Origin of the sequence: Actinocorallia aurantiaca (genome assembly GCF_039533685.1) — a bacterium.
GTDB classification, from domain to species: domain Bacteria; phylum Actinomycetota; class Actinomycetes; order Streptosporangiales; family Streptosporangiaceae; genus Actinocorallia; species Actinocorallia aurantiaca.
In genome coordinates this window covers 130,397-182,469 of sequence record NZ_BAAATZ010000021.1, presented here as the reverse complement: position 1 = coordinate 182,469, position 52,073 = coordinate 130,397, and the positions used below count along the sequence as shown (strand labels likewise).

52 protein-coding genes and 1 riboswitch are annotated in these 52,073 nt (G+C 72.9%); of the genes, 40 read left to right on the top strand and 12 right to left on the bottom strand.

Annotation, left to right across the window (positions count from 1 at the left end):
* Positions 1 to 332: 332 nt before the first annotated feature.
* From ABD327_RS25060 to ABD327_RS24995, 14 genes are all read left to right on the top strand, one after another.
* Positions 333 to 2,747, top strand: coding sequence for a primosomal protein N' (locus ABD327_RS25060; protein ID WP_344453292.1), 2,415 nt, complete (start codon positions 333 to 335; stop codon positions 2,745 to 2,747).
* A gap of 280 nt (positions 2,748 to 3,027) precedes the next feature.
* Positions 3,028 to 4,770 carry a hypothetical protein gene (locus ABD327_RS25055; RefSeq protein WP_344453290.1) on the top strand — a complete coding sequence of 581 codons (1,743 nt, stop codon included), beginning with the start codon at positions 3,028 to 3,030 and terminating at the stop codon, positions 4,768 to 4,770.
* 281 nt (positions 4,771 to 5,051) lie between these two features.
* Positions 5,052 to 5,597 carry a peptide deformylase gene (gene def, locus ABD327_RS25050; protein WP_344453288.1) on the top strand — a complete coding sequence of 182 codons (546 nt, stop codon included), beginning with the start codon at positions 5,052 to 5,054 and terminating at the stop codon, positions 5,595 to 5,597.
* Position 5,598: 1 nt separating this feature from the next.
* Positions 5,599 to 6,525: a methionyl-tRNA formyltransferase gene (fmt, locus tag ABD327_RS25045; protein ID WP_344453286.1), complete on the top strand. Its 927-nt coding sequence runs from the start codon at positions 5,599 to 5,601 to the stop codon at positions 6,523 to 6,525.
* A gap of 81 nt (positions 6,526 to 6,606) precedes the next feature.
* Entirely contained in the window at positions 6,607 to 8,025 is a 1,419-nt protein-coding gene (locus ABD327_RS25040) for an RsmB/NOP family class I SAM-dependent RNA methyltransferase (protein ID WP_344453284.1), read from the top strand.
* Positions 8,026 to 8,070: 45 nt separating this feature from the next.
* Entirely contained in the window at positions 8,071 to 9,000 is a 930-nt protein-coding gene (locus ABD327_RS25035) for a phosphatase PAP2 family protein (RefSeq protein WP_344453282.1), read from the top strand.
* Between the two features lie 37 nt (positions 9,001 to 9,037).
* The gene (rpe, locus tag ABD327_RS25030) at positions 9,038 to 9,733 is read left to right on the top strand and encodes a ribulose-phosphate 3-epimerase (RefSeq protein ID WP_344453280.1); all 696 of its coding nucleotides are present in this window, start codon (positions 9,038 to 9,040) and stop codon (positions 9,731 to 9,733) included.
* Between the two features lie 159 nt (positions 9,734 to 9,892).
* Positions 9,893 to 10,023, top strand: a riboswitch (FMN riboswitch).
* A gap of 80 nt (positions 10,024 to 10,103) precedes the next feature.
* Positions 10,104 to 10,697 (top strand): riboflavin synthase, encoded by a 594-nt coding sequence (locus tag ABD327_RS25025; RefSeq protein WP_344453553.1) that lies wholly within the window; start codon positions 10,104 to 10,106, stop codon positions 10,695 to 10,697.
* A complete protein-coding gene (locus ABD327_RS25020) occupies positions 10,694 to 11,902 on the top strand; it encodes a bifunctional 3,4-dihydroxy-2-butanone-4-phosphate synthase/GTP cyclohydrolase II (RefSeq protein WP_344453278.1) in 1,209 nt (402 codons plus the stop codon). The genes ABD327_RS25025 and ABD327_RS25020 overlap by 4 nt, the downstream gene beginning before the upstream one ends.
* A complete protein-coding gene (gene ribH, locus ABD327_RS25015; RefSeq protein ID WP_344453276.1) occupies positions 11,902 to 12,381 on the top strand; it encodes a 6,7-dimethyl-8-ribityllumazine synthase in 480 nt (159 codons plus the stop codon). Before ABD327_RS25020 ends, ribH begins: the two co-directional genes overlap by 1 nt.
* 217 nt (positions 12,382 to 12,598) lie before the next feature.
* Complete coding sequence (gene hisG, locus ABD327_RS25010) at positions 12,599 to 13,474, top strand: ATP phosphoribosyltransferase (protein ID WP_344453274.1); 876 nt, start codon at positions 12,599 to 12,601, stop codon at positions 13,472 to 13,474.
* A 9-nt stretch (positions 13,475 to 13,483) separates the two neighbouring features.
* Positions 13,484 to 13,915, top strand: a complete 432-nt coding sequence (locus ABD327_RS25005) for a PH domain-containing protein (RefSeq protein WP_344453272.1) — start codon at positions 13,484 to 13,486, stop codon at positions 13,913 to 13,915.
* A gap of 60 nt (positions 13,916 to 13,975) precedes the next feature.
* Positions 13,976 to 15,655 (top strand): sodium:solute symporter family protein, encoded by a 1,680-nt coding sequence (locus tag ABD327_RS25000; RefSeq protein ID WP_344453270.1) that lies wholly within the window; start codon positions 13,976 to 13,978, stop codon positions 15,653 to 15,655.
* A 9-nt stretch (positions 15,656 to 15,664) separates the two neighbouring features.
* On the top strand, positions 15,665 to 15,922 hold the full coding sequence (locus ABD327_RS24995) for a hypothetical protein (protein ID WP_344453268.1): 258 nt from the start codon (positions 15,665 to 15,667) through the stop codon (positions 15,920 to 15,922).
* On the opposite strand, the gene ABD327_RS24990 is transcribed toward ABD327_RS24995, so the two are convergent.
* Positions 15,919 to 17,013, bottom strand: coding sequence for a sulfite oxidase (locus ABD327_RS24990; protein WP_344453266.1), 1,095 nt, complete (start codon positions 17,011 to 17,013; stop codon positions 15,919 to 15,921). The two genes, ABD327_RS24995 and ABD327_RS24990, sit on opposite strands and share 4 nt — an antisense overlap.
* A 40-nt stretch (positions 17,014 to 17,053) precedes the next feature.
* Positions 17,054 to 17,458, bottom strand: a complete 405-nt coding sequence (locus tag ABD327_RS24985) for an NTP transferase domain-containing protein (RefSeq protein ID WP_344453264.1) — start codon at positions 17,456 to 17,458, stop codon at positions 17,054 to 17,056.
* A gap of 150 nt (positions 17,459 to 17,608) precedes the next feature.
* On the opposite strand from ABD327_RS24985, the gene ABD327_RS24980 reads away from it, so the two are divergent.
* A complete protein-coding gene (locus ABD327_RS24980; RefSeq protein ID WP_344453262.1) occupies positions 17,609 to 18,442 on the top strand; it encodes a polysaccharide deacetylase family protein in 834 nt (277 codons plus the stop codon).
* Positions 18,443 to 18,445: 3 nt separating this feature from the next.
* Here ABD327_RS24980 and ABD327_RS24975 read toward each other — a convergent pair whose 3' ends face one another.
* A complete protein-coding gene (locus tag ABD327_RS24975) occupies positions 18,446 to 20,152 on the bottom strand; it encodes a PucR family transcriptional regulator (RefSeq protein WP_344453259.1) in 1,707 nt (568 codons plus the stop codon).
* Between the two features lie 121 nt (positions 20,153 to 20,273).
* Between ABD327_RS24975 and ABD327_RS24970 the strand changes: the two genes are divergently transcribed.
* From ABD327_RS24970 to ABD327_RS24955, 4 genes are all read left to right on the top strand, one after another.
* Complete coding sequence (locus ABD327_RS24970; RefSeq protein WP_344453256.1) at positions 20,274 to 21,218, top strand: oxamate carbamoyltransferase subunit AllH family protein; 945 nt, start codon at positions 20,274 to 20,276, stop codon at positions 21,216 to 21,218.
* Complete coding sequence (locus ABD327_RS24965) at positions 21,215 to 21,754, top strand: AllF/FdrA family protein (RefSeq protein ID WP_344453254.1); 540 nt, start codon at positions 21,215 to 21,217, stop codon at positions 21,752 to 21,754. The genes ABD327_RS24970 and ABD327_RS24965 overlap by 4 nt, the downstream gene beginning before the upstream one ends.
* A 113-nt stretch (positions 21,755 to 21,867) precedes the next feature.
* The gene (locus ABD327_RS24960) at positions 21,868 to 22,770 is read left to right on the top strand and encodes an aldose 1-epimerase family protein (protein ID WP_344453251.1); all 903 of its coding nucleotides are present in this window, start codon (positions 21,868 to 21,870) and stop codon (positions 22,768 to 22,770) included.
* On the top strand, positions 22,767 to 23,966 hold the full coding sequence (locus tag ABD327_RS24955) for a DUF6986 family protein (protein ID WP_344453249.1): 1,200 nt from the start codon (positions 22,767 to 22,769) through the stop codon (positions 23,964 to 23,966). The genes ABD327_RS24960 and ABD327_RS24955 overlap by 4 nt, the downstream gene beginning before the upstream one ends.
* A gap of 21 nt (positions 23,967 to 23,987) precedes the next feature.
* On the opposite strand, the gene ABD327_RS24950 is transcribed toward ABD327_RS24955, so the two are convergent.
* Positions 23,988 to 24,362, bottom strand: a complete 375-nt coding sequence (locus tag ABD327_RS24950) for an FKBP-type peptidyl-prolyl cis-trans isomerase (protein WP_344453247.1) — start codon at positions 24,360 to 24,362, stop codon at positions 23,988 to 23,990.
* Positions 24,363 to 24,482: 120 nt separating this feature from the next.
* On the opposite strand from ABD327_RS24950, the gene ABD327_RS24945 reads away from it, so the two are divergent.
* On the top strand, positions 24,483 to 25,265 hold the full coding sequence (locus ABD327_RS24945; RefSeq protein WP_344453244.1) for a carbon-nitrogen hydrolase family protein: 783 nt from the start codon (positions 24,483 to 24,485) through the stop codon (positions 25,263 to 25,265).
* Here the strand turns inward: ABD327_RS24945 and ABD327_RS24940 are convergent.
* From ABD327_RS24940 to ABD327_RS24925, 4 genes are all read right to left on the bottom strand, one after another.
* Positions 25,262 to 26,707, bottom strand: coding sequence for a carboxyl transferase domain-containing protein (locus ABD327_RS24940; protein ID WP_344453241.1), 1,446 nt, complete (start codon positions 26,705 to 26,707; stop codon positions 25,262 to 25,264). The genes ABD327_RS24945 and ABD327_RS24940 overlap by 4 nt on opposite strands.
* A gap of 61 nt (positions 26,708 to 26,768) precedes the next feature.
* Positions 26,769 to 28,139 (bottom strand): acyl-CoA synthetase, encoded by a 1,371-nt coding sequence (locus ABD327_RS24935; protein WP_344453238.1) that lies wholly within the window; start codon positions 28,137 to 28,139, stop codon positions 26,769 to 26,771.
* 4 nt (positions 28,140 to 28,143) lie between these two features.
* Positions 28,144 to 29,301, bottom strand: coding sequence for a CaiB/BaiF CoA transferase family protein (locus ABD327_RS24930; RefSeq protein ID WP_344453236.1), 1,158 nt, complete (start codon positions 29,299 to 29,301; stop codon positions 28,144 to 28,146).
* Between the two features lie 101 nt (positions 29,302 to 29,402).
* Complete coding sequence (locus ABD327_RS24925; RefSeq protein ID WP_344453234.1) at positions 29,403 to 30,041, bottom strand: DsbA family oxidoreductase; 639 nt, start codon at positions 30,039 to 30,041, stop codon at positions 29,403 to 29,405.
* A gap of 93 nt (positions 30,042 to 30,134) precedes the next feature.
* Between ABD327_RS24925 and ABD327_RS24920 the strand changes: the two genes are divergently transcribed.
* From ABD327_RS24920 to ABD327_RS24875, 10 genes are all read left to right on the top strand, one after another.
* Complete coding sequence (locus ABD327_RS24920; protein WP_344453231.1) at positions 30,135 to 31,055, top strand: ATP-binding cassette domain-containing protein; 921 nt, start codon at positions 30,135 to 30,137, stop codon at positions 31,053 to 31,055.
* A gap of 2 nt (positions 31,056 to 31,057) precedes the next feature.
* Positions 31,058 to 31,891 carry an ABC transporter permease gene (locus ABD327_RS24915; RefSeq protein ID WP_344453551.1) on the top strand — a complete coding sequence of 278 codons (834 nt, stop codon included), beginning with the start codon at positions 31,058 to 31,060 and terminating at the stop codon, positions 31,889 to 31,891.
* Between the two features lie 16 nt (positions 31,892 to 31,907).
* Complete coding sequence (locus ABD327_RS24910; RefSeq protein WP_344453229.1) at positions 31,908 to 33,071, top strand: pyridoxal phosphate-dependent aminotransferase; 1,164 nt, start codon at positions 31,908 to 31,910, stop codon at positions 33,069 to 33,071.
* Between the two features lie 51 nt (positions 33,072 to 33,122).
* Entirely contained in the window at positions 33,123 to 33,812 is a 690-nt protein-coding gene (locus ABD327_RS24905) for an SseB family protein (protein WP_344453227.1), read from the top strand.
* Between the two features lie 10 nt (positions 33,813 to 33,822).
* Positions 33,823 to 34,404 (top strand): prepilin peptidase, encoded by a 582-nt coding sequence (locus ABD327_RS24900; RefSeq protein ID WP_344453224.1) that lies wholly within the window; start codon positions 33,823 to 33,825, stop codon positions 34,402 to 34,404.
* 62 nt (positions 34,405 to 34,466) lie between these two features.
* Positions 34,467 to 35,648 (top strand): chorismate synthase, encoded by a 1,182-nt coding sequence (gene aroC, locus ABD327_RS24895; protein WP_344453221.1) that lies wholly within the window; start codon positions 34,467 to 34,469, stop codon positions 35,646 to 35,648.
* Entirely contained in the window at positions 35,645 to 36,172 is a 528-nt protein-coding gene (locus ABD327_RS24890; protein ID WP_344453218.1) for a shikimate kinase, read from the top strand. The genes aroC and ABD327_RS24890 overlap by 4 nt, the downstream gene beginning before the upstream one ends.
* The gene (gene aroB, locus ABD327_RS24885) at positions 36,172 to 37,251 is read left to right on the top strand and encodes a 3-dehydroquinate synthase (protein WP_344453216.1); all 1,080 of its coding nucleotides are present in this window, start codon (positions 36,172 to 36,174) and stop codon (positions 37,249 to 37,251) included. Before ABD327_RS24890 ends, aroB begins: the two co-directional genes overlap by 1 nt.
* Positions 37,248 to 37,679 carry a type II 3-dehydroquinate dehydratase gene (gene aroQ / locus ABD327_RS24880; RefSeq protein ID WP_344453214.1) on the top strand — a complete coding sequence of 144 codons (432 nt, stop codon included), beginning with the start codon at positions 37,248 to 37,250 and terminating at the stop codon, positions 37,677 to 37,679. The genes aroB and aroQ overlap by 4 nt, the downstream gene beginning before the upstream one ends.
* Positions 37,680 to 37,733: 54 nt before the next feature.
* Entirely contained in the window at positions 37,734 to 38,132 is a 399-nt protein-coding gene (locus tag ABD327_RS24875; protein ID WP_344453212.1) for a DUF2834 domain-containing protein, read from the top strand.
* 6 nt (positions 38,133 to 38,138) lie between these two features.
* On the opposite strand, the gene ABD327_RS24870 is transcribed toward ABD327_RS24875, so the two are convergent.
* On the bottom strand, positions 38,139 to 38,711 hold the full coding sequence (locus ABD327_RS24870) for a TetR/AcrR family transcriptional regulator (protein ID WP_344453209.1): 573 nt from the start codon (positions 38,709 to 38,711) through the stop codon (positions 38,139 to 38,141).
* A 315-nt stretch (positions 38,712 to 39,026) separates the two neighbouring features.
* Here ABD327_RS24870 and ABD327_RS24865 point away from each other — a divergent pair, with 315 nt between their 5' ends.
* The 7 genes from ABD327_RS24865 to ABD327_RS24835 all read left to right on the top strand — a co-directional run bounded on the left by ABD327_RS24865 (position 39,027) and on the right by ABD327_RS24835 (position 44,747).
* Positions 39,027 to 39,698 (top strand): enoyl-CoA hydratase/isomerase family protein, encoded by a 672-nt coding sequence (locus ABD327_RS24865; protein WP_344453206.1) that lies wholly within the window; start codon positions 39,027 to 39,029, stop codon positions 39,696 to 39,698.
* 81 nt (positions 39,699 to 39,779) lie between these two features.
* Complete coding sequence (locus ABD327_RS24860) at positions 39,780 to 40,829, top strand: LLM class F420-dependent oxidoreductase (RefSeq protein WP_344453204.1); 1,050 nt, start codon at positions 39,780 to 39,782, stop codon at positions 40,827 to 40,829.
* A gap of 218 nt (positions 40,830 to 41,047) precedes the next feature.
* Positions 41,048 to 41,608, top strand: coding sequence for an elongation factor P (gene efp / locus ABD327_RS24855; RefSeq protein ID WP_344453203.1), 561 nt, complete (start codon positions 41,048 to 41,050; stop codon positions 41,606 to 41,608).
* Complete coding sequence (gene nusB, locus ABD327_RS24850; protein ID WP_344453200.1) at positions 41,608 to 42,024, top strand: transcription antitermination factor NusB; 417 nt, start codon at positions 41,608 to 41,610, stop codon at positions 42,022 to 42,024. The genes efp and nusB overlap by 1 nt, the downstream gene beginning before the upstream one ends.
* A 130-nt stretch (positions 42,025 to 42,154) precedes the next feature.
* A complete protein-coding gene (locus tag ABD327_RS24845) occupies positions 42,155 to 42,895 on the top strand; it encodes a class I SAM-dependent methyltransferase (protein WP_344453198.1) in 741 nt (246 codons plus the stop codon).
* The gene (locus tag ABD327_RS24840; RefSeq protein ID WP_344453195.1) at positions 42,895 to 44,199 is read left to right on the top strand and encodes a DNA polymerase IV; all 1,305 of its coding nucleotides are present in this window, start codon (positions 42,895 to 42,897) and stop codon (positions 44,197 to 44,199) included. The genes ABD327_RS24845 and ABD327_RS24840 overlap by 1 nt, the downstream gene beginning before the upstream one ends.
* Positions 44,200 to 44,336: 137 nt before the next feature.
* The gene (locus tag ABD327_RS24835) at positions 44,337 to 44,747 is read left to right on the top strand and encodes a DUF3040 domain-containing protein (protein ID WP_344453193.1); all 411 of its coding nucleotides are present in this window, start codon (positions 44,337 to 44,339) and stop codon (positions 44,745 to 44,747) included.
* A gap of 78 nt (positions 44,748 to 44,825) precedes the next feature.
* Here the strand turns inward: ABD327_RS24835 and ABD327_RS24830 are convergent, their stop codons facing one another.
* From ABD327_RS24830 to ABD327_RS24820, 3 genes are read right to left on the bottom strand one after another with little or no spacing between them, the layout of a single operon-like run.
* A complete protein-coding gene (locus ABD327_RS24830; RefSeq protein WP_344453190.1) occupies positions 44,826 to 47,186 on the bottom strand; it encodes a transglutaminase TgpA family protein in 2,361 nt (786 codons plus the stop codon).
* 15 nt (positions 47,187 to 47,201) lie between these two features.
* The gene (locus ABD327_RS24825; protein WP_344453188.1) at positions 47,202 to 48,437 is read right to left on the bottom strand and encodes a DUF58 domain-containing protein; all 1,236 of its coding nucleotides are present in this window, start codon (positions 48,435 to 48,437) and stop codon (positions 47,202 to 47,204) included.
* 2 nt (positions 48,438 to 48,439) lie between these two features.
* The gene (locus tag ABD327_RS24820; RefSeq protein ID WP_344453549.1) at positions 48,440 to 49,405 is read right to left on the bottom strand and encodes an AAA family ATPase; all 966 of its coding nucleotides are present in this window, start codon (positions 49,403 to 49,405) and stop codon (positions 48,440 to 48,442) included.
* A gap of 426 nt (positions 49,406 to 49,831) precedes the next feature.
* Between ABD327_RS24820 and mraZ the strand changes: the two genes are divergently transcribed.
* The 3 genes from mraZ to ftsL form a co-directional block, all read left to right on the top strand.
* On the top strand, positions 49,832 to 50,263 hold the full coding sequence (mraZ, locus tag ABD327_RS24815) for a division/cell wall cluster transcriptional repressor MraZ (RefSeq protein ID WP_344453186.1): 432 nt from the start codon (positions 49,832 to 49,834) through the stop codon (positions 50,261 to 50,263).
* Between the two features lie 183 nt (positions 50,264 to 50,446).
* On the top strand, positions 50,447 to 51,400 hold the full coding sequence (rsmH, locus tag ABD327_RS24810; protein WP_344453184.1) for a 16S rRNA (cytosine(1402)-N(4))-methyltransferase RsmH: 954 nt from the start codon (positions 50,447 to 50,449) through the stop codon (positions 51,398 to 51,400).
* The coding region (ftsL, locus tag ABD327_RS24805) for a cell division protein FtsL (protein ID WP_344453181.1) at positions 51,397 to 52,073 on the top strand (677 nt) is incomplete at its 3' end. The genes rsmH and ftsL, both read left to right, overlap by 4 nt.

The following is a 52,073-nucleotide window of genomic DNA, read 5'->3' as shown; positions in this document are numbered from 1 at the left end:
GCGCTTGCGCGCCCGCGGGCGGTTTCCTGCCGCCCTTTACAGGCGGGTGTGCGGGCCGCAGGTCGCAGGCGGGGTGCGTGGGGGTCTCGGTGATCTGGGTCGGAAGGCGCGGGTCTTCGTGCTTGCGCGTTCGGTGGCGGTCTCTCGCGAAGTCCATAGGCCGGGTGGGCGAGGTTTCCGGTGGTCTGAATTGGAAGGTGCGGGTCTTCGCGCTTGCGTGCCCGCCAGTGTCCACAGGCGGGGCGCGCGGGGTCTTTCCGATGGTCTGGGAGTGGTAGGTGTGAGGGGTGCATGAGGACGGCTTGATTCCGGGGCTGGAAGACGTTCCGGTTGTGAAGGGCGGGAGCGCGGGGGAGGGCGCGCGCTCCGCTTCTGCCCGTCCGGCCGTCCGGCGCAAGGGGGTGCCCGAGGCGGCGGAGGAGCTGCCCGTCGCGCGGGTGGCCGTCGACGTGCCGCTGCCGCACCTGGACCGGCCGTTCGACTACCTCGTGCCCGCCAGGCTGGACGCGGACGCCGTCCCCGGATGCCGGGTGCGGGTGCGCTTCGCGGGCAAGCTCATGGACGGCTTCCTGCTGGAGCGGATCGCCGAGAGCGGCCACGAGGGCAGGCTGTCCTTCCTGGAACGGGTGACCTCCCCCGAACCCGTCCTGACCCCCGAGATCGCCGCGCTGGCCCGCGAGCTCGCGGACCGGCACGCCGGCACCCTCGCCGACGTCCTGCGCCTGGCGATCCCGCCCCGTCACGCCCGGGCGGAGAAGCACCCGCCGTCCCCCGGCCCCTCCCGCGTGCCCGCCCCGCAGGACCCGGGCCCCTGGGCCGACTACCCGGCGGGCCCCTCCTTCCTGACGGCCCTCGCCGACGGCAGGTCCCCCCGCGCGGTCTGGACCGCCCTGCCGGGCCCCGACTGGCCCGCCGCCATCGCCCGAGCCGCCCGCGCCGCCCTCGCCTCCGGCCGCGGCACCCTCGTCATCGTCGCCGACGGCCGCGAAGCCGCCCGCGTCGCCACCGCCCTCACCCACGAGTTCACACCCCTCGGCCCGGCCTCCTCCCCATCGGAGCAGGCGCCCGCCACCACACCGGAGGCGTCGGACCGGGCGGTTTCGGCGGCCGGATCCGCTCCGGGCACGTCCGGTACGGCTTCAGGGTCTTCGGGTCGTGGGGTCGAGTCCGGGGTTTCGGGCGTGGAGGGGATTGCCGCTGACGAGCCGGAGATGCCGGACCGGGTGGTCCCGGTGGCTGGAGCCGCGTCGGGTGCGTGCGGTGCTGCTTCGGAGTCTTCGGGTCGTGGGGTCGAGTCCGGGGTTTCGGGTTTGGAGGGGAGCGCCGCTGACGCGCCGGAGGCTTCGGGGCGAGAGGCGTTGGCGGTCGGGGCCGGAGTCTCCGGGGGCGGGTCCGACGCGGGCGAGGAGGGCGGGGGTTTCCCCGAAGGGAAAGCCGGGCCGGAGTGGGCGGTGCTGACGGCGGAGGCCGGGCCGGAGAAGCGGTACCGGGAGTGGCTGCGGGTGCTGCGGGGAGAGGCGCGGATCGTCGTCGGGACCAGGGGGGCGATGCTCGCGCCGGTGCGGGACCTCGGGCTCGTGGTGCTGTGGGACGACGGGGACGACGTGCACGCCGAGCCGCACGCGCCCTACCCGCACGCGCGAGAGGTGCTGGCGCTGCGGGCGCACCGGGCGGGCGCCGGGGCCCTGTTCGGGGGGTTCACGCGGACGGCGGACACGACGCAGCTCGTCGCCGGAGGGTGGGCGCACGGGCTGGCGGCCGCGCGGGAGACGGTGCGGGAGCGGATGCCGAGGGTGCGGCCCGCGGGGGAGGACTCCGAACTGGCCAGGGACGAGGCGGCGCGGTCGGCGCGGCTGCCGGGGCTGGCGTTCCGGACGGCTCGGGAGGCGCTGGCCGAGGGGCCGGTGCTGGTGCAGGTGCCCCGGCGCGGCTACCTGCCCGCGCTGGCCTGCCGCAGGTGCCGGGAGCCCGCCCGGTGCGGCGAGTGCGCCGGGCCGCTGGCGCTGGCGTCGTCGCACGCCGTCCCCCACTGCCTGTGGTGCGGCAGGCTCGCGGGGGACTGGAAGTGCCCCGAATGCGGGGACCGGCAGATCAGGGCGATCGCGGTGGGCGCCGGACGGACCGCCGAGGAGCTCGGCCGGGCGTTCCCCGGCGTGACGGTGCGGACCTCGGGCCGGGACGGCGTCCTGGCGTCCGTCGGGAGCCGCCCGGAACTCGTCGTCTCCACGCCCGGCGCCGAACCGGTGGCCGAGGAGGGCTACGCCGCCGCGCTGCTGCTCGACGGCTGGGCGCTGCTGGGCCGGGCCGACCTGCGCGCCAACGAGGAGGCGCTGCGCCGCTGGCTGAACGCCGCGGCCCTGGTCCGCCCGCACGGCAGGGTGGTGCTGGTGGCCGACTCCGCGCTGCCCGTCGTCCAGGCCGTCGTCCGCTGGGACCCCGTCACGTTCGCCGAGCGGGAACTGGACGAGCGCCGCGAGCTCCGCTTCCCCCCGGCCGCTCGCATGGCCTCCCTCACCGGCACCCCGGAAGGGCTCAGGGACTTCCTGGCCGCCGTGCGGCTCCCCGACGGCACCGAGGTCCTCGGCCCCGTCCCGGTCGGCACAGGCCGGGAGCGCGCCCTCCTGCGCGCCCCGTTCCCCGCCGCCCCCGCCCTGGCCCGCACCCTGAAGGAGACCCAGGGCATCCGCAGCGCCCGCAAGGCCCCCGACCCCGTCCGCGTGGAGATCGACCCCCTGGAACTCATCTGAACCTCCGCCCGGGCGACGTCCGGGCACACGGCCGGAGACCCCGTCGCAAAGGCTCCGGGGCGTGAGGCCGCGCCCACCGGCCCGTCCGCGCCACCGGGCCACAGGTCCGTCCGAGGGGCGGGACGGTCGGTGGCCGGGGCGACCGGAAGAGGCGGCGGGGGTGGCGAGCGGGAGAAAAAGGGGTGTCGGGGGAGGAAAGAGACGTGGGCGAGGGAGGCTCCGCAGACGGGTGCGGGCGTTCTCGCACGGAGAGGGGTGGGGAGGGGCATAGGGTACGACGGTGGCTGAGAAGTGGGTGGAAACGACGGTCGAGGGGTTCGAGGCGTGGGCCGCCGCGAAGGGGGGCGCCGACCTGCACGGGGCGCGCATCCTGGTGGAGCTGGCCGACCTGAACCGGACCGCTGAGCTGGACGGGGCCCTTCTGCGGGAGATCCTGCTGGAGGACTTCCCCGAGAACGTGATGGCGGGGCCCGACGACGGGCCCGCCGTGCTGGACGCGGCGCGCGACCTGGTGGCCTACCTCGCCGAGGGCGGGGAGCTGGACGAGGCCCGGGTGCGCGAGCTGAACGAGGTGATCGACACGGTCGGCCCCGAGTTCACCGCGGCGCTGGAGGAGAGCAGCGAGAACGACGGGAACGCCGCCGAGCTGTTCGGCCGGATGATGACCGCCGACGGCGTCGACCTCGACGACGAGGCGGCCATCGAGGCGTGGGTGCGCGAGTTCGAGGCCCTCTCCGACGAGGAGAAGGTCGAGCGCACCATGCGGCAGTTCGCCGCCGACAACGTGGTGCCGCCCGTCCGGCTGGCGCCCCGCGCGCAGCTGGCCGAGGCCGCCCGCGCGTCGTCGCTGCTCACCGGCGCGCTGGAACTGGCCGCCTGGATCGACGGCCGCGCCCTGGACGAGGACGCCCTCGCCGAGGAGGACGTGAAGACGGCCGTCCAGACCCTCGGCCTGCGCTCGGCCGCCGAGGACCCGGAGGGCGAGAACCTCGAGCTGGAGCGCCTGTGGCGCGCCGTGCGGCACGCCGACCTGGTCGAGGTGGAAGACGGCCGCGCGCACCGCGCCGAGAGCCCGGACACCGGCGACGAGGGGGTCGTGCTGGGCCTGTGGGTCGCGCTGTTCGACGGCGTCGTCACCCGCGAGTTCGACGAGGGCGAGGCGCTCAGCCCGCTGGAGGTCTGCCAGGGCGAGCTGCCCAGCGTGCTGCTGCACCTGTACGAGAACGGCACCGCCGCCCCGCTCGGCGAGCTGGTCAGCGGCCTGATCGAGCACGTGCAGGACGCCTACGAGATCGCCGACGCCGCCACCCTCGCCCAGGGCCTTCCCCAGGCGCTGAGCATGGAGCTGGACGGCCTGGCCCGCTGGGGCGCGCTGACGGTCGCCGACGGCGAGGTCTCCTTCACCCCGCTGGGCGTCTACGCCGTCCGGGAGCTGCTGCTGGCCGACGGCTACACCGCCCCGCTCATCGGCGACCTGGCCGAGGGCTCGGCCGCCGAGCTGGTCGGGGGCCTGGTGCACCACCGGGAGGAGACCGCCGAGCAGGAGATCGGGCTGTGGCTGGAGGGCCGCTCCGCCGTGGACGCCGCCGCCGGCCTGCTGGAGCTGATGCGCGACGGCCACCCGGCGCAGCGCAACATCGCGGCCGTCGTCCTGCAGCAGGTCGGCCAGGAGGCCGAGCAGCTGATCCGCGACGCCCTGGACGTCCCGCAGACCCGCCCGTACGCCGCGGTCTGGCTGAACACCCACGGCGACGAGAAGACGGTCCCGTCCGAGGCCGACCTGCAGTGGATGTTCGTCGACACCCTCGCCGGCATGGTCGAGGCGGTCGGCCCGCACGACGCCGTCCAGATCGCCCTGGCCGACAGCGAGGTCGACAACGACCTCACCGCCCTGGTCGAGGGCGTCTGGCGGCTGGACCACCCGCACGTCGGCGAGGTCCTCGACGCGATCGGCGACCACCACCACGACAAGGAGCTCGCGAAGATCGCCCGCAAGGCGGCCTTCAAGGCCCGCTCCAAGTAGCACCGCCCGCCGCGCCCCGCCCTGCGAAGGGCGGGGCGCGCCGCGTTGTGCCCCGATCCGAGAGGGCTCGTCCCCGGTCGGTCGGCGGGGGTCGCCGCGGGCGTCGATCCGCTCCGGTCCGAAAAGCTTCTCCGTCCCGTCCGGAGGAGAGGGGGCCGGTGGCGGTCCGTGCGCTCGGCCTCTCCGGGAGGGGCGGGGCGGACGGGAGGAGGGCGAAACCGGGGCGGGGGCGCTCGTAGACTGGGCTTGATCCGGAGAACCTTGAGCTTGAGGAGATGGCTTTGGCGGTCAAACCGATCCGTTTGTTCGGTGATCCGGTGCTGCGGACCCCGGCGGAGCCCGTCAAGGACTTCGACAAGGAGCTGCGGCAGCTGGTCAAGGACCTCACCGAGACCATGGTCGACGCGCCGGGCGCGGGCCTGGCGGCCCCTCAGCTCGGCGTGGGGCTGCGGGTGTTCACGTACTACGTGGACGACCGCCTCGGGCACCTGGTGAACCCGTCCCTGGACCTCAGCGAGGAGCAGCAGGACGGCGAGGAGGGCTGCCTGTCCCTTCCGGGGCTGTCCTTCCCGACGCCGCGCGCCTACCGGGCCGTCGCCAAGGGCTTCAACATGCACGGCGAGCCGATCACCGTGGAGGGCACCGAGCTGCTGGCGCGGTGCGTCCAGCACGAGACCGACCACCTCGACGGCATCCTGTTCATCGACCGGATGGACCCCGAGCAGCGCAAGCTCGCGATGAAGGCGATCCGGGAGGCCGAGTGGTTCGGCGAGCCCGCGCCGGTGGTCAGGGACTCGCCGCACCGCACGTTCGGACGGGCCATCTGAGATGAGACTGGTCTTCGCCGGAACCCCCGAGACCGCGGTGCCGCCGCTGAAGGCGCTGCTGGAGTCCGACCACGAGGTCGTGGCCGTCGTCACCCGCCCGGACGCCCCGGCGGGGCGCGGCAGGAAGCTGGTGGCCAGTCCCGTCGCCGAGGTCGCCGAGGCGCACGGCATCGAGGTCCTCAAACCCGCCAAGGCCGACGATCCCGATTTCCTCCGGCGGCTGGAGGAGCTGGCGCCCGACTGCTGCCCGGTCGTCGCCTACGGCGCGATCCTGCGCAAGGCGGCCCTGGGGATCCCCCGTCTCGGCTGGGTCAACCTGCACTTCTCGCTGCTGCCGGCCTGGCGCGGCGCGGCGCCCGTCCAGCGGGCCGTTCTCGCGGGGGACGAGATCACCGGCGCGATGACCTTCCTCATCGAGGAGGGCCTGGACACCGGCCCGGTCTTCGGCCACCTCACCGAGCCGATCCGGCCCGACGACACCAGCGGAACCCTCCTGGAGCGGCTGTCCCACGCGGGCGCCCGCCTGCTGCGCGACACCATGGACGGCCTGGAGGCCGGCGCCCTGCGCCCCGTCCCGCAGCCGGAGGAGGGCGTCTCCCACGCGGCCAAGCTCACCCCGGAGGACGCCCGGGTCGACTGGAGCGCCCCCGCGATGCGGGTGGACCGCCTCTGCCGCGCCTGCACTCCCGCTCCGGGCCCCTGGACGACGTTCCGCGACGACCGCCTCAAGCTCGGCCCCGTCCGTCTCGCCGCCGGCGCGGGCCCTCTGGCCCCCGGCGAGCTGAAGGTCACCAAGAACGAGGTCCTCGTGGGCACCGCCACCCATCCGGTGGCGCTCGGCGAGGTCCAGCCGCCCGGCAAGAAGCGCATGAGGGCCGTGGACTGGGCCCGCGGCCTTCGCCTCGCCCCGGAGGACCGCCTCCGGTGACCTCCGGCCGGAGAAGAAGAGACCTGAAGTCGTTTTTCCCGTCCAGCGTCGTTCTGGGCGGGTCGTTGGGGGAGAAGACGGATGCCTGAGCAGCGGAGGCGCAGTGCCCACCGGAACCGGGGGCACGACAACCGGAGGCCCGCGCGCCAGGCGCAGCGGAGGACGCCCGGGGACGCGGTGCGCAAGGCCGTCTACGACGTGCTGCGGGCCGTGGACACGCGGGACGCGTACGCGAACCTGCTGCTGCCCAGGGTGCTGCGGGAGCGTGAGCTGAGCGGCCGGGACGCGGCGCTGGCGACCGAGCTGACGTACGGGACGCTGCGCGGGAGGGGGACGTACGACGCGATCCTCGACCTGTGCAGCGACCGCCCGGTGGCCCAGATCGACGCCCCGCTGAGGGACCTGCTGCGCCTCGGGACCCACCAGCTGCTGCGGACCAGGATCCCGGCGCACGCGGCCGTCTCCACCACCGTCGACCTCGTGCGGTCGGTCTCGGGCCCCGGCCAGGCGAAGTTCGCCAACGCGGTGCTGCGGCGGGTGACGACCAGGGACCTGCCGGGGTGGCTGGTGATCGCGGCCCCCGAGGACGAGCTGGGCCGCCTGTCCATCACCTACAGCCATCCCAAGTGGGTGGTCTCGGCGCTGCGCGACGCGGTCGGCAGGGACGAGATCGAGGACCTCCTGGCCGCCGACAACGAGCGTCCCGGCGTCACCCTGGTGGCCCGTCCGGGGCGCGCGACGGTGGAGGAGCTCTACGAGCTGGGCGCGGGCCCCGCCGCGTACTCCCCGTACGCCGCCTACCTGCCCGAAGGCGACCCGGGGGAGATCGCCGCGGTCCGGGAGGGAAGGGCCGGGGTCCAGGACGAGGGCAGCCAGCTCGTGGCGCTGGCTCTGGCCGCGGCCCCGCTGGAGGGCCCGGACGCCCGCTGGCTGGACCTGTGCGCGGGCCCCGGCGGCAAGGCCGCCCTGCTGGCGGGCCTCGCCGGGCAGCGGGACGCGCACCTGGTGGCCTGCGACGTGCAGCCGCACCGCGCTGAGCTGGTGCGCCAGGTGGTCACCGAGGACACGGCCGTGCTGGTCGCCGACGGGACCCGCCCCGCCTGGAGGCCCGAGAGCTTCGACCGGGTGCTGGTGGACGTCCCCTGCACCGGTCTGGGCGCGCTGCGCCGCCGTCCCGAGGCCCGCTGGCGCCGCGTCCCGCAGAACGTCGCCGAGCTGGGCCCGCTCCAGCGGGACCTGCTGCGCACCGCCCTCGACTCGGTCCGCCCCGGAGGCGTCGTGGCCTACGTCACATGTTCTCCGCATCTGGCGGAGACGAGGGTGGTCGTCGACGACGTGCTGCGCTCCCGTCCGGACGTGCAGCGCCTGGACTCCGTGGACGTCCTGACCGGGGTGGCCCCGCATCTCTCCGGGCTGGGCGCCGGCCCGTACGCGCAGTTCTGGCCGCACCGCCACGGCACCGACGCGATGTTCCTCGCCCTGCTGCGCCGCACTTCCTGAGCCCGGGTGTACGGAGCACCACGCCGCCGGTGAGACCATCGAGTGATGGCCCAGATACTTTCAGCCATCGGCAGCATGGGCGTCTACCTCGTGTTCCTGCTCGTCGTCTACTGGTGCGTCAGCCCCTCCGCGGGCGCCCGGGGTCTGGTGCTGCTGATGCTCAGCAGTTCGCTCAACGAGCTGGCCAAGCTGTGGGCGGTCGCTCCGAGGCCTTACTGGACCGATCCGTCGATAGTCCCGGGCGCGTCGGTCACGTCGTTCGGCATGCCCTCGGGCCACGCGCAGAACGCGGTCGTGGTGTGGGGCGTCCTGGCCTGGTCCCTCGGCCGCCGCGCCGCGTGGGCGGTGGCGGCCGTGATGGCGCTGGGCATCGGCTGGTCCAGGTACGCGCTGGGCGTGCACTCGGTCGGCCAGATCCTGGCGGGCTGGGGGATCGGCCTGGCCCTGCTGGCCGGGGCGATGGCCTGGACGGAACCGCTGGCCCGCTGGTGGCGGAGGTGGCCGCTGCAGGACAGGCTGGCCCTGGCGGTGCTGCCGTCCTTCGTCCTGTTCGCGGTGACGGTCCTGGCCGCCCGCAACCTCAGTGACGAGACGTTCCCCTGGACGTGGGCGGAGGCCGTCCGCAGGGCGGGCGGGGAGGGGCCGAGGACGTCTTCGGACGCGGCGGCGGCGGGCTGGGGCTTCCTCGCGGGCTTCCTGGCGGGCCTGGCCCCGCGGGCGGCGCCGCCTCCGCTGGATCCGGCGGGCGGCTGGCGGCGGGGAGCGCTGCGCGTTCTCACCGGCGTGGCCGCGTTCTGCCTTCCGGCCGCGGTCTACCTGGTCATGGTGAGCCTGGCCTCCCCCTTCGCGCCCGCGTTGTTCGTCCTGTCCGCCCTCGCGGGCCTGTGGACGGTCTGGGGGGCTCCCAAGGCGTTCGAGCGCCTGGGTCTGACCGGAGGAGGGCCGGTGTCCCCGCGCGTTCACCCGGACGGGTGAGCACGAGGGTCCGGCCGAACCCTAAACTCGGTGCACCATGGGAATACAGATCTCTCCGAGCATCCTCTCCGCCGACTTCGCCCACCTGGCGCGTGACATCGAGGCCGTCTCCGACGCCGCCGACTGGGTCCACGTCGACGTGATGGACAACCACTTCGTCCCCAACCTCACCCTCGGGCTGCCGATCGTGGAGTCGCTGCTGAAGCACAGCCGCATCCCGGTCGACTGCCACCTCATGATCGCGGATCCGGACCGCTGGGCCCCGGCCTACGCCGAGGCGGGGGCGGGCAGCGTCACGATCCACGTCGAGGCGGCCAAGGCCCCGATCCGCACCCTGCGGATGATCCGCGCGGCGGGAGCCCGCGCCTCGCTGGCGCTGAGCCCGTCCACCCCGGTGGAGCCCTACGAGGACCTGCTGGGCGAGCTGGACATGCTGCTGCTGATGACGGTCGAGCCCGGTTTCGGCGGCCAGAAGTTCCTGGACGTGGTGCTGCCCAAGATCCGCCGCGCCCGCGAGATGATCAAGGGCCGGGGCCTCGACCTGTGGCTGCAGGTCGACGGCGGCGTCTCCGCCGAGACGATCGAGCGCTGCGCCGAGGCCGGCGCGGACGTGTTCGTGGCGGGCAGCGCGGTCTACGGCGCCGAGGACCCGGCCGAGGCGGTGCGCGGGCTGAAGGCGCTGGCGGAGAAGACGGTCCGCCCGGAGCGCACGATCGGCTTCGGCAGGGGCTGAAGACGGGCGTCCCGCCAGCCGGGAACGGGCGGGACCGCCCCGGCTGTTCCATGGAACAGTCTTCATGGCAAACTTGTTGCAGAGTCATGGAACTCGCAACGTGAAGTAGCGTCAGTGCCAATTCAGGCAGTGACCCAGTGGAAACACTGAGTAGTGATACAGCGTGCTCCGGGGTCGGTGAAATTCCGAGCCGGCGGTGAAAGTCCGCGACCCGGCCGAAGCCATCGGCCGGTTGAGCCGGTGAAATTCCGGTACCGACGGTCATAGTCCGGATGGGAGGCAGCGCGCGCGCCGTACCCTGCCCGCATGGGCGAGGGCGCGGCTTTTCCTCACCCCCGGAGCTCCCCGCCAGATGAGGGAGGACAGGGGAGTGTTCACCGGAATCGTCGAGGAGCTCGGCGAGATCATCGGTAAGACGGACGGCCCGGAGTCGGCCGTCCTGGAGATCCGAGGGCCGCTGGTCGTCTCGGACGCCGCACATGGATCTTCCATCGCGGTCAACGGCGTATGCCTGACCGTCGTGGACCTCAAGGACGACGTCTTCACCGCGGACGTGATGCGCGAGACGCTGGAACGCAGCAGCCTCGGCGCCCTGGAGCCCGGTTCCCGGGTCAACCTGGAACGGCCGGTGCGCCTGCAGGACAGGCTCGGCGGCCACCTGGTCCAGGGCCACGTGGACGGGGTCGGCGTGATCGTCGAACGCGTTCCCTCCGAGAAATGGGAGATCGTCCGCGTCTCCCTGCCCGACACGCTCAGCCGCTATGTGGTGGAGAAGGGCTCGATCACGGTCGACGGCGTGAGCCTCACCGTGGTGGAGGCCGCTCCGGACTCCTTCACCATCAGCCTCATCCCCACCACTCTGGAACTGACCACCCTGGGTCGCAAGGGTCCCGGAGACCCCGTGAACCTCGAGGTGGACGTCGTCGCCAAGTACGTCGAGCGCATGATCGGAGCGCGGCAGTGAGCGTTTTCAGCACCATCGAAGAGGCGATCGCGGACATAGCCGCGGGCCGACCGGTCGTCGTGGTCGACGACGAGAGCCGCGAGAACGAGGGCGACCTCGTCTTCGCCGCCGAGCACGCCACCCCCGAGCTGATGGCCTTCACCGTCCGCTACACCTCGGGCTACATCTGCGCCCCGCTCACCGAGGCCGACTGCATCCGGCTCCAGCTCCCGCCGATGTACCACACCAACCAGGACGTGCGCGGCACCGCCTACACCGTCAGCGTGGACGCCAGCGAGGGCGTGAGCACCGGCATCTCCGCCGCCGACCGCGCCCACACCATCCGGCTCCTGGCCTCCGCCGACACCGTGCCCTCCGACCTGCGCCGCCCCGGCCACGTGGTGCCGCTGCGCGCCCGCGAGGGCGGCGTGCTGGTGCGGCGCGGCCACACCGAGGCCACCATCGACCTGGCCCGGCTGGCGGGCTGCCGCCCCGCCGGGGTGCTGTGCGAGATCGTCAACGACGACGGCACCATGGCCAGGCTGCCCCAGCTGGAGGTCTTCGCCAAGGAACACGACCTCAAGCTGGTCTCCATCGAGCAGCTGGTGGCCTACCGCAAGCGCACCGAGCGCCTGGTCTCCCGCGACGCCGAGACCGTCATCCCCAACCGGTTCGGAGACTGGCGCGCCTTCGGCTACACCAGCTCCATCGACGGCGGCGAGCACATCGCCCTCGTCTACGGCGACCTCGGCGACGGCGAGGACGTGCTGGTGCGGGTGCACTCCGAGTGCCTCACCGGCGACGTCCTGCACTCCGACCGCTGTGACTGCGGCGCCCAGCTCGACGCGGCGATGGCCGAGATCGCGCTGGCGGGCCGGGGCGTGGTGGTCTACCTGCGCGGCCAGGAGGGCCGCGGCATCGGCCTGATCGCCAAGCTCAAGGCCTACGCGCTGCAGGACGGGGGCTCCGACACCGTGGACGCCAACGTCGAGCTCGGGCACCCGGTCGACGCCCGCGACTACACCAACGCCGCCCACATCCTCGCCGACCTGGGCGTGGAGTCGGTGCGGCTGCTGACCAACAACCCCGCGAAGATCGAGGCGCTCACCGGCTTCGGAGTGAAGCTGCTGGGCCGGGCCGCGCTGCCCGTCCACATCACCGAGCACAACCGCCGGTACCTGACGTCCAAGCGGGACCGGCTCGGACACCACATCGAGGGGCTCTGATGAGCGGCGAAGGACGTCCCGAGGACACCACCGTCGAGGCGAACGGCCTCGCCATCGGCATCGTCGCCGCCCGCTGGCACGGTCCGATCACCGACCAGCTGCTGGCCCGGGCGGTCGAGGCCGCCAAGGCGTGCGGCGCCCGGCCGACCGCCGTCCGGGTGGCCGGCGCGCTGGAGCTGCCGGTCGTGGCCCAGCAGCTGGCCCGCACCCACCACGCGGTCGTGGCTCTGGGCTGCGTGGTCAGGGGTGAGACGGCTCACTTCGACTACGTCTGCGACTCGGTGACCGCGGGCCTGACGAGGATCGCCCTCGACGAGGCGACCCCGGTCGGCAACGGGGTCCTGACCTGTGAGAATCTGGCTCAGGCCGAGAACCGGTCGGGGCTGCCCGGCAGCGCCGAGGACAAGGGCTGGGAATCGGTGGTGGCCGCCTTGGACGCCGCTTTGACCCTCCGTGAACTGCGGCGGAGCGAGGTCTGACGCACGGGCGCGGTAGAGTGGCGTGCCCGCGACACGGCGGGCACGTCATACGCGTTCAGCGAGGCAGGGAGGCGAAAGTGACCGCGCTCGGCACGGTATTCGACCTGCGAGGACCGCGTCACGGGAGCCATGCCGGGCATGGCCTGGAGCATCGAGGCTCCTGACCGCCCCGGACCAGTTCCCACGCCGTTCCTGACCGTCACTGAAAGGCATCACTGTGCTCTCCCTCGTGCTTCCCAAGGGTTCGCTGGAAAAGGCGACCTTCGAGCTGTTCAACGCCGCCGACCTGAGCGTCCGGCGCTCCAGCGACCGCGACTACCGCGCCTCCATCGACGACCCGCGCATCGACAAGGTCAGGGTCCTGCGCCCGCAGGAGATCCCGACCTACCTCGAGCAGGGGTTGTTCGACCTGGGCATCACCGGCCGCGACTGGATCTCCGAGACGAACGCGGACGTCGTCTCGCTCGGCGAGCTGAAGTACTCCAAGGCCACCTCCAACCCGGTGCGGGTCATCATGGCGGTGCCGCAGGACGCCCCCTGGCAGAAGGTCTCCGACCTGCCGGACGGCGTGCGCATCTCCACCGAGTTCCCGGCGCTGACCGACCGCTTCCTGGCGCAGCACGGCGTCAAGGCCAAGGTCGTGCCGTCCTACGGCGCCACCGAGGCCAAGGTCCCCGACATCGTCGACGTGATCGTCGACCTGACCGAGACCGGCTCGTCGCTGCGCAAGAACGGACTGCGCATCCTCGACACCCTGCTGGTCAGCTACACCGAGCTGGTCGCCAACCGCGAGGCCTACGAGAACCCTGAGAAGCGCGCCGCGATGGAGGACATCGCGCTGCTGCTGCAGGGCGTCATCCGGGCCCGCGGCAACGTGCTGATCAAGCTGAACGTGCCCGCGGGCCAGCTGCAGGACGTCCTGAACGTGGTGCCCTCCATGGCCTCTCCGACCGTCACGCCGCTGGCGGGCGGCGAGATGTTCGCGGTGGAGAGCGTCGTGGCCAAGGTGGGCATCAACGAGCTCATTCCGAACGTCAAGGCCGCGGGCGGCCGCGACATCCTCGAGATCCCGATCTCGAAGATCATCGACTAGCGGGGACCTGTGACCGGCAAGACCTGGCGGCCCCGGCGCACCCGGGCGATGGCCTTCTCGATGGCGGCCCTGATCATGGCGCTCATGATCTGGCTGGCCATCGGGATCGCCGAGACCTTCAAGCTGGTCGACCGGATCGGCATCGTCCTGTTCGGCGTGTTCGTGGCGGCCATCCTCGTGATGGTCGCCCGGGCCCGGGTCACCGCGGACGACGAGGGCCTGGTCGTCGTCAACCCGCTGCGCACCCACCGCTACAGCTGGGCCGAGGTGGTGGACGTCTCGTTCGAGCGCGGCGCCCCCTGGCCCTACCTGGACCTCGCCGACGGCACCTCCAAGGGCGCCGTCGGCATCCAGGGCTCCGAGGGGGAGGCCGCCTGGACGGCGGTCTCGGAGCTGAAGCAGCTGATCGCCGAACGCGGCGAGGCCCAAGAACCCCGCTGACCTCGGTCAAGATCGCTTCAGTTCCCGCTGGGGGGCGTCCGCGGCGGGAATGCACGGCAGGTGATCCTTCCCGCCGCCCAGGACGACCTCAGGCTCGACGTCACCGCCCTGGACTACCTGATCCTCGCGATCTACTTCGCGACCGTGCTCGGGATCGGCTTCGCGGCACGGGTGACGATCCGCACCAGCGTGGACTTCTTCCTGTCGGGGCGCTCGCTGCCCGCCTGGATCACCGGCCTGGCGTTCCTGTCGGCCAACCTCGGCGCGACCGAGATCCTCGGCATGGCCGCCAACGGCGCCCAGTACGGATTGATGACCACGCACTACTACTGGATCGGCGCGGTCCCGGCGATGGTCTTCCTCGGCATCGTGATGATGCCGTTCTACTACCGCTCCGGCGTGCACAGCGTGCCGGAGTTCCTGCGCCGCCGGTTCAACTCCCAGACCCAGCTGCTGAACGCGGTGACCTTCGCGATCGCGCAGATCCTCATCGCGGGCATCAACCTGTACGCGCTGGGGCTGGTGATGCGGGCCCTGGTCGGCTGGCCGCTGCCGGTCTCGGTGGTGGTCGCGGCGGTGTTCGTGCTGGCGTACATCACGCTGGGCGGCCTGTCGTCGGCTATCTACAACGAGGTGCTGCAGTTCTTCGTGATCATCGCGGGGCTGATCCCGCTGGTGGTCCTCGGGCTGATCAAGGTCGGCGGCCCCTCCGGGCTCGCCGACCGGATCAGGGACGACTCGCCGCTGGGCGACCCGGGCCTGCACACCTGGGCCGACACCGGGTCCGCCGCGGACAACCCGATGCAGGCGAGCTGGCTGGGCATCCTGCTGGGCCTGGGCTTCGTCCTGTCGTTCGGGTACTGGACGACGAACTTCGCCGAGGTCCAGCGCGGCCTGTCGGCCAAGAACAACACGGCCGCCCGGCTCACCCCGATCGTCGCGGCCTACCCCAAGATCGTCATCCCGGTGCTCACGGTGGTCCCCGGCATGATCGCGCTGGTGGTCTTCCCCGCGCTGAGCGAGCCCGGCGCCACCTACAACAACGCCATCCCGCTGCTCATGGGGGACCTGCTGCCGACCGGGGTGCTGGGGGTCGCCCTCACCGGACTGCTCGCCTCGTTCATGGCGGGCATGGCGGCGAACGTCTCGGGCTTCAACACGGTCTTCACCTACGACATCTGGCGGGGGCATCTGCGCAAGGGCCGCCCCGACGCCTACTACGTGTCGACCGGCCGGTGGATGACCGTCGTGGCGGTGGTCGGCGGCATCCTGACGGCGTTCATCGCCGCCCAGTACAGCAACATCATGGGCTACATGCAGCAGCTGTTCTCGTTCTTCAACGCGCCGCTGTTCGCCACCTTCATCCTCGGCCTCGCGTGGCGGAAGATGACGCCCTGGGCGGGCTTCTGGGGGCTGCTGATCGGCACGCTCAGCGCCGTCACGTCCTACCTGCTGTTCCTGGCGGGGCCGCTGGAGGACTTCTACGGTACGGAGCTCAACGCCAGTTTCTGGGGCGCGGGCATCGCGTTCGTCGTGGACATCGTCGTGTCCGTCGCGATCAGCCTCGCGACGGCGCGCACGGTCAAGCCGGACGAGGAGCTGAGAGGCCTGGTGCGGGGCCTGCCCAGCGACCGTCCCGACGACTCCGTGGCCGGCGACGAGAAGTGGTACCGCTCGCCGGTCAAGCTGGGCCTCGGCGCGCTCGTCCTGTCCCTGGCCTGCTACATCCCGTTCTGGTAGGAGCCCGAGATGCGCCGTCTGCTCGCCGAACTGCTGGCCAACCTGCTCGACATCCGGGTCGTCATCGGCGGCCTCTTCGCCATCTACGGCGTCATCCTGACGATCGTCGGCCTCATCGACAGCCCCGCCGCCCGCCAGAAGGCCCAGGGCGTGGACATCAACCTGTGGGTCGGCCTGGCGATGCTGGCGTTCGGCCTGTGCTTCCTCGTCTGGAGCATGTTCCACCCGCGGAAGCCGCTTCCGGAACCGGAGCCCGACGCGGATTAGACGACCGTGACGGGGTGGCGGACGACCGCGCCGAAGAGGTAGCCCTTGGAGTTGTAGGGGGCGCCGAGGGACTGGGTGACGCCGAGCTCGTCCGTCGCACGGGCCATGAGCTGGGCGGGGCCGCGCCGCTCGGGGGACCAGGGGAACTCCCACTGGGCCCAGGTGTGCGCCTGGCGGGGGCCGACGAGGCGGGCGGGCCGCCATTCGCCGCCGCCGTCGGTGCTCACCTCGACCGAGCGGATCGCGCCGTTGCCCGACCAGGAGCGCCCGGTCAGCAGGTACTCGCGGCCCTTGGCGATCTTGGCCTGGGGGGAGATCTCGAAGGCGCTCTTGATCGGCACCGTGGTCAGCGGGGCGCTGCCCTCTGGCGGGTGCCCCAGCCCGAACAGCCGGTAGAAGTCGGTGTCCCAGGGGGAGTGCAGCGGGCCGGTGGACACCTCGACGTCGCCGAGCCACTTGATCGAGGCGACGCCCACCCAGTCGGGCACGACGAGCCGTGCGGGGAAGCCGTGCTCGGGCCGCAGGGGGTGGCCGTTCATCTCGTAGGCGACCAGGACGTCCTTCATCGCCTTGGAGACCGGCAGCGGCCTGCGGACGCGCCCGTAGTCCACTCCGTCGCGGACGAAGGGGCGGTCCAGGCCGCGGGGGAGGAGGTCCACCGCGTCGTCGCGGATGCCGGCCCGCTCCAGCAGCACCGACAGCGGGACGCCCGTCCAGTGGGCCACGCCGATCGCGCCCAGGCCCCAGGGGGTGCCCTCCACCCGCTGGTTCTGCTGGACGGTGTAGAGGCTGCGGCCGTTGCCGGCGCACTCGATGAACGCGGTCGCCGAGTGCGAGGGCAGCGCGCGCAGGTCCTCGAGGTCGAACTCCACGGGGCCGCCGCGCAGGCCGTCGCCGTGCAGCCGCATCGTCCACGTCCGAGGGTCGATCTCGGGCACGCCGCTGTGGCTGCGGACGAAGAACTGGTCCGCGGGGGTGTGGTGGCCGACTCCGCGCATGGACTCCCAGCGCATCTCGAAATCCTCGCCGGTGCCCGGTCGGCCGGCGTCGCGGACCTGTTGTACTCGGAACGAGTCTTCACGCAGCACCATCTCAGGATGCTCCACCAATCCATACCAAGTCAATCGGCAATCAGGGTATGCGGTTCGCGCGGTGGCTCAGGTCGAGGAGGACCGGACCCGCCGTATGTTCGAGATCGAGATCGGCGGGAGGCCGCGCCCCCGCCTCGATCGCCTGCCGGACCGCCCCCGGGGTCAGCCCGGGAGCCCCGGTGCGGGCCAGGAGGGCGCTGCCGGTGCGCGGCGGCAGCGCGGCCAGCCCGGCCCGGACGCTGGACTCCGGCCCGTCCCGCCAGCGCGGGTCGGGCACGATCAGCCCGCCGAGCACCTCGATCGGCACCGCGCCGGTGACCACCGCGATCGGGCCGCAGCCGCCCTCGCGCAGCGTCCGGACGTCCCGGTCGACCCTGCGTTCGCCGTCGATGAGGGCCACGGCGTCCTCGTCCGTGGCCAGCAGTACCGCCGCGATCCTCAGCATCTCTCGACCCTAACCGCCCCGGGGCGGGCGCGGTGAGATTCGCCGGTCCCGCTCTGCGGTCTTCCGCCGGGTTCGTCCGGGGAAACTTCCTCCGGAGGACCGGCGTGCCGGATTCGCCAGCGATCACCGGGGTGTGCGAGATTGTTCGCCATGCGCGGTGGTTTCCCCCTCCTCTCCAGTGCGGTGGCGGCTGTCCTGGCGGTGGCCGCCGGGGTGTGGCCCTCGGTCCGGGTCCAGGCCGTCAACGGCCCCGACGTCGAGGAGATGAAGGCGGAGTACCGGACGGTGTTCTCCGACCGGTCCTGGCCCGCGCCGGCACCCGGCTCGTGGACGCTCCCGCAGCCGTCCGCCGACGGGCTGCCGCCCGTCATCAGCCGGATCGAGACGCAGGAGAAGGTCGTCTTCCTGACCATCGACGACGGCTACGAGTACGACGCGGAGTTCGTCGAGATCGTCCGCCAGGAGAAGGTCCCCATCCTGACCTTCCTCACCTCGGTCTACATCCCGCAGCACGGGCCGTACTTCTGGGCGCTGAAGAGCGCCGGCTCCCGCATGGAGAACCACAGCGTCAACCACAAGAACCTCGGAGTGCTCGGCCCCGAGGGGCAGCGCCAGGAGATCTGCGGCGCCTCGGACAAGATCGAGGAGCAGTACGGCCGCCGTCCGACCATCTTCCGGCCGCCGTTCGGCAGCTACAACGACACGACGCGGCAGGTGGTCAAGGAGTGCGGCATGAAGTCCGTGCTGCTGTGGTCGGCGGAGTACTACAACGGCACGACGTCGCCGCAAGGGGTCCGGGACGCCTTCGTGCGCGGCGACGGCGGCCAGGGCTTCAAGCCCGGCGACATCATCCTCATGCACTACCGCAAGGGCCTCGCCGCGCAGATGCGGACGATCCTCGGCTGGATCCGCGAGCAGGGCTTCAAGCCCGCCGCCGTCGAGAACTACCTGCCGGAGTCCCTGGGCGGCAACGCGAAGGGCTGAGCGTCAGATCCCGCGCATCCGCAGCACCTGGAGCGCGAGGTTGAGGTTCAGCTGCAGGTGCGGGTCCTCGGTGAAGGGGCCCAGCAGCCGCTCCAGCTTGCCGATGCGGTAGCGCAGCGTGTTGTAGTGGAAGTGCAGCCTGCGCGCGGTCTCGGCCACGTTCAGGTTGGTCTCCAGCAGCACCTGCAGCGTGCGGCGCAGGTCGGCGGCCTCGGTGTCGGCGTCCTCCGCGAGCTCGCCCAGCGTCTCCCGGACGAAGGAGTGCAGTTCGGCGGTGTCCTCCACCAGGCTGAGCAGCCGGTAGACGCCGAGCGAGTCGAAGTGCGCGGTCGCGCCGGGGCCGTGCATCTGCCGGCCCACCCGCACCGCCTTGACCGCCTGGTCGTAGGCGTCGGGCAGCCTCTCGGGGGTCTTCACCGACCTGCTGACGCCGGTGGAGAACACCAGCGACTCCCCTGAGGAGACCTCGCGGACCAGCCCGTTCACCAGGTCCTGCAGGTCGCCGATCGCGGGCAGGCCGACGATCGCGACGATCTCGCGGGCGAAGGAGGCCACCGCGGCGGACCGGTCCCTGCGGCGCACCGCCGCGGTCCAGGCCGCGGCGAACCGCTCCTGCGCGAGCTTGGCCGCCTCGTCGTCCGCGTTGCCGGCCCCGGAGGCGCTGACGGCCCCGGTGGCGGGGTCGGGGCCGGCGGGGTCCAGGTCCAGTGAGGCGACGACCACCGCGACGGGCCGGTCCAGGTCCCAGCCGAACCCGGCGCAGCGCGCCATGACACGGGAGCCCTCGCCAGCACGTCCGGCGAGCACGTCGCGCAGGAAGTCGGCCCGGTACTTGCCCTCCACCGCCGCGACGGCCTGCTGCTTGGTGATGACGAGCGCCGCGACCGTGGCGGCGCGCTCCAGGATGCCGACCTCGGTCTCGCTGAGGTCGCCGCCGGGGCAGTACGCGGCGATGAGCCCGTGGTCGAGGCCGCCCGCGGCGACCGGCACCGCCAGGCGGTCGCCGTGCAGCCCGGGTGTGGGGAGGCCGTCCAGCCAGTCCTCCAGGGAGCGCAGGTCCTGCGGGTCGCCGGCCCGCGCCAGGACGCGCTGCTCGCCGTCCAGGGTGAGGACGGCGCCGCCCAGCAGCGCGGCCAGCTCCTCGGTCACCTCGCGCAGCCCGCCCCCGCACAGGACGATCTGGACGAGCGCACGGTGCACCTCCTCGGTGCGGGCGAGGATCGCCGCCTGCCGGTTGAGGATGTCGGTGAGCACCTGGTTGAGGATGTCGTCGAAGCCGACGTGCTCGGGCAGCTGGATGAGGGGGAAGCCGAGCCGGTCGGCCTGGGCGATCATCTCGGCGGGCAGCTCGTCGAGGTAGGCGCCGGGTTTGACGGCCAGCGCCGCGACGTCGCGCTCGTTCAGCCCGGTCACCAGGTGGCCGAGCGCGGCGGGGCGGTTGCGCAGCGGGTAGCCGGTGGTCAGCAGCAGCTCGTTGGGCTTGACCCAGGCGAGGACGTCGGGCACCTCCATGACGTTGAGGCGCTGCACCACCCGGTCGAGCCCGGCGGCGCCGGCGACGAGTACGGCGTCGGCCAGGGTGGAGACGCCCAGGACCTCCCGGACGGGCAGCCCGTAGGTGAGGGTGCCGGTGCTGGCCAGCCGCAGCCGGGGCGGGAGGGCGTGGTTCTCGCCGGTGCGTCTGGTCCAGAGGTCTGTTCGGTTCTCCATGGCGCGACAACTTTCACAAGAAAGACGAATAAGGGCAAGTATCCTTGGCAAGTTTCTCCATACGGCGATCTTGGTCATACGGTTAACGTCCCGTTGACATCACAAAGACGGAGGCGATCCGGTGATCGAACGGAGCGATCCCGCTCTCAGGACCGGACCCCAGCCGGTCGCGCCGGACCCCGGTGCCGAGCCGGTCCGCGCCCCGGTTCCAGGGGCGGCCGGGCTGGCCGTACGGGAGGCGGTGGAACGGCCGCGCCGGTCCGCCAGGGTGATCGCGGTCTTCCCCTCGGCCGCCTATCTGCGGATCAACGGGGGCTGCGAACCCCGCGTCGTGGCGCTCGTCGGGTCCGACGGCATGCGCCCGGCCAACTCCATCGTGGTCCCGGCGGGGGTCAGGCAGCAGCCCTTCGCCGGAGTGCGCGAGGGCGACGCGGGCTGGATCGGGGACGGGCACGCGGAGGCCGGCGGCCTGCGCGTCAGGGTGCGGCGCTGGTGGGACCCGCGCCCGGTGCTCGGGCCGCTGCCCGAGGCGAGGCTGCGGCACGGGGCGATGCTGCTGGAGGCCGCGCTGGACCCGCGCGCCTGCGGGCTGGCCGGGCATTCCGGCCCCGCCGCGCTGGCGTCGGGCTGCGCGTCGGGCGACCTGGCCCAGGCGGTGCAGGCGGCCGAGCGGATCGTCGGGCTCGGCCCCGGCCTCACCCCCAGCGGCGACGACGTGATCGCGGGGATGCTGCTCTCGCTGCGGCTGCTCGGCGAGGTGACGGCCGGAGGAGCGCGCGCGGTGTGGCTGGCCGACTGGCTCGGCGCGGCCGTCACCACCGACGCCGAGACCCGGACCACCTCGCTGTCGGCCTCCCTGCTGCACTGCGCGGCGGCGGGGCAGCCCAGCGGCGAGGCGGGGGCGGTGCTGCGCGCCCTGGCCGGGCACGAGGCGCTGGCGCCCGCCGTGCGCAGGCTGGTGGCCTCCAGCCGCTACTCCGGCGCGGACCTGGCCTGGGGCCTGCTCGCGGGAAGCAGGGCGGTGCTCGCGCTCAACCGGCCGTCCTCCAGGCTGGCCTCTGCGTGAGCGAACCGGTCCCGGTCGCAGGGCCGCAAGCCTTCCGCGAGGCGGTCGCGCTGCTGCGGCGGGGACGTGACGTGCTGCTGCCCGGCATGGAGCTGTCCCTCGCCGAGGAGATCGCGCTGAAGGACGAGGCGGCCGCCAGGGGCAGGCTGGTGCTGGGCCCCGGCGCCCAGCCCGGCGCGCTGCCGCCCGGGAGGTTCGGGATCGTGGGGGTCGGCGCGGAGGCGACCGGCCGGGTGCTGCGTCTGCTGGCCCTCGCCGGGGAGGGCGGCCGGGTGCTGCCGGTGGGAGCCCGCGACCTGTCGGCCGCGGTGTGCGGGCGCTCCACCCTCCAGGCGCTGGTCGCCCTGGACGGGGATCCGGCCGTCACCGTCGTGGTGATCGCGGCGGAGCGCCCGCCGCCGGAGGTCTCGGAGCTGCTGAGGGAGGCGGCCCGGCGGCTGGCGACTCCCGTGGTCTCGGCGGCGCCCGGCGAGGAGGAGGCGGTGCTGGCCCGGTTCGGCCTGGCCGCCCGTCCGTGTTCGGACCGGCACCTATAGTTCGTAAAATTTCCCCAGAAATAAGGGGAGATAGAAGACTGTCCACGGAGCGGCCAGCTAACTGTGACAGCCTCAGGGATCTTGGGCGGGGAGCGGTCCGCGACAATGGCGGCATGACGCTCACCGGCACCCAGCACACCATCACCGCCGGCCCCTACCGGGCGGTCGTCACCGAGCAGGGCGGGACGCTGCGCTCCCTCACCCGCGGCGGACGGCCCCTGGTCCTGGAACACGACCCCGACGACGTGGTCCCGGCGGCCTTCGGCCAGCTCCTGGCGCCCTGGCCCAACCGGATCGACCGCGGGGTCTACGTCTTCGAGGGCGCCGAGCAGCGCACCCCCGTCACCGAGCCCGAACGCGACTGCGCGATCCACGGGCTGGTGCGCTGGGAGTCCTGGACGGCCGGCGAGCACGGCGACTCCAGCGTGACCCTGCGCCACCGGATCCTCGGCCGCCCCGGCTACCCCTACCGGCTCGACCTGGCCGTCACCTACGCGCTCGACGCCGAACGGGGGCTGACCGCGACGCTCTCGGCCACCAACTCCGGCACCCGCAACGCGCCCTACGGGCAGAGCGCGCACCCCTACCTCACCGTGGGGCTGCCGCTGGACAAGTGCACCGTGACGTTCGGCGCCACCCACTACCAGCCCGTCAACGACCGGCTCATCCCGTCCGGGGCGCCCGTCCCCGTCACCGGCACCCGCTACGACCTGACCGCGGGCGGCCGCTTCGGCGACCGCCGCATCGACACCGCCTACACGGGGCTGCCGTACGGGGAGGGGCGGGTGTGGGTGGGGCTCAGCGGCGGAGGCCGCACCGTCGGGCTGTGGGCCGACGAGAACCACCCCTGGCTCCAGCTCTACACCGCGGACGACCTTCCCGGAGAAAAGGCGCGGACCGGACTGGCCGTCGAACCGATGACCTGCCCGCCCAACGCCTTCAACACCGGTGTCGACCTCATCACCTTGAAACCGGGGGACACATTCTCCGGATCTTGGGGGATCATTTCCCTGTGAACCTCAGCCTGTCGAAGACCGACGATCTGGCGGAGCGGGTACGCGCCCTGGCCGCCGACCTAGCCAGCCAGTTCCCCGGATCCAGCGGGGGCCGCCAACCAGTCCACACGGTGTTCGTCCCCGCCGACGAGTTCTCCGCGGACACCCCGGCCGAATGGGGCGGGCGGGCGCTGCGGCTGCTGAACAAGCACACGCCGGGCGACGGCTCCTTCGGCACCACCTTCATGCTCGATCCGAGCCTGGCCGGGATGATCCGCTCGCGGGTCGCCGCCAAGCTCGCCCGCGAGCCCGTCGAGGACCTCCGCATCGACTTCGCCGGCGCCTACGGGACGCGCGGCGAGGACGAGGAGGACGCCCACGTCGCCCAGGCGGTCGAGGCCGTCGCCGCCTCCTACAACGCCCAGCGGCTCCCGCACTTCTGGGGGGTGCGCGTCAAGTCGTTCTCCGGCGGCGGGCACGAGCGGGCGATGCGCACCCTCGACGGCTTCCTCACCTCGCTGCGCGACCGGCTCGGCCGGCTGCCCGGCGGCTTCACCATCACCCTGCCCGACGTCGCGGACGCCGCGCAGGTCGGCGTGTTCACCGACTACCTCGACCGGCTCGAGGCCGCGCTGGGCCTGCCGGGAGGCGTGCTGCACTTCGAGATCCAGATCGACCTGCCCCAGGTGCTGGCCGACCACCGCGGCGGCCTGGGCATCCGGCGGATCCTCACCTCCGGCCAGGGCAGGATCGGCACCGTGCACTTCGGCGCCGCCTCCTACACCGCGGCGCTGGGGCTGCCCCACGAGGAGCAGCGGCTGGACCACCCGGCCTGCGACTTCGCCCGCCACGTCCTGCAGACGTCCGTCGCCGGACGCGGCATCCGGCTGTCGGACGGCCCGTCGCACATGATCCCCCGCGACGAGGGCGGCGACGAGATCGCCGCCTGCTGGCAGGCCCACGTCACCGGCGTCAGGCACTCCCTTGCGCACGGCTTCTACCAGAGCTGGGACCTGCACCCCGCCCACCTGACCGCCCGCTACGCCGCCCTGTTCGACTTCCACCTCAGCGGCGTGGACGCCACCGTCGACAAGATCAGGGCGGCCTCCGATCCCGCGCCCCACCTCATGGAGCGCCTCCAGCGCGGCGTGGCCTGCGGCGCCCTGGACGAGTCCGTGCTGCAGATCCCGCGAGCGGGCGGGGGCCCGGGCTCCTGACCCGGGCCCCCGCCCTCACGCCTACTTCACCGCGAGGAGGTCCACCACGAAGATGAGCGTCTCGCCCGGCTTGATGGCCGCGCCCGCGCCCCGCTGGCCGTAGCCCAGGTGCGGGGGGATGACGAGGCGGCGGCGGCCGCCGACCTTCATGCCGACGACCCCCATGTCCCAGCCCTTGATGACGCGTCCGCCGCCGAGCGGGAAGACGAACGGCTCGTTCCGGTTCCAGGACGAGTCGAACTCCTCGCCCGTGGAGTGCGCCACGCCGACGTACTGCACCGTCACCTGGCTGCCGCGGGTCGCCTCGTCCCCGTCCCCGACCACCAGGTCGGTGATCTCGAGGTTGGCGGGCGGCTGGCCCTCGGGGAAGTCGATCTCAGGGCGTTCAAGCGCCATGTCTTCAGGCTCCTTAGAAAACTTGCGGACCAGGCGAGATTACTAGAGCGGGCCCCGCCGTTCCCCGGAGAGACGGGATGCCGTCTCGGTCGCGCGGGGCGGGCAGGGCAGACTGGCCCCATGCGAGTAGCTCTGTGCCAGATCGAGGTGGGGGACGAGCCGGAGGCCAACCTGGCCGCGGTGCGCGAGGCGCTGGCGCGGGCGGAGGACGCCGATCTGGCGGTCTTCCCCGAGGCCACGATGATCCGGTTCGGCAACAGCCTGCGGCGGGTCGCCGAGCCCCTGGACGGGGCGTTCGTGACGGGGCTGAGAGAGGCCGCCGCGGAGTACGGCACCGCGCTGGTGGCCGGGGTCTTCGAACCCGCGCCCGACGGGCGCGCCTACAACACCGTCGTGGTGGTCGGATCTTCCGGGGAGCTGCTCGGCTCCTACCGGAAGATCCACATGTTCGACGCGTTCGCCTTCGCCGAGTCCGACACGGTCGCGCCGGGAGGGGAGCCCGTCGTGGTGGAGGTCTGCGGCGTCCGGATCGGCCTGGTCACCTGCTACGACATCCGGTTCCCCGAACTGGCGCGCGCCCTGGTGGACCGGGGGGCGCAGATGCTGGTGGTGACCGCGGCCTGGGCGCAGGGCCCCTTCAAGGAGGAGCACTGGACGACCCTGGTGCGGGCCCGCGCGATCGAGAACACCATCTGGACGGTCGCCGTGGACAGGGCCCCCGACCGGACGGATCCGCCGCACGGCCTCCGCACCGGCGTGGGCCGCAGCCTGCTGGTCGACCCGATGGGCACGGTCGTCACCGATCTGGGCCCGTTCCCCGCCGTCCGCACCCTCCCGGTGGACCTGGCGCTGACGGACGAGGTCCGGCGCGTCCTGCCGTCCCTGGAGCACCGCAGGCTCTAGGCGGGGCGGTCGAAGCGGGCGGCGCGGGCCGCCGCGCGGTCGTCCGGCGGCAGGGAGCAGGACGCCAGCACGGCGGTCTCCAGCTCGCCGGCCAGCGCGAATGGCTGCTCGGAGACGATCCAGTCGACGATGCCGCGCTCCAGCAGGTCGGCGGCGCGGATGCCCTGGGACTCGGCGAGCCCGGCGGCCCCGTCGCGCGTGCGGTGGACGATGACGGACGCGCCCTCGGGCGGCAGCGGCGACAGCCAGGCGTGCTCGGCGCACAGCACCCGGTCGGCGGGCAGCAGGGCCAGCGCGGCGCCGCCCGCGCCCTCGCCCAGCAGCAGGCAGACGGTCGCGGTGTCCAGGGTGATCAGGTCGGCCAGGCAGCGGGCGATCTCCCCGGCCAGGCCCCGGTTCTCGGCGTCGGCGGACAGCACCGCGCCGGGCGTGTCGACCACGGTGACCAGCGGCAGCCCCAGCTCGGCGGCGAGCCGCATGCCGCGCCGCGCGACCCGCAGCCCGGCGGGGCCGATCGGATGGCCGCCGCGCTGGCTGCGCCGGTCCTGGGCCACGACCACGCAGCGGGCCGCGCCGAACCGGGCCAGCGCCAGGAGCAGGCCCGGGTCGTTCTCGCCCTCGCCGGTGCCCGACAGAAGGCTGACGTCGGCGGCCTCGTCCAGCAGTTCCCGTACGCCGGGACGGTCGTCCCGGCGGGTGCGCAGGACCGACTCCCAGGCGCCGGGCGGCTCGCCCATGGGCCGGGCGTAGCGGTACAGGGGGGCGTGCGGGACCCGGGGAGGCATCAGGACGTTCAGGGCCCGCGCGGCGATCGGGCGCAGGTCCTCGGGGGCGACGACGGCGTCCACCAGGCCGCGGGCGGCGAGGTTCTCCGCCCGCTGCACGCCCTCGGGGAAGGGCTCGCCGTACAGCCCCTCGTACACCCGGGGGCCGAGGAAGCCGATGAGCGCGCCGGGCTCGGCGACCGTCACGTGGCCGAGGGACCCCCAGGAGGCCAGGACGCCCCCGGTGGTCGGGTGCCGGAGGTAGACCAGGTAGGGCAGGCGGGCCTTGCGGTGCGTCATGACGGCGGCGGTGATCCGCGCCATCTGCACGAACGCGAAGGTGCCCTCCTGCATGCGGGTTCCGCCGGAGGACGGCGCGGCCAGCAGGGGCAGGCCCTCGCGGGTGGCCCGTTCGACCGCGGCGACGATCCGGTCGGCGGTGGCGACCCCGATCGATCCGGCGAGGAAGCCGAACTCGCTGACGACGAGGCCGACCCGGCGCCCGTCCAGGAGGCCCTCGCCGGTGAGGACCGCCTCGTCGACGCCGGACCGCTCCGCGGCGGCGGCGAGCGCGTCCTCGTAACCGGGCGGCTGCCGGGGCGGGACGTCCCAGGAGCGCCAGCTGCCCGGGTCGAGCGTCAGGTCGATGAGCCGCCGGGCGGTTCCGCGATCTTCCACGCTCCCGATTCAACCACCCGCCCCGCCGGGCGCGGCGGCCCGGTCCGTCGCTTCGGTCCCGTCAGAGCCCGGGGAGCAGCTTCTTCTGCACCTTGCCGAGCGCGTTGCGCGGCAGCGAGCCGACCAGGCGGACGGCGCGGGGCCGCTTGTGGACGGACAGGCCGCCGGCCACGAAGTCGATGAGCTCCCGCTCGCCCACCGCGTCGGAGACGACGACGAACGCCGTCACCTGCTCGCCCAGGTCCGGGTGCGGGGTGCCGATCACGGCGGCCTCCCGGACGGCGGGGTGGGCCAGCAGCGCCGCCTCGATCTCGCCCGCGCCGATGCGGTAGCCGCCGCTCTTGATCAGGTCGGTGGAGGCCCGCCCGACGATCCGGTGCCAGCCGTCGGGGGCGATCGTCGCGATGTCGCCGGTGCGGAACCAGCCGTCCCGCAGGGCCTCGGCGGTGGCCTCCGGCCGGTTCAGGTAGCCGTTGAAGACCGTCGGGGCGCGCACGAGCAGCTCGCCGGGGCTCTCGCCGTCGTGGGCGACGGGTCCGCCGTCCTCGGCGACGAGCCGGGTGTCCACCCCTCGGAGGGGCAGGCCGACCTGGCCGGGGCGGCGCTCCCCGTCATGGCGGGCGCTGACGGTGATGAGCGTCTCGGTCATGCCGTAGCGCTCGACGGCGCGGTGCCCCGACATCGCCTCCAGCGCCTCGAAGACGGGGGCGGGCAGGCCCGCGCTGCCGGAGACCAGCAGCCGCGCGCCGCGCAGCTCCTTCGCCGCCCCGGACTCCACCACGCGGGACCAGACCGTGGGCACGCCGAAGTACAGGGTGCCCCGGGCCGCCGCGTACGCCTCGGGCGTCGGCCGTCCGGTGTGCACGAGGGCGGAGCCGGTGCGCAGGGCTCCCAGCACGCCCAGGACGAGGCCGTGGACGTGGAAGAGCGGCAGCCCGTGGACGAGGGTGTCGTCGGCGGTCCAGTCCCAGGCCTCGGCGAGCGCGTCGAGGTCGGCGGCGATCGCGTCGCGGGAGACCATCACGCCCTTGGGCGGGCCGGTCGTGCCGCTGGTGTAGAGGATCATCGCGGTCTCGCCGCCCGGCGGCTCGGGAGAACCGGAGGCGGAAGCCGTGCCGGGCCCGGTGACGGGGACGGACGGAAGCCCGAAGTCGCCGTCGCCCAGGAGCAGTTCGGCGCCGGAGTCGGTGAGGATGTGGTCGCGCTCGGCAGGCCCGGAGTCCGGCGGCACCGGGACCACCGGCACCCCCGCCAGCAGGCCGCCGACCACCGCGACCACGGTGTCGAGGGTGGCGGCGGCGTTCACCGCCGCCGCGCGGGCCCCGCCGACGCGCCCGGCGACGACCGAGGCGCGGGCGAACAGCTCCTCACGGGTGACCTCCTCGCCCGCGACGCGCAGCGGCCGTCCTTCGTCTCCGCCCAGCAGCGCCATGCCCTCAGCCCTCCGTCTCGTCGTGTGTGTTCTGTTCGTCCAGCCAGGCCCGTATGGACGCGTCGTGCTCGCCCAGCAGAGGCGGCGGGGAGTGCTCCCGCCGGTGCCCGTCGAAACGCAGCGCGGGCCCGGGCAGCTCGATCTCGCCGAGCTCCGGATGGTCCACGGTGACCACCAGGCCCTGGGAGCGGGTCTGCTCCCAGGCGTACACCTCGTCCAGGGAGCGGATCGACCCGGCGGGGACCCCGGCCTCGGCGAAACGGGCCAGCCAGACCTCGCGGGGCTCCGCGGCGAGGGCCTTCTCGATCTCCGCGGTCAGTTCGGGCCTGCGCCGGGTGCGGTCGGGCAGCTCCGCGAACCTGGGGTCGTCCGGCTCCAGCCCCACGACGGGAGCGAACCTCCGCCAGATGGACTGGTTGGCCACGCCTATCTGCAGCATCCCGTCCGCGCACCGGAACGTCCCGTACGGGGCCAGGGACGGGTGGTCGTTGCCGAGTGACTCGGGCACCTCGCGGGCGACCGTCCAACGCGTTCCCTGGAAGCCGTGCGCGCCCACCACGGAGGCCAGCAGGGACGTCCGGACGACCTGGCCGCGTCCCGTCTTCGTGCGCTCGTACAGCGCGGCGAGCACTCCGGCGACGACGTTCTGCGCCGCGAGCATGTCGGCGACGGTCATTCCGACTTTGCTGGGCAGCCCCGGAGGTCCCGTGACGCTCATCAGGCCCGCTTCGCCCTGCACGATCGCGTCGTATCCCGGTCGTCCGCCTTCGGGCCCGTCGTGCCCGAAGCCGGTGACCGACATGACGACCAGCCGGGGGTTGACCTCCAGCAGCCGCTCGAAGCCCAGGCCGAGCCGGTCCATCACCCCGGTGCGGAAGTTCTCCACCAGCACGTCGGCCCGGCGGACCAGCCGCAGCAGCACGTCCAGGTCCGCGGGATCCTTGAGGTCGAGGACGATCGACTCTTTGTTGCGGTTGCACGACAGGTAGTACGTGCTCACCCCGCCGGCGAACGGAGGGCCCCAGCCGCGGGTCTCGTCCCCGCCCGGCTGCTCCACCTTGACCACGCGCGCGCCGAGGTCGCCGAGCGTCTGGGTAGCGTGCGGCCCCGCCACCACCCGGCTGAGATCCACGACGAGAACCCCGTCGAGCGGTCCGGACATCGGTGAACACCTCCGGACCAGAAGTATCGCCTGTCCCCGGCCGGGGGAGGGACCGAGGGTGCCCGCCGCGGCCGGACCCGGTGCGGCGGGGCCGCCCGGACTCAGCCGAGCTTGCCGGCGACCTCGGTCAGGGCGGCGGACAGGACCTCGGTGGACTGGGCGCCCGAGACCGCCCACTGCCCCTCGAACAGGAAGAACGGCACCCCGGTGATGCCCAGCGCCCTGGCGTTCTCCAGGTCGGCGCCGATCTCGGCCATGCCCTCCTGGGAGGCGAACATCTCCCGCACCCGCACGCCGGGCAGCCCGGCCTCGCCGGCCAGCGCGGCCAGCGTCTCCTCGTCCGAGACGTCCAGGCCCTCGGCGTGGTGGGCCCGGAAGAGCCGCGAGACCACGGCGTCCTGGACGGCGCGGTCGCCGGCCTCGCCGGCCAGCCAGACCACGCGGTGCGCCGGGACGGTGTTGGACCGCCGGGTCAGCCCGGGCTCGTACGGCAGCCCCTCCGCGGCGGTCAGCGCGCGCATCTGGTCGTTCGCGGCGGCGACCTTGTCGGCGCCGCCGAACTTCTCGCGCAGCCAGTCGGAGGCCAGGCCGCCGTCCCGGACCGGAGCCGAGGGGTCGAGCTGGAAGGGGCGCCAGGACACCTCCACCTCCCCGGGGAAGTCCTTCAGAGCGGCCCGCATCCGGGCCTGGCCGAGGTAGCACCAGGGGCAGACGATGTCGGAAAAGATGTCGATCTTCACGGTCGGGACAACCGCCGAACAGCCGGGTAAATTCCCGGTCCGCTTTTTCCGCACCCTCCGCGACGCGCCCAGATCCGCTGGTAGACCGAGGCTGTGATCGAAGTGCGGGGTCTGAGTAAACGCTACGGCGGCAGGACGGCGGTCGACCGGCTGGACTTCACCGTCCGGCCCGGGGTGGTCACCGGGTTCCTGGGGCCCAACGGGGCGGGCAAGTCCACCACGATGCGGATGATCCTCGGCCTGGACCGGCCCACCGCGGGCACCGCGCTGGTGGGCGGCAGGCCCTACCGCGACCTGCACGCGCCGCTGCGCCAGGTCGGCGCGCTGCTCGACGCCAAGGCCGTGCACGGCGGGCGCAGCGCCCGCAACCACCTGCGCTGCCTGGCCGCGGCCAACGCGATCCCCGCCGGGCGGGTCGAGGAGGTGCTGGCCGTGGTCGGCCTGACCGCCGTCGCCGACCGCCCCTGCCGGGGCTTCTCCCTGGGCATGGGGCAGCGGCTCGGCATCGCCGCCGCGCTGCTCGGCGACCCCGCCGTGCTGATCTTCGACGAGCCGGTCAACGGGCTCGACCCCGAGGGCATCCTGTGGATCCGCACCCTCATGCGCAACCTCGCGGCGGAGGGCCGGACGGTCTTCGTCTCCAGCCACCTCATGGCGGAGATGGCGCTGACCGCCGAGCACCTGCTGGTCATCGGCCGGGGCCGGATCCTGGCCGACACCGGCATGAGGGAGTTCATCGAGGCCAACTCCGAGCACTACCTGCGGGTGCGCACCCCCCGTCCGGACGTGCTGTGCCCGCTGCTGGCCCGGCGCGGCCTGCGGGTGGAGCGCGAGCACGGCGGGGCGTTCCGGGTCGGCGGCGCGTCCGCCCCCGCGGTGGGGGAGCTCGCCGCGCGCGCCGGAGTGCCGCTGCACGAGCTGAGCCCCGTCCGCGCGTCCCTGGAGGAGGCCTTCCTGCGGCTGACCGGCGAGAGCGTCGAATACCGCACGGACATCCCGCTGGAGGCGGCGTGACGATGAGGAACCCGCACCCGCCGCTGACGGTCGCGCCCGCCAAGTCCCTTCCCCGCAGGCGCCCGGCCTTCGGCCACATGGTGGCCTCGGAGTGGCTGAAACTGCGGTCGGTGCGCTCCACCTACTGGACGGTCGTGGCGACCCTGGTCGTCTCGGTCGGGCTGAGCGGGCTGCTGGCCCTGGCCCTCGTCTCCAGCTGGGACCGGCTGCCCGCACGCGACAGGGCGATGTTCGACCCCACCTCCTACGCGATGACCGGCACCAACATCGGGCTGCTGGTCCTGTCCGTCCTGGGCGTGCTGACCATGACGTCCGAGTACTCCACGGGCACGATCCGCGCCTCCCTCGCCGCGGTGCCCGACCGCACCCGCTTCCTGGCGGCCAAGGCCCTCGTGCTGTGCGCCGTCGCGTTCGTGGTGGGTCAGGTCTCGGCCTTCGCCAGCTTCCTGCTCAGCCAGCTGTTCTTCACCGCAAGAGACCTGGACGTCCCGCTGAGCGAGCCGGGAGTCCTGCGCGCCGTCTCCGGCTGCGGCCTCTACCTGACCCTCGTCACCCTGCTGGCCTTCGGCATCGGCGTCCTGCTGCGGCACACCGCCGCCGCGATCACCTCCATCGTCGGCCTCATGTTCGTCATCCCGATCATCGCCGCGTTCCTGCCCGGCGAATGGGGCCTGACCCTCCGCCGGCTCATCCCCTCGCAGGCCGGCTCGGCCGTCACCGTCGTCGACCCCAACGAGACCTACCTCGCGCCGCTCCCCGGCCTCCTCGTCTTCTGCTGCTACCTGGCGGCGGTGCTGGTCCCGGCGTACCTGCTCTTCCTGCGGCGCGACGCCTGAGGCCTAGGGTGGTGCCGTGAGCGATCCACTGGTCGGGCGGATGCGGGGCTTCGGAACGACGATCTTCGCGGAGATGTCCGCGCTGGCCGTCCGGACCGGGGCGATCAACCTGGGACAGGGCTTCCCCGACGAGGGCGGGCCCGCGAGCGTGCTGGAACGGGCGGTCGAGGCGGTCCGCGCCGGCGACAACCAGTACCCGCCGGGCATCGGGATCCCCGAGCTGCGGCGGGCCGTGAGCGAGCAGCGCCTCGCCCGCTACGGTCAGGCCTACGACCCGGACACCGAGGTCCTCGTCACCGTCGGCGCCACCGAGGCGATCGCGTCCGCCGTCCTGGCCCTCGCCGGGCCCGGCGACGAGGTGATCGCCTTCGAGCCGTTCTACGACTCCTACGCCGCGACGGTCGCGCTGGCCGGGGCCCGCATCGTCCCCGTCACCCTGCGGCCCGACTCGGGCCGCTTCACCTTCGACCCCGACGAACTCCGCCGGGCCGTGACGGCCCGGACGAAGGCCGTCATCGTCAACTCCCCGCACAACCCGTGCGGCACGGTCTTCACCGCCGACGAGCTGCGGTTCGTCGCCGGGATCTGCGTCGAACACGACCTGACGGCGATCACCGACGAGGTGTACGAGTACCTGACGTTCGACGACGCGGCGCACCTGCCGCTCGCCTCCTTCCCCGGCATGAGGGAGCGGACGGTGACGATCTCCTCGGCGGGCAAGACGTTCTCCGTCACCGGCTGGAAGACCGGCTGGGTGTGCGCGCCCGAGCCGTACATCCAGGCCGTCAGGACGGTCAAGCAGTTCCTCACCTACGTGGGCGCGGCGCCGTGGCAGCACGCCGTCGCCCACGGCCTCCGGCACGAGCTCGGCTGGGTGGAGGCGCTGCGCGCGTCCCTGCAGGCCAAGCGCGACAGGCTCTCGGCCGGGCTGGAGTCGGCGGGCTTCACCGTCCACCGGCCCCAGGGCACCTACTTCGTCCAGGCGGACCCGCGCCCGCTGGGCCACGAGGACGGCGAGGCCTTCGCCCGGGCCCTGCCCGGTCTCGCCGGAGTCGTGTGCATTCCCACCGGGGTGTTCTACGCGGAGCCCGCGCGAGGACGGCATTACGTCCGGTTCGCCTTCTGCAAGAAGGACGAGGTCATCGACGAGGCGGTGGCACGCCTGCGGCACGGCCTGTGACGCGCGGGAACCGGCTTCGGCGCGGCGGAGGATGGTTATACCCTTCGTGACGTGTCCGGACCCTCTCTCATCAAGCCCCAGTTCCCCGACGACGACGGGAGCGCCGACGCCTCCCTGGTCGCCGCGCTCACCGCGTACGCCGCGGGCCAGGGAGGCGAGCACGCCGTACTCGGCGCGCTGTCCCGCAGCAGGGTCCTGGTCCCCATCGTCGCCGTCCTCACCTCCGAGGAGACCGTCGACGGGATGCGCCGGGAGAAGGAGAGCGACATGGCGCTGCCGACCATCACGGGGGCGGACGGCCGCCGCGGGGTGCTCGGCTTCACCTCGCTGAAGACCCTCCAGCTGTGGCGCCCGGACGCCCGCCCGGTGCCGGTCCGCGCCGCCGACGCCTGCCGGACCGCGCTCGACGAGGGGGCCGAGGCCCTGGTCCTGGACATCGCCGGGCCGATCCCGTTCGCGGTGGACGGGGTGCGCCTCCACCTGCTGGCCGAGGGGCGTCCGGTGCCCCCGCCGCACCAGGACCCCGAGGTGCTCGCCGCGATCGAGGCCGCGTTCGGCCTGGAGGCCGGGGTCACCGGTGTCAGGGTCGGCCCGGGCGAGGGCGCCGAGCTGTCCGTCCGCTTCACCGTGGAGCCCGGCGCGGACGAGGAGGCCGCCGTCCGGCGGGTCGGCGACAGGCTCGCCGACGTGCTGCGCGGCAGGATCGTCGGAGGCGTCGAACTGGCGGTCTCCCGCCGGTAGGGTCACCCGGGTGACCCAGACCTCCCCCCGGGATCCCTGGTTCGACCCCGTCCGGCGGCGGCCCGCCCCGGTAGCCCTGGTCACGGCAGCCGTGCTGGCCCTGCTGGCCTGGCGGCTCGGACCCCGCCCCGATCTGGCGGCCTTCGCCGTCCTCGGCCTGGCCGGGACGCTCCTGGCCTTCATCGACGCCGAGCTGCTGCGGCTGCCCGACCCGCTGACGCTGCCGCTCCCTCCCGCCCTGGCCGTCCTGCTCGGGGCGGCCGCGCTCCTGGGACCCGACGACGGCGCCCCGGGCACGTTCCGGGGCGCGCTGTACGGGATGGGCGCGCTGCTGCTGGTCTACGGGCTGCTGTGGTTCGCCGCGCCGTCCCAGATCGGCCTGGGGGACGTGAAGCTGGCGCCGTCGCTCGGCCTGGTGCTGGGCTGGCTCGGCCTGGAGGCGTTCGTCACCGGGATCGTGGCGATCCACGTGCTGGGCGGCCTGTGGGGCGCCGCGCTGCTCGTCACCCGGCGGGCCGGGCGCGGATCGTCCTTCCCGTTCGGGCCGTTCATGCTGGCCGGGACGCTGATCGCGGTGCTGCTGCACGGCTGAACCCGTCTCACGTTCCGGACGCGGTGTACGGGCGGTGGCCGCGAGGTGGAAGAATTACCGGCATGTTGCGCTGGTTGACCGCCGGGGAGTCACACGGCCCCGCCCTCGTCGCGATCGTGGAGGGCATGCCCGCCGGAGTGCGGGTCACGTCCGCCGACATCGCCGAGGGCCTGCGCCGCCGCAGGCTGGGCCACGGCCGCGGGGCCCGGATGAAGTTCGAGCAGGACAAGGTCACGATCGTCGGGGGGATCCGGCACGGATCGACCCTCGGCGGCCCGGTCGCGATCGAGGTCGGCAACTCCGAGTGGCCCAAGTGGGAGACGGTCATGGCCGCCGACCCGGTGGACCCGGAGACGCTGGCCGCCCAGGCGCGCAACGCCCCGCTGTCGCGGCCCCGGCCCGGCCACGCCGATCTGGCGGGCATCCAGAAGTACGGTTTCGACGACGCCCGCCCGGTCCTGGAGCGCGCCAGCGCCCGGGAGACCGCGGCCCGCGTCGCGCTCGGCGAGGTCGCCAGGGCGTTCCTGCGCCAGGCCGTGGGCGTCGAGGTGTTCAGCCACGTGGTGTCGCTGGGCGAGATCGAGGTGCCGGCCGACGCGCCGCTGCCCGGTCCCGGGGACCTCGAGGCGATCGACGCCAGCCCCGCCCGCTGCTTCCACGCCGAGACGGACGCGGCGATGGTCGCGCACGTCGACGAGCTGAAGAGGGCCGGCGACACCCTCGGCGGCGTGGTCGAGGTGCTGGCCTATGGGCTGCCGCCGGGCCTGGGCAGCTACGTGCACTGGGACAGGCGGCTGGACTCCCGGCTGGCCGGGATCCTCATGGGCATCCAGGCGATCAAGGGCGTCGCGGTCGGCGACGGGTTCGAGACCGCCCGCAGGCCCGGCAGCCTCGCCCACGACGAGATCGACAACACGCCCGAGGGCGTGCGGCGGCGCACCAACCGGGCCGGCGGCGTCGAGGGCGGCATGACCAACGGCGAGATCCTGCGGGTCCGCGCCGCGATGAAGCCGATCTCCACCGTGCCGCGCCAGCTCGACACCATCGACGTGACCACCGGCGAGCCCGCCAAGGCGATCAACCAGCGCAGCGACGTCACCGCGGTGCCCGCCGCCGGCGTCGTCGCCGAGGCGATGGTCGCGCTGGTGCTGGCCGACGCCGTGCTGGAGAAGTTCGGCGGCGACAGCGTCGAGGAGACCGCCCGCAACGCCCGCGCCTACCTGCAGTCGCTGGTGGTCAAATGAGCCCCCGCGCGGTGCTGGTCGGCCCGCCGGGCAGCGGCAAGTCGACCATCGGCACGCTGCTGGCCGAGGTGCTCGGCGTGGAGTTCCGCGACACCGACGCCGACGTCGAGCTGAAGGCCGGCAAGCCGATCGGCGACATCTTCCTCGAGGAGGGCGAGCAGCACTTCCGCGCCCTGGAGCGCGAGGCGGTGCGCGAGGCGCTGGCCGCCTCCGAGGGCGTCCTGGCGCTGGGCGGCGGCGCGATCCTCGCCGAGGAGACCCAGGAGCTGCTGGCCGCCCACCGGGTCGTCTACCTGGAGGTCTCGCTCGGCGAGGCGGTCAAGCGGGTGGGGCTGGCCTCCGCGCGTCCGCTGCTGGTGTTCAACCCGCGCTCCCAGCTGCGCAAGCTGCTGGAGGACCGGCTGCCGATCTACCAGCGGCTGGCGAAGATCACCGTGGTGACCACCGACAGGTCCGAGGAGGAGGTCGTCGCCGAACTGGCGGCGGCGCTGGCGGAGCCGGACGAACCGGCTGAGGAGACCTGATGAGCGAGGCCGCCCGGATCACCGTGCACGGCGACGACCCCTACGACGTGGTGATCGGCACCGGGGTCCTGGCGGAGCTGCCCGCCCTGGTGGGCGAGCGGGCCCGCACGGTCGCGGTGGTGTACTCCGAGAACCTGCCGGAGATCGCCAGGCCCGTGGCCGGGGCGCTGGAGCAGGCCGGGTACCTGGCGCACCTGGTGCCGGTGCCCGACGGCGAGGCCGCCAAGAACGTCTCGGTGCTGGCCGGCCTGTGGTCGCGCTTCGCCGAACTGGGCGTCACCCGCTCGGACGCCGTCGTCGGCGTCGGCGGCGGCGCCACCACCGACCTGGCCGGGTTCGCCGCGGCGTCCTGGCTGCGCGGGGTGCGCTGCGTGCTGGTGCCGACCACGCTGCTGGCCATGGTCGACGCGGCGGTCGGCGGCAAGACCGGCATCAACATCGCCGAGGGCAAGAACCTCGTGGGCGCGTTCGCGCCGCCCGCCGGGGTGCTGTGCGACCTCGCCACGCTGATGACGGTGCCGCACGAGGACTACATCTCCGGCCTCGCCGAGACGATCAAGGCGGGTTTCATCCGCGATCCGCGCATCCTCGAGCTCGTCGAGGCCGACCCCGAGGGCGCCGCCCGCCCCGACGGGCCGCACACCCGCGAGCTGGTGGAGCGCGCGATCCAGGTCAAGGCCGACGTGGTCGGCGCCGACCTGAAGGAGTCGGGCCTGCGCGAGATCCTCAACTACGGCCACACCCTCGCCCACGCCATCGAGAAGAGCGAGGACTACCGGTTCCGCCACGGCCACGCCGTCTCCATCGGCTGCGTCTTCGCCGCGGAGCTCGCCCGCCTCGACGGCCGCATCGACGACAAGCTCGTGGAGCGCCACCGCGCGGTGTTCTCCTCCGTGGGCCTGCCCGTCTCCTACCGGGCCGAGGCCTGGGACGAGCTGCGCGCGACCATGAACGTGGACAAGAAGACCCGCGGCGCCACGCTGCGCTTCGTCGTCCTGGACGAGCTGGCCTCCTGCGGCCGCCTCGCCGGTCCCTCGGAGGAGCTGCTGCGCTCCGCCTACGCCGAGGTGGCCCGGTGAAGAAGGTACTCGTCCTCAACGGCCCCAACCTCCGCAGGCTGGGCACCCGGGAGCCGGAGATCTACGGCGCCGACACCTTCGACGACCTGGTGCGGCTCTGCCGCGAGACCGGCCTGGAGCTGGGCCTGGACGTGGAGGTCCGCCAGACGAACGACGAGGCCGAGCTGGTCGGCTGGGTGCACCGGGCCGCCGACGAGCGCACCCCGGTCGTGCTCAACCCCGCGGCCTTCACCCACTACTCCTACGCCCTGCACGACGCACTGGCCCAGCGCACGGCCCCGCTGATCGAGGTGCACATCTCCAATCCGGCCGCCCGCGAGGAGTTCCGCCACACCTCGGTGGTGGCGTCGGTCGCCACCGGCACCATCGCGGGCTTCGGCCTCCGCTCCTACGTCCTGGCTCTCCGGGCCCTGTCGGAGCTGGAGTAGCCGCACCCCCGGCCCCTGGGGTTTTCTGGGGTTCTGTGGGAGGCTGCCGGGTAAGTGAAAACTTACCTCCGGAGGTCCGCCGTGCAGTCCCGGGACCGCCTGCTCGTCAGGCTCTACGTGCTGGTGGCGATCGGCGCGCTGATCGCCACCTGGTCGCAGAACATCCGCTTCTTCCTCCAGGAGGACAACGGCGGGCTCGTCGGGTTCATCGAGGCCTGCTACGCCAACGCGGCGGCGGCGTCCATCACCAACGACGTGCTCCTCATGGCGGTGGCGGCGTGGGTGCTGATGGCGGTGGAGGCCCGGAGGCTGGGCATCCGGCACCTGTGGGTGTACTTCGTGCTCTCGGGGGTCCTGGCGGTCAGCGTCGCGTTCCCGTTGTTCCTGGCGGTGCGGCAGCGCAGGATCGCCCGGTTGCGGGAGGCGGGGGAGCCGGGCGGCGAGGAGCCCTGAGGCCGCTCACCCGGGTGCTTTGAGGGCGCTCTCCACGACGAGTTCGAGTTCCACGGCCACTTGGTCGAGGGCGCTGGTGTCGTGGGCGGCCCGGCAGAGGATGGTGGCGCCCTCGACGGCGGCGACGATGAGGGTGGAGACGCCGGCCGCGCGCTCGGGGGAGCAGCCGCCGGCCATGAGGCCGGTGGCCAGGGCCTCCTTCCAGCGGGCGAAGGCCGCGGCGGCGGCCTCGGCGAGCTGCGGGGCCTCCTCGTGGGACTCGACGGTGACCGCGGCGATGGGGCAGCCCGCCTGGAACTCGCTCTTGGTCAGGACGCGGCGCCACCAGCCGACGAAGGCGTGCACGGCGGCGACGGGGTCGCCCTCCCTGATGGTCGACTCGGTGCCCGCCGCGACGAAGTCCCCGGCGTAGCGCACGGCCTCGACGGCGAGCTGGACCTTGCCGCCGGGGAAGTGGTGGTAGATCGAACCGCGCGGGGCGCCGCTGTGGGCGATCACGTCCCGGAAGCCCGTTCCGCTGTAGCCGCGCTCCCTGAAGAGGTACGCGGCGCTGCGCACCATGCGCTCCTTGGCACTCACGCCCCCAGTATGACGGACATCATACCTAATGTGCCCCACCTGGAAGAAAGTGCACGGCCATGGCTCTCCTCCGCCCCGCGGACGCCTCCGGCACGCCTGCGGCCTGGCGGGACTCCCGAAGCCCCACGGTTATGACATTCGTCATATTGACGTGGTTCGCGGTGTTGAGCACCCTCGCTATGACAGCCGTCATACCGAGGGGAGGCCGTGGGCGCCGCGACGGGGAGCGGTCTCGACGCGGGCAATCCGGTCTGCGAGGGTACGACGATCCACGTCGGCCGCAGCAAACCGCACGATCTTCCAGCCGGAGAAATGATGATCAAAATTGAGAACGCCGGGTCCGGGGTCTTCGTCCTGCGCTTCCAGAACGGGGAGAACCGCTTCTCGCCCGAATTCCTCCAGGGCGTGGAGAAGGCGCTGGACGAGATCGAGGGCGAGGCCCGGGCGCTGGTCACCACCGGCGAGGGCAAGTTCTACTCCAACGGCCTGGACCTGGACTGGCTGAACGCCAACGGGGAGAAGAGCAACTGGTACGTGGGGGAGATCCACGCCCTGTACTCGCGGTTCCTCAAGCAGAACCTCCCCTCCGTCGCGGCGGTCAACGGCCACGCGTTCGCCGGCGGCGGCATGCTCGCCCTCAGCCACGACTTCACCGTGATGCGCGAGGACCGGGGCTGGTTCTGCCTCCCGGAGGTGGACATCAACATCCCGTTCACCCCGGGGATGGCCGCGCTGGTTCAGGCCAAGCTGTCGACCGAGACCGCGCACGAGACGATGCTGACGGGCCGCCGCTACACCGGTCCCGAGGCGGTCGAGGCGGGGATCGCGCGGCGGGCGGTGCCCGAGGACGAGGTGGTGCGGTCGGCGATCGAGCTGGCCGCGGCGCTGGCGGGCAAGGACGGCAGGACGTTCGGCGCGATCCGCCGCACCATGTACAGGCCCGCCATCCAGGCGCTTTCCGGCGAGTCCACCCTCCGGTCGCCCTGAAGAATCTGACGATTGGCATACTGAACCGGATTCGGTATGCCTGACCCCCACTGACGACCCCACTGACGAGGAGCGGAACACATGCGGATCGGAATGCCTCTGGGCTACGCCGGCGGCTTCAAGGAGAGCGTCGCCGAGCTGGTCGAGTACGAGAAGGCCGGACTGGACATCGTCTACGTCGCCGAGGCCTACAGCTTCGACGGCGTCAGCCAGCTGGGCTACATCGCCGCCAAGACCGAGCGGCTGGAGATCGCCTCGGGCATTCTCAACATCTACTCCCGCACGCCGACCCTGATGGCGATGACCGCCGCGGGCATCGACTACGTGTCCGACGGCCGCTTCACCCTGGGCATCGGCGCGTCAGGCCCGCAGGTGATCGAGGGCTTCCACGGCGTGCCCTACCACGCACCGCTGGGCCGCACCCGCGAGGTCATCGAGATCTGCCGCAAGGTCTGGAAGCGCGAGGCCCCGCTGGAGCACCACGGCAAGCACTACGAGCTGCCGCTCGACCCGGCCAAGGGCACCGGCCTCGGCAAGGCCCTGAAGATCATCAACCACCCGGTGCGCCCCGACATCCCGATCCAGATCGCGGCGATCGGCGAGAAGAACGTCCAGCTGACCGCCGAGATCGCCAACGGCTGGCAGCCGATCTTCTTCCTGCCCGAGAAGGCCGGGGACGTGTGGGGCGAGGCCCTGCGCAAGGGCGCGGAGAAGCGCGACCCCTCCCTGGGCACCCTGGACATCGTCGCCCAGGCCCCGCTGGCCATCGGCGAGGACGTCGAGGGCTACCTCGACTTCGGCCGCCCCATGGCCGCGCTCTACATCGGCGGCATGGGCGCCAAGGGCAAGAACTTCTACAACTCCCTCTGCCGCCGCTACGGCTGGGAGAAGGAGGCGGAGGAGATCCAGGACCTCTACCTGGCCGGCAAGAAGAACGAGGCCGCCGAGAAGGTCCCCGCCGAGCTCGTCCGCAACATGTCCCTCATCGGCCCCGAGTCCTGGGTCAAGGAGCGCCTGGCCGCCTTCAAGGAGGTCGGCGTCACCACCCTGAACATCACCCCGATCGCCGCCGACCACAAGTCCAAGCTCGCGCTGATCGAGCGCATCAAGGAGCTCGCGGCCGACGTCTGAGCCGCGGCCGCCGAACCCCGTGGACGCCTCCCCGCGTCCGCGGGGTTCTTCTCGTGCTCCGCCGCACGACGGAGGAGCGCCGCCGAGCCCGGTAAACTGAGAGATCGAGTTCCCCTCGAGCGCGGGGGTCAGGGCGGACGGCCCGGAGCTCCTCACCAGACCAAGAAGCCAGGGACCGCCCGCCCGAGGGCGGGCTCCGCGACGGAAAGACGATTCGAGTGGCGACGACGAACGACCTGAAGAACGGCATGGTACTCAAGCTCGACACCGGCGAGCTGTGGTCGGTCGTGGAGTTCCAGCACGTCAAGCCGGGCAAGGGCCCCGCTTTCGTCCGTACCAAGATCAAGCATGTCAAGTCCGGGAAGATCGTCGACAAGACCTTCAACGCGGGCATGAAGGTGGAGACCGCCACCGTCGACAAGCGCGACATGCAGTTCTCGTACAAGGACGGCGAGGACTACGTGTTCATGGACACCGAGTCCTACGAGATGCTGCACGTCCCGCCGGCGGTCCTCGGCGACGCGGCCAAGTTCCTGCTGGACAACGGCCAGGCGATGCTGGCGATGCACGAGGGCGAGGTGCTCTACGTCGAGCTCCCGGTGACCGTCGAGATCGTCGTCGCCCACACCGACCCGGGCCTGCAGGGCGACCGCTCCACCGGCGGCACCAAGCCCGCCACGCTGGAGACCGGCGCGGAGATCAAGGTCCCGCTGTTCATCACCACGGGCGAGAAGATCAAGGTCGACACCCGGACCGGCGACTACCTCGGCCGCGCCTGATGGCAGCTCGCACCAAGGCCCGCCGCTACGCCTTCGAGATCCTCTTCGAGGCGCAGCAGCGGGACATCTCCCCGGGTGAGGTGCTGCAGCGCCGCGGCAAGGCCAAGGGCGAGGAGCTGGCCGAGCACGGCCACGCCGTCCGCCTGATCGAGGGGGTGAACAGCCACCGCGAGCGCATCGACGAGCTGCTGGCCACCTACGCGGTGGGCTGGACGCTGGACCGCATGCCCGCGGTGGACCTGACCGTGCTGCGCATCGGCGCCTACGAGCTGCTGTGGGCCGACGACGTCCCCGACGGGGTCGCCCTCAGCGAGGCGGTGGCGCTGGCCACGGACTTCTCCACAGAGGAGTCCCCGAAGTTCGTCAACGGCCTGCTCTCGAGGCTGCAGGACCTCAAGCCCAGCCTGGCCCTGTGACCCGTCGCGGGCCCGCCCGCACGGGTCCGCGACGGGCCCGGCTCCCCGCGTCCTCGCGCGCCGGGCGGCCGTGCCATGCCCTCCTCCGAGGGGCCGGTGCTCCGTCGGTCCGCCTGGCTAGGCTGGGAGCATGACCGTGGACGAGGAAATGCACACCCACGGCGGGGGCTCCGGCAGGCCGGGAGCCGGCGCCGCGGTGCGGGACCTGCTGGCCCCGCTGCTGGGGAACGGCCCGCTGGACGTGGTCGACGTCGGGGGCGGCACCGGGCACTCCGCCGTGCCGCTGGCCGCTCTGGGCCACCGGGTGACGGTCGTGGACCCCAGCCCGGACGCGCTGGCGACCCTGGAGCGCCGCGCCGCGGAGGCCGGGGTCGGGGTCCGCGCGGTGCAGGGCGAGGCCGCCGGGCTGGAGGGCGCCGTAGGCGCCTCGGCCGCGGACCTGGTCCTGTGCCACAACGTGCTGCAGTACGTCGACGACCTCGACGCCGCCGTGGGCGCGCTCGTCACCGCCCTGAGGCCCGGGGGCGGGCTGAGCCTCCTGGTGCCCGGAGCCCTGGCCGCGGTGGTCCACCGCGCCGCGGCCGGCCGTTTCGAGGAGGCCCGCCTGCTGCTGGCCGACCCCGGCGAGGGCGGCCGCCTCCCGCGCCGCTTCACCCCCGAGTCCCTGCTGGACCTGGCCTCGGCGGCCGGGCTGGCGCAGCCGGAGGTCCACGGGGTGCGGATCTTCTCCGACCTCCTGCCGGGCGGTCCGGCCGAGTCCGACCCGCAGGCCGCCGAGTCCCTGCGCGCCCTGGAGGCCGCCGCCTCCGCCCACCCGGTGCTGAGGTCGCTGGCCGCCAGGCTGCACCTGTTCGCCAGACGCCCGGCCTGATGTCCCGCAAACAGCAACTGGACCGCCCGGGGACGCCGCCGGGCCCGCCCGGGGACGACGCCGGCTGCCCGATCCTGCACGTGGACATGGACGCGTTCTTCGTGTCCGTGGAGCTTCTGGACCGCCCGGAGCTGAGGGGGCGGCCGGTTCTGGTCGGCGGCCGGGGCGGCCGGGGGGTGGTCGCCGCCGCCTCCTACGAGGCCCGGCGGTTCGGGGTGCACTCGGCGATGCCGATGAGCCGGGCGCTGCGGCTGTGCCCGCGGGCGGTCGTCCTGGAGCCGGCCCACGGCAAGTACTCGGCCGCCTCCCGCCGGGTCAGGGAGATCTTTTTTGACTTCACGCCGATGGTGGAGCCGCTCTCCCTGGACGAGGCGTTCCTGGACGTGTCGGGGGCCCTCAAGCTGTTCGGCCGTCCGGTGCGGATCGCCACGGCCATCCGGGAGCGGGTGGCCGGCGAGCTGGGCCTGACCTGCTCGGTGGGGGTGGCGCCCACGAAGTTCCTGGCCAAGCTGGCCTCTACCCGCTGCAAGCCCGACGGGCTGATGGTGGTTCCCTCCGGCGGCGTCCTGGAGTTCCTGCACCCCCTGCCCGTGGCGGCCCTGTGGGGGGTGGGGGAGCGCACGGAGGAGCATCTGCGACGCCTGGGCCTGCGCACCGTGGGGGAACTGGCCCGGATGCCCGCGGAGACGCTCAGGCGCGAGCTGGGGGCCGCTCAGGGGGCTCACCTGCACGAGCTGGCCTGGGGAAGGGACCCTCGCCCCGTCCGCCCGCACGCCCCCGACAAGAGCGTCGGCGCCGAGGAGACCTTCGAGATCGACGTCGTGGATCCCGAGGAGGTGCGCCGCGAGCTGCTCCGGCTGGCGGAGAAGGTCGGGGCCCGGCTGCGGGCGTCCGGGAACCGGGGACGCACCGTGAGCGTCAAACTCAGGGAGCCGGACTTCTCGACGATCACCAGGTCCCGGACCCTTCCCGAGTCGACGGATCTCTCACGTGTGATCTACATCACAGCGTGCGAGCTCTACGAGGCCTCGGGACTTGAACGGGTACCACTGCGTCTGGTGGGCGTCAGGGTGGAGAATCTGGCAGGGGCCGGGCCGGAGTCCCGGCAGCTGGCCCTGGACGAGCCGGAACACGGCTGGCGGGAGGCCGAGCAGGCCATGGACGAGGCGGCCCGCAGGTTCGGCCGGGGGGCGATCCGCCCCGCGGCCCTGATCCGCCCGTCCCGCGGCCCCCGCGGGAACGGGCGTGGCGACAGTGGCGAAGGGGACGGTGGAGCACCCATGAGAAGGGCCGTGGATGAATAGCTTGTGGTCTCACCCCGACGGTTTTCTTCACTCAGGTCGTCTGGACTCGTATTCTGGGCATATCACCGTTAGCCAGGTCCCCGTCCGGCTAAGGAGCACCAGGCACCTGATCCACGGGGCAGTCGTTGGGAGGCACCGTGCCGCTCTCTGAGCACGAGCAACGTCTGCTCGACCAGATCGAGCGCGAACTGTATGCGGCAGACCCGAAGTTCGCGCATGCCGTCCGCACCACCAATCCACAGAGCCACTACAAGCGCCAGGTCATCAAGGCCGCCCTGGGCCTGGTGATCGGCATCTCGGTGCTGATGGCCGGGCTGGTGGTGAGCAAGGGCACCCTCAGCGTCGCGATCAGCGTGACGGGCTTCCTGCTCATGCTCGCCAGCGGGGTCTGGGCCCTGTCCAGCTGGAAGCGCATGACCGGTATCGGCGGAGACTACGACTCCGACGGCGGTTCGGCCGGCGGCCGTGCCCCGCGCGGGCGGCAGCAGTCCGGTTTCATGAACCGGCTCGAGGAGCGGTGGCGCCGCAGGACCGAAGAGGGCTCCTGACCTTCCGCTCCACCCGTGTACGCAGGAAGGCCGCACCCCCTGGGGTGCGGCCTTCCTCGCGTTCGGGCTCCCGGCCGGTCAGGCGTCCGGGCCCGGGGACCCGCGGTCCCGGCCGGGCGCCAGGCCCTTCAGCCGGTCGGCGGCCCGGCGCAGGACGTCCAGGGAGGAGGCCGGGAACATCCGGGCCTGCCACCGGTCGGCGGAGGAGGCGGAGGCGGACAGGGCGGCGCGGACCGTCTCCGCGTCGGTGCGCAGCCCCTGCGGGGTGGGCCGCTGGAGATGGCCGGGCGGGGCGTAGCGGGACAGCTCCTGGGCCAGGGTGATGCGGGCCAGCGGCTCGGCGACCTCCGCGCCGAGGGCGGGTCCCAGCCGGCGCAGGACGCCGCGGGGCGACTCCGAGACGTGCCAGCCCAGTTTGTGGTCGAGGGTGTCGGCCCGCAGCTGCGCCCAGGCCGCCGTGGCGGCCGCGGCCGGATCGTCGGCCCCGGCCCAGCGCCGCCACCGGGCCGCCTCCCTGACCAGGCGCGGCGCCGAGCACAGGAGCACCACGGCCAGGGTGCCCAGGAGCCAGCCCACCGGAACGGGGGAACCCTGCGACGCCTCCGCGGGGGCCGCCGTCTCCGAGGCCTCGGGCCGGGGGCCGGCTCCGGGAGTCGCGCCCGCGGACGCCGTGGGGGTCGGTTCGGCGGACTCGGCGGACTTCGTGGGCTCGGCGGTCGCCTTCCCGTCCGGCCGGGACTCCTGCCGGGTGTAGTCGGGGATGCCCATGGAGTCGGGCGCGCCCGGCCCCGAGGGCGTCGGCTCGAACCGCACCCAGCCTGCGCCCTCGAAGTACAGCTCGGTCCAGGCGTGGGCGTCCTTCTGCCGGACGACGTAGAGGCCGTCGTCCTCCGGCGAGCCGGGCGCGTACCCGACGACCACGCGGGAGGGGATGCCCACCATGCGGGTCATCAGCGCCATCGTCGCGGCGAACTGCTCGCAGTAGCCCTCGCGGTCGCGGAGGAAGACCACCAGGTCCGACATCCGGCTCGGCGGCGCCGGCTCCAGCGAGTAGGTGAACTCCTTGTGGAACCAGCGCTGCAGCAGGACCGCCTTGTCGAACGGGGTGGCGCCCTCGTCGGTGACCTTCCGGGTCAGCCTGGTCAGCTCCGCGGGCAGCCGGTCCGGCAGCCGGGTGTACTCGGCGGGCATGGCGGCGGGGCGCGCGGCGCGCAACTGCCCGGTGGTGGGCACGGCCCGGCGGCTGTCCACCGAGTAGGACATGCCGTCGGCGTCCCCGCCGGTGGAGAAGACCATCAGCGACCGCCGGTCGGCCCGCCAGCCGTTCCCCTCGATCCGCACCTGCCGGGGCGCGTAGGGCAGCGGCAGGAACTTCATGTCCCTGATCTTCTCGCCGACCACGATGTCGGTGGTGCCGTCCTCGCCGGAGGCCACCGACAGCCCGGGGACGGGGGGCAGGGGCCGGCCGTCCTCGATCCGCGGCGCGTCCCCCGCGACCAGGGGGGAGTAGGTCCAGCGGTTGCCGTCGAACCGGTCGAGCGCGTAGATGCGCAGGTAGTCGGGGTTCTCCGCGGTGGTGGTGTACCTCAGGACCTCCTCGTCGCCCAGCCGGGTGAGCTTGCGCTTGAGGTCGACGAGCGGGTCGGCGGTGGTGATCGTGGTGGATCCCCCCTCCTCCCGGTCGCCGAGCCCGAACATCCCGTCGGAGGCGACGCCGGGCAGCAGGGCGGGCAGGAGGGCGGGCACCGCGACGGCGACCGCGATCGAGGCGAGGCCGACCCGCCGCCCCGCCGAGCCCGTCGGCCGCGGCCCGGGCTCCTCCCGGTCGGGGCGCGGGGTGAAGACCGGCCGGCCCCAGCCCGTCACCCGGGTCCGGGCGTCGGCGACCAGCATGGCCAGGTAACCGGCGGAGCCCGCGGCGAACGCCGCCCAGTGCACGCCCTCGGCCGGCACCGCGACGGGGACGCTGTACAGGGCCAGCAGCGGGAGCCCGGCGGGCGCGGCCCGGCGCAGCCGGACGGCCAGCAGGTCCACGGTCGAGGCGACCAGCCCGACGCCGAGGACGGCCAGCAGCCGCACCCCGTCGTTGACCGGCAGCGGCGCGGCGTAGGTCTCGGCTGTGCTCCAGCCCTCCCGCAGCACGTCGGTGAGCACGGCCACCGAAGAGGGGGTGGGGATCGCCCAGAGGAACGCCGACGCGCCCGAGTACAGCGCCGTCGCGTACAGCACCAGCATGGCGGGCCCGGCCAGCAGGTCGAACAACGGATGCACCCGCAGCCGCCGGGCGGCCATTCCGGTCACGGCGACCACCGCGACGGCGCCCGTCACGGGCAGGACCCAACTGCGGCCCTGGAACAGCGGGTAGAGGCTGGCGGCGCTCAGCAGCGTCGCCAGGGCCGCGATCACGCTCAGGCCGGGCCTGGCGCCCGTGGTGTTCATACGGACCGTTCCTCCCTAGTGCGCACCGGGTTCCCCCTGCACGCCCGTCCACGCGGCGGGTAGTTCGGCGACGGAGGAGACGGTCAGGACCCGCCAGCCGGCGCCGCGCAGGAACCCGGCCGCGCCGTCGGGCCCGCGGTCGGAGTCCAGCAGGATCGCGATCCCGATCGCGGTGCCGCGCCGGGCGGCGGCGAGCGCCCTGGCCTCCTCCGCGGTGAGCCGGCCGAAGACCCCGATGATCAGCGCCTCGCCGTCGCGTCCGGACCCTCGCACCGCGGCCAGGCCCGGCAGGAGCGCGGTGCCGTCGCTCTGGCCGATGACGGCCAGCACGTCCAGCAGTTCTCCGCCCGCGGCGGGACCCGACCCGGCGGGGAGGTCCGCGCCGCGGCCGGAGTCGGTGGCGAAGCGCAGCGGCAGTCCCTCGCGCGCGAGGTGGACCCCCACCGAGGCGGCGACCGACACCGCCTGCTCGAAGGAGGAGCCGGGGCCCTCCCCGGTGTGCCCGGCGCGCCGGGTGTCCAGCAGCAGGACGGCGCGGCTCTGCCACTGCTGCTCCTCGCGCCGGACCATCAGCTCGCCGTACCGGGCGGTGGAGCGCCAGTGCACCCGGCGCAGGTCGTCGCCGCGCCGGTACTCCCGCGGCGTCACGTCGTCCTCGCCCGCGGCGGCGACCGTCCTGGCCAGGCTCTGGCCCTCGCCGTGCCACGCGCCGGGGATCCGGCCGGGCGGCAGGGCCACGGTCAGGGGGGTGACGGTCAGGGTGTCGGTCAGGCTGAAGGAGCGGGCCAGTTCCACCAGACCGAACGGGTCGGCGAGCCGCACGGTCAGCGGTCCGATCTTGAACCGGCCCCGGACGTCCGAGCGCAGCCGGTAGCTCAGCTCCCGCGAGCCGAGCGGCTCGATGCGGTCGAGCACGAACCTGGCCCGCCCGCCCAGCGTGTAGGGCACCCGGTCCTCGACCAGCAGCAGTCCCGACGACAGCCGCGAAACGTTCTCCAGCCGCACGTCGGCCCGCGCCTCGTGGCCGACGGACAGCCGGGGCGGCCCGAGCCGCCGCGCGCAGGCGAGCCGGTAGCGGGTACGGGAGACGGCGAACACCGAGAACACCGGCAGGACGAGCACCAGCAGCCCGGCCCGCAGCAGATCCTCCTCGCCGAGCAGGATCGCGCACGCCACCGCGGTGAGCCCGGCCGCGGCGAACGACCGCCCCCGGACGGTGAGCGCGTCCAGCGCCACCCTCAGCAGCCTCACGGTCAGCCCCGCACGGGCAGGCGCGCCACCAGTTCGCTCACGATCTGCTCGGGGCGGCGGCGCTCGACCTGGGCCTCGGCCGTGGTCAGCAGCCGGTGCGCCAGCACCGGGACGGCCAGCGCCTGCAGGTCGTCGGGCAGCACGTACTCGCGCTCCTCCAGGGCGGCCCGCGCCCGCGCCGCGCGCACCAGCTGCAGGGTGGCCCGGGGGGAGGCGCCGAGGCGCAGCTCCGGGTGGTTGCGGGTGGCGTTGACCATGTCGACGGCGTACTGCTTGACGGCGGGGGCGGTGTGCACCCCGCGGACGGTCTCGATCAGCCCGCGCACCTCCGTGACGGTCGCGGCGGGGGCGAGGGAGTCCAGCGGCGAGGTGCGGCTGTGGGTGTCCAGCATGTCCAGCTCGGCGGAGGGGCTGGGGTACCCCATGGAGATCCTCGCGGTGAACCGGTCGCGCTGCGCCTCGGGCAGCGGGTAGGTGCCCTCCATCTCGACCGGGTTCTGGGTGGCGATCACCATGAAGGGCCGCTCCAGCGGGTAGGTGGTGCCGTCCACCGTCACCTGGCGCTCCTCCATGCACTCCAGCAGCGCCGACTGGGTCTTGGGCGAGGCGCGGTTGATCTCGTCGCCGACCAGGAGGTTGGCGAAGACCGGTCCGGGCACGAACTCGAACTCGCGCCGCTCCTGGTGGTAGACGCTGACCCCGGTGATGTCGCTGGGCAGCAGGTCGGGGGTGAACTGCACCCGGCGGACGGTGCCGTCGACGGCGCGGGCGAGAGTCTTGGCGAGCATGGTCTTGCCGACGCCGGGGACGTCCTCGATGAGGAGGTGCCCTTCGGCGAGCATCACGATCAGCGCGAGCCGCACCGCCTCGGACTTGCCCTCGATGACGGACTCGACGGCCGTCCGGATCTTCCCGACCCGGCCCGCGACCTCGCCGAAGCCCAGTCCGACGCCGGCCTCGCCCTGCACACCCACTGCCACGAAGTCTCCGCCCTGAGTCAGCCCTTGTTCAGGGCCAAATGTATTGCTCTCCACATGCCGATGCGGCTTGGAGCATTATCCGGGGTTCGTCGGGGTTACCGACAATATGGGGCTCTATAAGCCTGCCACTGTTACCGACAGTACGCCGTTAAGTGCTTCAACGGTCATGTTTCGGACATCTCCCCGGCATCTCCCGGCTGCCGAGTCCCCCCGGGCCCCGGGGGCCCGTCGGCCCCCCACTCCGCCCCACCCTCGCTGAGCAGGCGATTTCACATCCTCCAGCCCCGAGAAACGCAGGTTTTCACAGTTGACGGTGGGGAAGAGTGGAGTACAGTGGGGCGCTGTGGGGGAAGAGTCTCCACATGCATTCTCGAGCTGTTGACAGGCGTCCAATGGCGCGAGGGGGTGGCTCCCGTGTTCCTCGGAACACATCCACTCCGACTCGACGACAAAGGACGACTGTTCCTGCCGGCCAAGTACCGCGAGGAGCTGTCTGGGGGACTGGTGATCACGAAGGGCCAGGAACGCTGCCTGTACGTCTTCCCCATGGCAGAGTTCGAGCGCATCACCGAGGCGCTCGCCACGGCTCCCGTCACCGCGAAGTCCGTCAGGGCCTACAGCCGGGTCTTCTTCGCCAGCGCCTCCGACGAGGTCCCCGACAAGAGCGGCCGCATCACGATCCCCGTGGCGCTGCGCTCCTACGCGGGCCTCGACCGCGACTGCGCGGTCATCGGGGCCAACTCCCGCCTTGAGATCTGGGACGCACCCTCCTGGGACGCCTATCTGGCCCAGGAAGAGGAGTCCTTCTCCGATCTGTCGGAGGAGGTGCTGCCGGGAATTCTCTAGCAGGATCCCGACGGGCCGACGTCCGGTCAGGTCTCCACCCGCTCTCTCCGCCAGCTGGCACAGCTTCCCCGGTGCCAGGTGGCCCTTCCTCAGGGCAGCGGTTGGGGACCTGACCGGACGAGCCCGAGGGCCGCATGTCCGATCGACCGCGAGCGGTCGGCTGCAGTGGGGGTAGACAAGACCATGAATGAGTCCGGACACGTTCCGGTCCTGCTCGACCGCATTCTGTCGACGCTGGGTCCCGCCGTTGGCGCACCGGGGGCCCTGTACGTCGACGGAACCCTCGGCATGGGCGGCCACGCCGAGGCGATGCTCAAGACCTACCCCGAGGTCAGGCTGCTCGGCCTCGACCGCGATCCCGTGGCTCTGGAACGCGCGGGCGCGCGCCTGGAGCCCTTCGGCGACCGGGTGACGCTCGTCCACGCCGTCTACGACGAACTTCCCGGGGTGCTGGCGAAGCTGGGCCTGGACCGGATCGACGCGATCCTGTTCGACCTGGGCGTCTCCTCTCCCCAGCTGGACGAACCCGAGCGCGGGTTCGCCTATTCCTATGACGCCCCGCTGGACATGCGCATGGACCAGACCAGGGGCATGACCGCCGCGGACGTGGTGAACACCTACGCCCCGGCGGACCTGACGCGGATCCTGCGCGAGTACGGCGAGGAGCGCTTCGCCCAGCGCGTCACCTCGGCGATCGTGCGGGAGCGGGCCAGGGAGCCGTTCACCGGCACCCTCCGGCTCGCCGACCTGGTGCGCACGGCCATCCCGGCGGCCACCCGCCGGAGCGGCGGCAACCCCGCCAAACGCACCTTCCAGGCGTTGCGCATCGAGGTGAACAGCGAGTTGAAGGTCTGGGAGCGGGCGCTGCCCGCCGCCCTGGACGCGCTCGCGGTGGGCGGCCGCGCCGCGGTCCTGTCCTACCACTCCCTCGAGGACAAGATCACCAAGCGGGTCCTGGCCGAGCGCACCACCGACCACACCCCGGCGGGGCTCCCGGTGATGCTGCCGGAGTTCGAGCCGAGGTTCCGCCTGCTCACCCGGGGGAGCGAGCAGGCCTCCGACGAGGAGATCAGCAGCAATCCGCGGGCGGCATCGGTGCGTTTCCGGGCCGTGGAGCGGGTTCGGGAGGACTCATGACGACGATCGAGCGCAAGAGCGTCGCACCGTCCCGGCGGCGGGCCGCCGCCGGGCCCGGGCCCCAGAGCGAAACCCGGCCGGAACGCAAGAGCCGGAAGGGCCGGAAGGAGCCGGAGGAGCCGCCCGCGAAGGCCGGCGCGACCGGCGCCGACCCCGGTGAGGACGGGAAGACGACACGCACAAGGCGTAAGGCGAAACCGGCCGAACCAGGCGCGCGCACGAAGAAAGAGCGCACGCCGAAGCCGCGTACGCCTCAAAGGCGCACGCTGAAGCCGTCCAAGGCACGGCCTGAAGCCGAACCGCCCAAGGCGGGGAAGCCTCAGACCCGGTCGCGGCCCAGGCCGCGGCCGTCGTCGGGACGTCCCCGTGCTCCGTTCGTGTTGCTCGTCCTCTGTCTGATGGGCGGAGCGCTGGTCAGCCTTCTGGTGCTGAACACCGTGCTGGCCCGTGACGCCTACACCTTGAGCGCGCTGGAGGGCAGTGAACGGCAGCTCACTCAGCAGAAGCAGGCTCTCGTCGAGGAGATCGCGCGGGAGGAGTCGCCGAAACGGTTGGCGCTCAAGGCTCGTAATCAGGGGATGGTACAGCCCAGCGAGCTGGCTTTCGTGGATCCCGGTAACGGTCGGGTAACTGGTGGGAAGAAGCGGCCGGTTCCCTCCGCGGCGGGCGCCGC

Bases quoted from the DNA above. Each gene is read 5' to 3' on its own strand.
- ABD327_RS24840 (WP_344453195.1), top strand. From the start codon at position 42,895: ATGTCCCGCAAACAGCAACTGGACCGCCCGGGGACGCCGCCGGGCCCG.
- ABD327_RS25035 (WP_344453282.1), top strand. From the start codon at position 8,071: ATGGCCCAGATACTTTCAGCCATCGGCAGCATGGGCGTCTACCTCGTG.
- ABD327_RS24985 (WP_344453264.1), bottom strand. From the start codon at position 17,458: ATGCTGAGGATCGCGGCGGTACTGCTGGCCACGGACGAGGACGCCGTG.
- ABD327_RS24980 (WP_344453262.1), top strand. From the start codon at position 17,609: ATGCGCGGTGGTTTCCCCCTCCTCTCCAGTGCGGTGGCGGCTGTCCTG.
- ABD327_RS24990 (WP_344453266.1), bottom strand. From the start codon at position 17,013: ATGGTGCTGCGTGAAGACTCGTTCCGAGTACAACAGGTCCGCGACGCC.
- ABD327_RS24995 (WP_344453268.1), top strand. From the start codon at position 15,665: ATGCGCCGTCTGCTCGCCGAACTGCTGGCCAACCTGCTCGACATCCGG.
- fmt (WP_344453286.1), top strand. From the start codon at position 5,599: ATGAGACTGGTCTTCGCCGGAACCCCCGAGACCGCGGTGCCGCCGCTG.
- ABD327_RS24975 (WP_344453259.1), bottom strand. From the start codon at position 20,152: ATGGAGAACCGAACAGACCTCTGGACCAGACGCACCGGCGAGAACCAC.
- ribH (WP_344453276.1), top strand. From the start codon at position 11,902: ATGAGCGGCGAAGGACGTCCCGAGGACACCACCGTCGAGGCGAACGGC.
- ABD327_RS24830 (WP_344453190.1), bottom strand. From the start codon at position 47,186: ATGAACACCACGGGCGCCAGGCCCGGCCTGAGCGTGATCGCGGCCCTG.
- ABD327_RS25040 (WP_344453284.1), top strand. From the start codon at position 6,607: ATGCCTGAGCAGCGGAGGCGCAGTGCCCACCGGAACCGGGGGCACGAC.
- rsmH (WP_344453184.1), top strand. From the start codon at position 50,447: ATGAATGAGTCCGGACACGTTCCGGTCCTGCTCGACCGCATTCTGTCG.
- ABD327_RS24960 (WP_344453251.1), top strand. From the start codon at position 21,868: ATGACGCTCACCGGCACCCAGCACACCATCACCGCCGGCCCCTACCGG.
- ABD327_RS24930 (WP_344453236.1), bottom strand. From the start codon at position 29,301: ATGTCCGGACCGCTCGACGGGGTTCTCGTCGTGGATCTCAGCCGGGTG.
- ABD327_RS24950 (WP_344453247.1), bottom strand. From the start codon at position 24,362: ATGGCGCTTGAACGCCCTGAGATCGACTTCCCCGAGGGCCAGCCGCCC.
- ABD327_RS24865 (WP_344453206.1), top strand. From the start codon at position 39,027: ATGATCAAAATTGAGAACGCCGGGTCCGGGGTCTTCGTCCTGCGCTTC.
- ABD327_RS24915 (WP_344453551.1), top strand. From the start codon at position 31,058: ATGAGGAACCCGCACCCGCCGCTGACGGTCGCGCCCGCCAAGTCCCTT.
- ABD327_RS24845 (WP_344453198.1), top strand. From the start codon at position 42,155: ATGACCGTGGACGAGGAAATGCACACCCACGGCGGGGGCTCCGGCAGG.
- ABD327_RS24860 (WP_344453204.1), top strand. From the start codon at position 39,780: ATGCGGATCGGAATGCCTCTGGGCTACGCCGGCGGCTTCAAGGAGAGC.
- ABD327_RS24935 (WP_344453238.1), bottom strand. From the start codon at position 28,139: ATGGCGCTGCTGGGCGGAGACGAAGGACGGCCGCTGCGCGTCGCGGGC.
- aroC (WP_344453221.1), top strand. From the start codon at position 34,467: ATGTTGCGCTGGTTGACCGCCGGGGAGTCACACGGCCCCGCCCTCGTC.
- nusB (WP_344453200.1), top strand. From the start codon at position 41,608: ATGGCAGCTCGCACCAAGGCCCGCCGCTACGCCTTCGAGATCCTCTTC.
- aroB (WP_344453216.1), top strand. From the start codon at position 36,172: ATGAGCGAGGCCGCCCGGATCACCGTGCACGGCGACGACCCCTACGAC.
- ABD327_RS24945 (WP_344453244.1), top strand. From the start codon at position 24,483: ATGCGAGTAGCTCTGTGCCAGATCGAGGTGGGGGACGAGCCGGAGGCC.
- rpe (WP_344453280.1), top strand. From the start codon at position 9,038: ATGGGAATACAGATCTCTCCGAGCATCCTCTCCGCCGACTTCGCCCAC.
- ABD327_RS24890 (WP_344453218.1), top strand. From the start codon at position 35,645: ATGAGCCCCCGCGCGGTGCTGGTCGGCCCGCCGGGCAGCGGCAAGTCG.